Source organism: Martinezella calliandrae (genome assembly GCF_030272695.1).
Classification (GTDB): Bacteria; Pseudomonadota; Alphaproteobacteria; order Rhizobiales; family Rhizobiaceae; genus Rhizobium; species Rhizobium calliandrae.
This window is the reverse complement of sequence record NZ_JARFYN010000031.1, coordinates 1-57,671: the sequence shown is the minus strand read 5'-3', so window position 1 is coordinate 57,671 and position 57,671 is coordinate 1. Positions and strand designations below refer to the sequence as shown.

Annotated in this window: 50 protein-coding genes, 4 pseudogenes and 1 riboswitch (1 of these 55 running past the window's edge); of the genes and pseudogenes, 35 read left to right on the top strand and 19 right to left on the bottom strand. The window is 56.1% G+C overall.

Features of this window, described 5'->3' with window-relative positions:
- On the bottom strand, nucleotides 1–246 hold the 5' portion of the coding sequence (locus PY650_RS21980; RefSeq protein WP_245472452.1) for an L-histidine N(alpha)-methyltransferase. The gene continues 780 nt to the left of window position 1, outside the view; 246 of the gene's 1,026 nt are visible here — the first part of the coding sequence; it begins with the start codon at nucleotides 244–246; its stop codon lies beyond the left edge, outside the window.
- 494 nt (nucleotides 247–740) lie between these two features.
- Here PY650_RS21980 and PY650_RS21975 point away from each other — a divergent pair, with 494 nt between their 5' ends.
- The 4 genes from PY650_RS21975 to PY650_RS21960 all read left to right on the top strand — a co-directional run bounded on the left by PY650_RS21975 (nucleotide 741) and on the right by PY650_RS21960 (nucleotide 4,092).
- Nucleotides 741–896, top strand: coding sequence for a hypothetical protein (locus tag PY650_RS21975; RefSeq protein WP_285881661.1), 156 nt, complete (start codon nucleotides 741–743; stop codon nucleotides 894–896).
- A gap of 214 nt (nucleotides 897–1,110) precedes the next feature.
- The gene (locus tag PY650_RS21970; RefSeq protein ID WP_285881691.1) at nucleotides 1,111–2,289 is read left to right on the top strand and encodes a cytochrome P450; all 1,179 of its coding nucleotides are present in this window, start codon (nucleotides 1,111–1,113) and stop codon (nucleotides 2,287–2,289) included.
- Nucleotides 2,290–2,322: 33 nt separating this feature from the next.
- Nucleotides 2,323–2,547 carry a ferredoxin gene (locus PY650_RS21965; protein WP_285881660.1) on the top strand — a complete coding sequence of 75 codons (225 nt, stop codon included), beginning with the start codon at nucleotides 2,323–2,325 and terminating at the stop codon, nucleotides 2,545–2,547.
- Between the two features lie 510 nt (nucleotides 2,548–3,057).
- The gene (locus PY650_RS21960; protein ID WP_285881659.1) at nucleotides 3,058–4,092 is read left to right on the top strand and encodes a porin; all 1,035 of its coding nucleotides are present in this window, start codon (nucleotides 3,058–3,060) and stop codon (nucleotides 4,090–4,092) included.
- Between the two features lie 390 nt (nucleotides 4,093–4,482).
- On the opposite strand, the gene hemN (PY650_RS21955) is transcribed toward PY650_RS21960, so the two are convergent.
- The gene (hemN, locus tag PY650_RS21955; RefSeq protein WP_432761563.1) at nucleotides 4,483–5,799 is read right to left on the bottom strand and encodes an oxygen-independent coproporphyrinogen III oxidase; all 1,317 of its coding nucleotides are present in this window, start codon (nucleotides 5,797–5,799) and stop codon (nucleotides 4,483–4,485) included.
- A 625-nt stretch (nucleotides 5,800–6,424) separates the two neighbouring features.
- On the opposite strand from hemN (PY650_RS21955), the gene PY650_RS21950 reads away from it, so the two are divergent.
- Entirely contained in the window at nucleotides 6,425–6,820 is a 396-nt protein-coding gene (locus PY650_RS21950) for an omptin family outer membrane protease (RefSeq protein ID WP_285881657.1), read from the top strand.
- Between the two features lie 148 nt (nucleotides 6,821–6,968).
- Here the strand turns inward: PY650_RS21950 and PY650_RS21945 are convergent, their stop codons facing one another.
- Complete coding sequence (locus tag PY650_RS21945) at nucleotides 6,969–7,421, bottom strand: SgcJ/EcaC family oxidoreductase (RefSeq protein WP_285881656.1); 453 nt, start codon at nucleotides 7,419–7,421, stop codon at nucleotides 6,969–6,971.
- 732 nt (nucleotides 7,422–8,153) lie between these two features.
- On the opposite strand from PY650_RS21945, the gene PY650_RS21940 reads away from it, so the two are divergent.
- The 3 genes from PY650_RS21940 (at nucleotide 8,154) to PY650_RS21930 (ending at nucleotide 11,309) form a co-directional block, all read left to right on the top strand.
- Nucleotides 8,154–8,891 carry a calcium-binding protein gene (locus tag PY650_RS21940; protein ID WP_349644509.1) on the top strand — a complete coding sequence of 246 codons (738 nt, stop codon included), beginning with the start codon at nucleotides 8,154–8,156 and terminating at the stop codon, nucleotides 8,889–8,891.
- Nucleotides 8,892–9,119: 228 nt separating this feature from the next.
- Complete coding sequence (locus PY650_RS21935; protein WP_285881654.1) at nucleotides 9,120–10,058, top strand: LysR family transcriptional regulator; 939 nt, start codon at nucleotides 9,120–9,122, stop codon at nucleotides 10,056–10,058.
- Nucleotides 10,059–10,259: 201 nt separating this feature from the next.
- Entirely contained in the window at nucleotides 10,260–11,309 is a 1,050-nt protein-coding gene (locus tag PY650_RS21930) for an AraC family transcriptional regulator (RefSeq protein ID WP_285881653.1), read from the top strand.
- A 393-nt stretch (nucleotides 11,310–11,702) separates the two neighbouring features.
- Here the strand turns inward: PY650_RS21930 and queC are convergent, their stop codons facing one another.
- From queC to PY650_RS21910, 4 genes are all read right to left on the bottom strand, one after another.
- Nucleotides 11,703–12,422 carry a 7-cyano-7-deazaguanine synthase QueC gene (queC, locus tag PY650_RS21925; RefSeq protein WP_285881652.1) on the bottom strand — a complete coding sequence of 240 codons (720 nt, stop codon included), beginning with the start codon at nucleotides 12,420–12,422 and terminating at the stop codon, nucleotides 11,703–11,705.
- Nucleotides 12,423–12,436: 14 nt separating this feature from the next.
- Entirely contained in the window at nucleotides 12,437–12,793 is a 357-nt protein-coding gene (gene queD, locus PY650_RS21920) for a 6-carboxytetrahydropterin synthase QueD (RefSeq protein ID WP_285881651.1), read from the bottom strand.
- Nucleotides 12,790–13,422: a 7-carboxy-7-deazaguanine synthase gene (gene queE / locus PY650_RS21915; RefSeq protein WP_285881650.1), complete on the bottom strand. Its 633-nt coding sequence runs from the start codon at nucleotides 13,420–13,422 to the stop codon at nucleotides 12,790–12,792. Before queE ends, queD begins: the two co-directional genes overlap by 4 nt.
- A gap of 885 nt (nucleotides 13,423–14,307) precedes the next feature.
- A complete protein-coding gene (locus PY650_RS21910; protein ID WP_120708890.1) occupies nucleotides 14,308–14,526 on the bottom strand; it encodes a hypothetical protein in 219 nt (72 codons plus the stop codon).
- A 480-nt stretch (nucleotides 14,527–15,006) separates the two neighbouring features.
- On the opposite strand from PY650_RS21910, the pseudogene PY650_RS21905 reads away from it, so the two are divergent.
- The 6 genes and pseudogenes from PY650_RS21905 (at nucleotide 15,007) to PY650_RS21880 (ending at nucleotide 21,227) form a co-directional block, all read left to right on the top strand.
- Nucleotides 15,007–15,589: pseudogene (locus PY650_RS21905) on the top strand (NodA family N-acyltransferase).
- 206 nt (nucleotides 15,590–15,795) lie between these two features.
- Nucleotides 15,796–17,721, top strand: a complete 1,926-nt coding sequence (locus PY650_RS21900; protein WP_285881649.1) for an acyltransferase family protein — start codon at nucleotides 15,796–15,798, stop codon at nucleotides 17,719–17,721.
- A gap of 91 nt (nucleotides 17,722–17,812) precedes the next feature.
- Complete coding sequence (locus PY650_RS21895; protein ID WP_120708893.1) at nucleotides 17,813–18,088, top strand: acyl carrier protein; 276 nt, start codon at nucleotides 17,813–17,815, stop codon at nucleotides 18,086–18,088.
- A complete protein-coding gene (locus PY650_RS21890; protein WP_285881648.1) occupies nucleotides 18,089–19,297 on the top strand; it encodes a beta-ketoacyl-[acyl-carrier-protein] synthase family protein in 1,209 nt (402 codons plus the stop codon).
- A gap of 156 nt (nucleotides 19,298–19,453) precedes the next feature.
- On the top strand, nucleotides 19,454–20,869 hold the full coding sequence (locus PY650_RS21885; RefSeq protein WP_285881647.1) for an amino acid permease: 1,416 nt from the start codon (nucleotides 19,454–19,456) through the stop codon (nucleotides 20,867–20,869).
- Between the two features lie 154 nt (nucleotides 20,870–21,023).
- A complete protein-coding gene (locus PY650_RS21880; RefSeq protein WP_285881646.1) occupies nucleotides 21,024–21,227 on the top strand; it encodes a hypothetical protein in 204 nt (67 codons plus the stop codon).
- Between the two features lie 630 nt (nucleotides 21,228–21,857).
- On the opposite strand, the gene PY650_RS21875 is transcribed toward PY650_RS21880, so the two are convergent.
- The 6 genes from PY650_RS21875 to PY650_RS21850 form a co-directional block, all read right to left on the bottom strand.
- Nucleotides 21,858–23,387: a SulP family inorganic anion transporter gene (locus PY650_RS21875; protein WP_285881645.1), complete on the bottom strand. Its 1,530-nt coding sequence runs from the start codon at nucleotides 23,385–23,387 to the stop codon at nucleotides 21,858–21,860.
- Between the two features lie 4 nt (nucleotides 23,388–23,391).
- Nucleotides 23,392–24,084: a carbonic anhydrase gene (locus tag PY650_RS21870; RefSeq protein ID WP_120708897.1), complete on the bottom strand. Its 693-nt coding sequence runs from the start codon at nucleotides 24,082–24,084 to the stop codon at nucleotides 23,392–23,394.
- A 431-nt stretch (nucleotides 24,085–24,515) separates the two neighbouring features.
- Complete coding sequence (locus tag PY650_RS21865; protein WP_285881643.1) at nucleotides 24,516–25,754, bottom strand: MFS transporter; 1,239 nt, start codon at nucleotides 25,752–25,754, stop codon at nucleotides 24,516–24,518.
- Nucleotides 25,755–25,758: 4 nt separating this feature from the next.
- Nucleotides 25,759–26,727: a class I SAM-dependent methyltransferase gene (locus PY650_RS21860; RefSeq protein WP_285881642.1), complete on the bottom strand. Its 969-nt coding sequence runs from the start codon at nucleotides 26,725–26,727 to the stop codon at nucleotides 25,759–25,761.
- Entirely contained in the window at nucleotides 26,724–28,076 is a 1,353-nt protein-coding gene (locus PY650_RS21855) for an STM4012 family radical SAM protein (RefSeq protein WP_285881641.1), read from the bottom strand. Before PY650_RS21855 ends, PY650_RS21860 begins: the two co-directional genes overlap by 4 nt.
- Nucleotides 28,077–28,845: 769 nt before the next feature.
- Nucleotides 28,846–29,289: a pseudoazurin gene (locus PY650_RS21850; protein ID WP_285881640.1), complete on the bottom strand. Its 444-nt coding sequence runs from the start codon at nucleotides 29,287–29,289 to the stop codon at nucleotides 28,846–28,848.
- A gap of 377 nt (nucleotides 29,290–29,666) precedes the next feature.
- On the opposite strand from PY650_RS21850, the gene ccoN reads away from it, so the two are divergent.
- The 15 genes from ccoN to PY650_RS21775 all read left to right on the top strand — a co-directional run bounded on the left by ccoN (nucleotide 29,667) and on the right by PY650_RS21775 (nucleotide 44,289).
- The gene (gene ccoN / locus PY650_RS21845; RefSeq protein ID WP_285881639.1) at nucleotides 29,667–31,283 is read left to right on the top strand and encodes a cytochrome-c oxidase, cbb3-type subunit I; all 1,617 of its coding nucleotides are present in this window, start codon (nucleotides 29,667–29,669) and stop codon (nucleotides 31,281–31,283) included.
- An 11-nt stretch (nucleotides 31,284–31,294) separates the two neighbouring features.
- Entirely contained in the window at nucleotides 31,295–32,026 is a 732-nt protein-coding gene (gene ccoO, locus PY650_RS21840; protein ID WP_285881638.1) for a cytochrome-c oxidase, cbb3-type subunit II, read from the top strand.
- A gap of 9 nt (nucleotides 32,027–32,035) precedes the next feature.
- Complete coding sequence (locus PY650_RS21835; RefSeq protein WP_285881637.1) at nucleotides 32,036–32,185, top strand: cbb3-type cytochrome c oxidase subunit 3; 150 nt, start codon at nucleotides 32,036–32,038, stop codon at nucleotides 32,183–32,185.
- A 5-nt stretch (nucleotides 32,186–32,190) separates the two neighbouring features.
- Nucleotides 32,191–33,054: a cytochrome-c oxidase, cbb3-type subunit III gene (ccoP, locus tag PY650_RS21830; protein ID WP_285881636.1), complete on the top strand. Its 864-nt coding sequence runs from the start codon at nucleotides 32,191–32,193 to the stop codon at nucleotides 33,052–33,054.
- Nucleotides 33,055–33,426: 372 nt separating this feature from the next.
- A complete protein-coding gene (gene ccoG, locus PY650_RS21825; protein WP_285881635.1) occupies nucleotides 33,427–35,001 on the top strand; it encodes a cytochrome c oxidase accessory protein CcoG in 1,575 nt (524 codons plus the stop codon).
- Nucleotides 34,998–35,483, top strand: coding sequence for a FixH family protein (locus PY650_RS21820; protein ID WP_285881634.1), 486 nt, complete (start codon nucleotides 34,998–35,000; stop codon nucleotides 35,481–35,483). Before ccoG ends, PY650_RS21820 begins: the two co-directional genes overlap by 4 nt.
- Nucleotides 35,480–37,780 carry a cation-translocating P-type ATPase gene (locus tag PY650_RS21815; protein ID WP_285881633.1) on the top strand — a complete coding sequence of 767 codons (2,301 nt, stop codon included), beginning with the start codon at nucleotides 35,480–35,482 and terminating at the stop codon, nucleotides 37,778–37,780. The genes PY650_RS21820 and PY650_RS21815 overlap by 4 nt, the downstream gene beginning before the upstream one ends.
- Complete coding sequence (gene ccoS / locus PY650_RS21810) at nucleotides 37,777–37,938, top strand: cbb3-type cytochrome oxidase assembly protein CcoS (RefSeq protein ID WP_285881632.1); 162 nt, start codon at nucleotides 37,777–37,779, stop codon at nucleotides 37,936–37,938. Before PY650_RS21815 ends, ccoS begins: the two co-directional genes overlap by 4 nt.
- Before the next feature lie 419 nt (nucleotides 37,939–38,357).
- Nucleotides 38,358–39,038 carry an OmpW/AlkL family protein gene (locus PY650_RS21805; protein ID WP_285881631.1) on the top strand — a complete coding sequence of 227 codons (681 nt, stop codon included), beginning with the start codon at nucleotides 38,358–38,360 and terminating at the stop codon, nucleotides 39,036–39,038.
- A 193-nt stretch (nucleotides 39,039–39,231) separates the two neighbouring features.
- A riboswitch (TPP riboswitch) is annotated at nucleotides 39,232–39,364 on the top strand.
- A gap of 92 nt (nucleotides 39,365–39,456) precedes the next feature.
- Nucleotides 39,457–41,283, top strand: a complete 1,827-nt coding sequence (gene thiC / locus PY650_RS21800) for a phosphomethylpyrimidine synthase ThiC (RefSeq protein ID WP_285881630.1) — start codon at nucleotides 39,457–39,459, stop codon at nucleotides 41,281–41,283.
- A gap of 1 nt (nucleotide 41,284) precedes the next feature.
- Complete coding sequence (gene thiO / locus PY650_RS21795) at nucleotides 41,285–42,256, top strand: glycine oxidase ThiO (RefSeq protein WP_285881629.1); 972 nt, start codon at nucleotides 41,285–41,287, stop codon at nucleotides 42,254–42,256.
- Complete coding sequence (gene thiS, locus PY650_RS21790) at nucleotides 42,256–42,453, top strand: sulfur carrier protein ThiS (protein ID WP_285881628.1); 198 nt, start codon at nucleotides 42,256–42,258, stop codon at nucleotides 42,451–42,453. The genes thiO and thiS overlap by 1 nt, the downstream gene beginning before the upstream one ends.
- 3 nt (nucleotides 42,454–42,456) lie before the next feature.
- The gene (locus tag PY650_RS21785) at nucleotides 42,457–43,230 is read left to right on the top strand and encodes a thiazole synthase (protein WP_285881627.1); all 774 of its coding nucleotides are present in this window, start codon (nucleotides 42,457–42,459) and stop codon (nucleotides 43,228–43,230) included.
- Nucleotides 43,227–43,838: a thiamine phosphate synthase gene (locus PY650_RS21780; protein ID WP_285881626.1), complete on the top strand. Its 612-nt coding sequence runs from the start codon at nucleotides 43,227–43,229 to the stop codon at nucleotides 43,836–43,838. Before PY650_RS21785 ends, PY650_RS21780 begins: the two co-directional genes overlap by 4 nt.
- A 226-nt stretch (nucleotides 43,839–44,064) precedes the next feature.
- Complete coding sequence (locus tag PY650_RS21775; RefSeq protein ID WP_120708914.1) at nucleotides 44,065–44,289, top strand: hypothetical protein; 225 nt, start codon at nucleotides 44,065–44,067, stop codon at nucleotides 44,287–44,289.
- Between the two features lie 174 nt (nucleotides 44,290–44,463).
- Here PY650_RS21775 and hemN (PY650_RS21770) read toward each other — a convergent pair whose 3' ends face one another.
- The gene (gene hemN, locus PY650_RS21770; RefSeq protein ID WP_285881625.1) at nucleotides 44,464–45,816 is read right to left on the bottom strand and encodes an oxygen-independent coproporphyrinogen III oxidase; all 1,353 of its coding nucleotides are present in this window, start codon (nucleotides 45,814–45,816) and stop codon (nucleotides 44,464–44,466) included.
- Nucleotides 45,817–46,111: 295 nt separating this feature from the next.
- On the opposite strand from hemN (PY650_RS21770), the gene fixL reads away from it, so the two are divergent.
- The 3 genes from fixL (at nucleotide 46,112) to PY650_RS21755 (ending at nucleotide 49,382) form a co-directional block, all read left to right on the top strand.
- Entirely contained in the window at nucleotides 46,112–47,584 is a 1,473-nt protein-coding gene (fixL, locus tag PY650_RS21765; protein WP_285881689.1) for an oxygen sensor histidine kinase FixL, read from the top strand.
- A complete protein-coding gene (gene fixJ / locus PY650_RS21760) occupies nucleotides 47,571–48,200 on the top strand; it encodes a response regulator FixJ (RefSeq protein WP_285881624.1) in 630 nt (209 codons plus the stop codon). Before fixL ends, fixJ begins: the two co-directional genes overlap by 14 nt.
- A gap of 507 nt (nucleotides 48,201–48,707) precedes the next feature.
- Nucleotides 48,708–49,382 (top strand): helix-turn-helix domain-containing protein, encoded by a 675-nt coding sequence (locus tag PY650_RS21755; RefSeq protein ID WP_432761562.1) that lies wholly within the window; start codon nucleotides 48,708–48,710, stop codon nucleotides 49,380–49,382.
- Between the two features lie 253 nt (nucleotides 49,383–49,635).
- Here PY650_RS21755 and bioB read toward each other — a convergent pair.
- A pseudogene (gene bioB / locus PY650_RS21745) lies at nucleotides 49,636–50,400 on the bottom strand (biotin synthase BioB); the annotation flags it as partial.
- Nucleotides 50,401–51,284: 884 nt separating this feature from the next.
- On the opposite strand from bioB, the gene PY650_RS21740 reads away from it, so the two are divergent.
- Nucleotides 51,285–51,752, top strand: a complete 468-nt coding sequence (locus PY650_RS21740) for a helix-turn-helix transcriptional regulator (RefSeq protein WP_285881622.1) — start codon at nucleotides 51,285–51,287, stop codon at nucleotides 51,750–51,752.
- 224 nt (nucleotides 51,753–51,976) lie between these two features.
- Here PY650_RS21740 and repC read toward each other — a convergent pair whose 3' ends face one another.
- Complete coding sequence (gene repC / locus PY650_RS21735) at nucleotides 51,977–53,269, bottom strand: plasmid replication protein RepC (protein WP_285881621.1); 1,293 nt, start codon at nucleotides 53,267–53,269, stop codon at nucleotides 51,977–51,979.
- A gap of 943 nt (nucleotides 53,270–54,212) precedes the next feature.
- Nucleotides 54,213–54,692, bottom strand: a complete 480-nt coding sequence (locus tag PY650_RS21730; protein WP_285881620.1) for a protein psiB — start codon at nucleotides 54,690–54,692, stop codon at nucleotides 54,213–54,215.
- A gap of 683 nt (nucleotides 54,693–55,375) precedes the next feature.
- On the opposite strand from PY650_RS21730, the gene PY650_RS21725 reads away from it, so the two are divergent.
- Nucleotides 55,376–55,897, top strand: coding sequence for a helix-turn-helix domain-containing protein (locus PY650_RS21725; protein WP_285881619.1), 522 nt, complete (start codon nucleotides 55,376–55,378; stop codon nucleotides 55,895–55,897).
- Between the two features lie 140 nt (nucleotides 55,898–56,037).
- On the opposite strand, the gene PY650_RS21720 is transcribed toward PY650_RS21725, so the two are convergent.
- Nucleotides 56,038–56,172, bottom strand: coding sequence for a hypothetical protein (locus PY650_RS21720; protein WP_285881618.1), 135 nt, complete (start codon nucleotides 56,170–56,172; stop codon nucleotides 56,038–56,040).
- Between the two features lie 110 nt (nucleotides 56,173–56,282).
- Nucleotides 56,283–57,210 (bottom strand): annotated as a pseudogene (locus PY650_RS21715) (LysR family transcriptional regulator).
- Between the two features lie 331 nt (nucleotides 57,211–57,541).
- Between PY650_RS21715 and PY650_RS21710 the strand changes: the two are divergent.
- A pseudogene (locus PY650_RS21710) lies at nucleotides 57,542–57,671 on the top strand (acyltransferase); the annotation flags it as partial.

Sequence of the window (57,671 nt, the reverse complement as noted above, 5' to 3'; positions counted from 1 at the left end):
TCGGACATAGTCTCTCACTTTCTGCTGAAGTTCTTGCGCCAACTTGATCTCGGCATCCACCATATTGGCTGTCCCGGTGTCGAGCGCATTATTGATCCTCTGGGCCTCAGCCTTTGCCCACAACAACGAGCCACTCATCGAATTGCCGTCCCGGTCAAGTCCAGTGTGGTGAGCGTATTGCTCGGGACCTAGGTCTGGCGCATATTTTTGCCGAAACAGCTCCAAACTCGTTTCGAGAAAGCTCACAATTGCTCTCCTCTCGCTGTGGTGATGGGATAATCGGCGGGCGAAACTTCGCGCAGGAAATTCATCTCACTGAACAAGCATTGAGCGCCTAATTCGGGTCGACGGTCTCAGCGCCTTCGCATTGTACGGTATTGGCGGCGGCTGCCCGCGTGTTTGTCAGGCAGGTCCTTAGATGTTCTTCCTCCTTGGCCCGGCGGTCGGCGGCCGGTTAGGCATTATTCGGGCCAAACGAGAACATCGTTTTAAAACAAGGAAGTGATACCAACGCAGCTTTTCCTGTGTCCGACATTGTCGGAACCGGGACACCGCAACGTCACTGCGCATGGTCGTCCACCTCGGCGCCGTCGCAAGCTGCTTTCCGCCATCGCAATTGCGTTTTGCCAGTTTTGTTAGATCCCCGACACTGGCGTTATTCAGTCATTCGGTTGTCTGGCTCACATTAAACAGTTGAAAAGAAACCGGAAAATTGCTGTGCGGCAGCCAAGGAAACTGGCATGAATATTGAATTCTCCTATGCAAGGCGTTTAGCGCTGCCGGCACGTTGGGTGGCCTTCCATAGAAGGGAATGTCCGATCGCCACCGGCCGGTATGCCGAAAACTATTTTGAATACCAGCAAGGAGACCCGCCGATGAAATCTCGAGCCGTATGAAATCATTCGGAAGCACGAACGATAGGCCGCGGACGGCTGAGAGCCGGAGGTGCCGTCGCTCGATTATTTCGCGCTCTCGCGTTTCGATGGGTAGGTGAAGCGCGACAAAGAGGCTTGTGCCGGCGAAAACATTACGGGCGGCAGCCTCGCAAGCCGCCAGTCCAGGAGAAAGCAAGTCGTGAATGACCATATCCCAGATCATGTCCCGCGCGAAATGGTGGGGGACTTCAGCTTGTTCACGTCGCCTGGCATGCAACGCATCTCCAATGGAGATCCTCATGAAGCCGTCGCTCGCGTCCATGCCGGGCCTCCGATCTTTTATTCACCCGACAATACCCGGGATGGTCGTGGCACCTGGCTCATCACCAGGGCCAAAGACCAACGCCAAGTGCTGCAGGATCCCGAGACTTTTTCCAGCAACCGCAGTATTTTCGCGTCCGCGCTCGGTGACGACTGGCCGTTGATTCCACTGGAGCTTGATCCACCGGCCCACGGTATCTTTCGCTCCCTGCTTAATCCCCTGTTCTCGCCAAAGCGAGTGATAGCGCTCGAACCGTCTATCCGTGCGCGAGCGATCACCCAGGTCGAAAAGATCTCCGCGTCGAGCAATAGCTGCGAGGTCATGAAGGATTTTGCCATCCCGTTCACAGTTGGCGTCTTTCTTCATTTCTTGGGACTATCGGACGAGCGGCTCGACATGTTTGTCGGCTGGGCAAACAGGTTGCTCCACGGAGACAAGGCCCAACGATCAGCGGCGGCTCGAGCAATTCTGGAGTTTATCGACGAACTTGCGGCCTTGCGCCGCAAAGAGCCGGCCGACGACTTCATGACCTTCATCGTGGAGGCAGAGATTGATAACCGTTCGCTGGCCGACAAGGAAGTCCGTGGCATCGGCGTGCTTTTGTTCGTCGCAGGTCTCGACACAGTCGCAGCCGCGTTGGGTTTCGACTTGGCCCATCTCGCGCGCAATCCAAAAGATCAGGAATTGTTGCGGAGTGAACCGGAAAGGATTGTACTGGCAACCGAAGAATTGCTGCGGGCCTATTCGACCGTACAGATGATCCGCGTGGCAACAAAAGATGTCGACTTCAAAGGCGCGCCGATTCGCAAGGGGGACTATGTTTCCTGCGCCACGATGATTGCCAATCGTGATCCGGTGGAATTCGAAAATCCCAACACGATCGATCTGGCACGAGAGGACAACCGCCATATCGCCTTCGCCTGTGGCCCGCATCGTTGTCTTGGTTCACATCTTGCCCGGCGAGAAATCATCATCGCCCTGGAGGAATGGCTGTCGCGCATCCCTCATTTCCGTTTCAAGGAAGGTACGGCCCCCATAACCTATGGCGGCCACGTGTTTGGAATCGAAAATCTAGTTTTGGACTGGTCCTAACGCAAGCACGGGGCGCAGATACGGGGGTGCCGCATGCACATCATCGTCCGCAATGCCAAATGCCAGGGGCACGCTCGATGTTGGTCGCAAGCACCGGACATCTTCAAGTTGGATGAGGATGGCTACATCCTGCCTGGTAATATCAATGTTGCTGAAAGAGACGAATTTCTCGCATTACGGGGTGCTCGATCCTGCCCCGAACGTGCGCTCAAGATCGATCGCTCATCCGATCACATTACCAATGATGGCGTGAGCTGATGCTGGCGACTTGCAAGAAAAAAGCAAATGGATCGATCGACGATTCAACATGTGTCAAACTCCGTTACCCGCTAACACCATAGGCCGATGTCGCTCAGGCTTGTTTGATGTATGACAATGGTAGACGGCCGCGCGACCTGGTTCGACCGAGTTGCATTGTAAAATAAAGGGTTTTTCCCACGGCACGCATATTGCTGTCAGTCATTTGCAGCCGCTTCACCATCAAAGCCAATTGAGCGGAGATGTCGAAATGTCAGCACAGTGTTTTCTGGCGAGGTCTTCCTCTGCAGTCAGATTTCCGGATGCAATGAAAGGATTATACCCTTGTCTCAAAAGAATAGTGAGGCCGAGATTATCCCGTCTAGAAATATAAAATAGGCCCCGTGATTGATCAGTTATGGCAAAGAGTCGCTGGAATGCCATAACGATTTTCTTCCCGACGGCGATTTTAAGACACGCATCCTGGCGGCGCGTGAAGGATGCGCGTTGACTTAAAACATCGGAGTTTCAGTGAATATCAGATCCTTACTTCTAGGCTCGATCGCATCACTTTCGCTCGCGCCTTCCGTATCCGCTGTTAATGGAGTCGTCGCTCTCGAGCCGGAACCGGTTGAATATGTCCATATCTGCGATTCATATGGCAAGGGTTATTTCTATATCCCGGGAGCTGAAACCTGCATGCAGCTCGGCGGCATGGTCCGTACGCAGGCATCTTCGTACAACCCTTATGTCCCGGTCGAGCCGAGCGGCACCACCTGGCTGACGCGAAGCGAGCTCTATATCAACGCGACGACAGACACCGAATTTGGTCCGCTGAAGACGACGACGACTCTGCGGTTCGACTATATGGACGACAGCAATACGATTGGTGCCGACCTGCCCGTGGCGCATATCTCGCTCGGTGGGTTCCTCATCGGCCGCGCCGGCTCACAATATAATGATTGGATCGGCTACGCCGGCAATGTCATCAATCCGGATGTGATCGGCAACGGCCCCATCAAATTGAACCAGCTTTCATATTTCTATGACAGTGGCAACGGCATCTTCGGCGTCGTCTCAATTGAAGACAGTCTTTCGACGAACCTTAACCCCAACAGCGCAGATCATTATGCGCCGGACCCCGTGGTGGGTCTTGGCTACAAGGCCGGTCCTTGGTCGCTAAGAGTTGTCGGCGGTTATGATTCCGTTGTGGAGGAAGGAGCAATCAAGGCTCGTCTCGATGCTGATTTCGGCCTACTCAGTGCATTCCTTATGGGGGCTTGGAATACGGATGGCAGCAAGATCAACAAATTTGCGAACGGTGACGTTACTGGAAGCACCGGCGATTGGGCCTTCTGGGGCGGCAGCACCGTCAAGATCAACGATAGACTAAGCTGGAGCATGCAGTTCGCATACGCCGATAACAAGACGTTCCAAGCTGCGTCGAATATCGAATGGTTTGTAACCAGAGATCTGAAGATCGAGCCGGAATTATCCTACGTGAACTACGACAGGATCAATGTGGACAATTGGTACGGCGCGCTTCGCGTTCAGCGGTCATTTTAAAATTTGGCCAGAAAAAGCGGGCGGGGAAGACAGATAACGTCCTGCTGAGCAACGCGAGAAGCACGTGCGCACCAAAGCATTGGACCCAATCCGATGCAACGGATGATGAGTGCCGCCAAATCGAATTGCGACGCATCGTAATGAGTATACTCAAACTGCAAGGACAGGCGATAGGCTGCGTGCGGCTAATCTATCAGCGTCGGACCCGCGCATGCTTTAAGTTTGACCACAACGCCGCGTCCGGATTGCCGAAAACGCTTTTCCGCCACTTGTCTTGCAATTCGATTTGCCGATCGCCTTCGCATCATAGCGCCGGAACTAATAGCCATTCGCTTCAACGAGCTTTTATGATCGATTTTCGAACCGATTCCGCACATGCCGCATGGCGCGTCAGAGGGGGGAGCGGTCGAGATAAGCATCGAACGCGGCCGCGACAGCGCGAAGCGCAAAGCGACCCTCTTGCCGCACACGGATGAAACCATTGTCGATGTCCAATATCCCGTGCTCGGCAAGCGTGTCCAAGTGCTCACTCAGTAAATCGATCGAATCAAATCCGTGAACAGTACAGATCGCCGGCACGTCCGCCTCCAAGTTGCACATGAGATGCTCGATGATTGCGGCCCGTACACCATCTTCGCCGCTAAGACGATAGCCCCGTGACGTCGCTAAGCGGCCGGACGCAATGTGTCGGTTATAAGCGCTTTGGGTGAGTTCGTTTTGGACATATCCTTCGCCCAAACGGCCGATGGCCGACGCGCCGAGGCCGATCACAGTTTGGCATGTATCGGCCGAGTAACCCAAGGAATTGCGCCGCAGGCGGCCGGTTTTCTGCGCCAGCGCAAGCTCATCATCCGGGAGAGCGAAATGATCGAGCCCGATTTGGAGATAGCCGGCGGCAACCAATGTATCGGCTATCACCGAGGCCTGCTCAGCGCGGGCAGTGATATCCGGCAGCGCTGCTTTCTCAATCAAGCGCTGATTTTTTCGATAAGATGGGACGTGCGCATAGCCGAAAACTGCGAGCCGGTCGGGGCGCATTGCAACTGCGAGCATGGCGCTCTGGACACAGGATTGCAGTGTTTGATGCGGCAGACCAAACATCAGGTCGAAATTGATGCGGCTTACTCCATGCAGGCGCAGGTTTTTGACGGCAGCCATCACTTGCGTCTCACTCTGGGCCCGATTGATCGCTTTTTGGACAATGGGATCGAAGCTCTGCACGCCGACGCTTGCGCGGCACACACCGGCCACTTCCAGAGCTTCGGCCATCTCCCTCGTGAAGGTGCGCGGGTCGACCTCAATAGCGACTGTAGCCGCTTTCCTGAACGCGAAGCGGCCGCGCAGGAGTTCCATCAGAGACAGGAACTCCGCTGGCGGCATAATGGTCGGGGATCCACCACCGAAGTGCACGTCACTCACGGGCAGTGCCTGCGGTACTTGCCCCGCGACCAAACGGATCTCCTCATGCAGCATTGCCAGATAATTGAGGATCAAAGCATCCTGACGAGTGATGCTAGTCGGAAAGCCGCAATACCAGCACATCGACCGGCAGAATGGAACGTGAAGATAGAGCGAAACGGCGTCATCAGGTGGCAGGTTCCTCAGCCATTCTTCACAAGCCTTGGCGCCGATTGCTGAAGAAAACTCCTGCATAGTTGGGTAGATCGTATACCAAGGCAAATGGGGCCCACTATGCTTTTTCTGGATGAGAGGCGATCGCGCTAGCGGCAACGAGTTTCGTCTCCGGCCCAGCCTGCCATGTCCAGATCTCACGCGTCGTCTACCTTTCGATCAAATGGGATTCTGCGCCGATAGAAGGTAAGGGCGCTTTTCGCCGCCAGGCATCATGATTTCGGTCTTCCGAACGTCAATCGGCAATTCCCGCCGCCTCTAACGAGCCGCAAAGGTCATGCCAATCGCGTTGAAGCTCTAGGAGCTAGGTATCATCGAAGTCGCAAAAGCGATCTGTTTCACTCTGGAAGCCAAAAGACGATTGCACGTAATGACAGTCATGGCGGCATAGCGACGGCGCCGATAGATAACCAAACGCCTCGCAGCGAAGCGCAACGTTACGGTTTCGACAATGTCGGACATAGGACAAAGTTTACGGCGCATCTCATCTTATTGTTTCAAGCAGCATTTTTCGCTTGGCACTCTGCATGCCTAACCAACCGCAATGCGCTGCGCCAAGGACGAGCCGTCCCCGAACCGGCCTCGCGAACAGGTGGGTACCGTCTTTTCGGCGCGGTCTGTGCAAAGTCCGTCAGCCGCCTGATCTGGGAAACCCATGCGCCGGTTCTGACGCGAGCTTCAAAGCCGAGCTTGATGATAGATGGACCATCTCGGCCAACGCCGCGATCACCCCGGTGTTTTCCTTGGTGCGGAAGCCACTACCAAGTTCGGCGACTCGACCCTTTCGGCTCTATTACGCGGCGGCGTCAGCGTCCATGCGAGGGATATCGGCAAGTACTGGTTTCGCAATCTGTATTTCGAAGAAGAGTTCGACGCGCAACCTTCCGTTTCGGTCGGTGCCAAGGCCGTTTATCAAGTAACGGGCCGCGTCAACCTGTTTCTGGCCGGCAATTTCGATAGGTACTTCCGGAGAAAAGGCGACATGAGGGAGTATTACATGTCGACGAGGCCACGAGAAGTCGGATTCTTCAAGGATAGCGCCGGCATGGACCTTTATGCCTTGACCCTATCGGCCGGTTTCAAGCTCACGTTCTAGGCCATGGTAACGATTTGGCGAATTTCGATTTCCAAGACGGAGCAAATCAGACAGGTGATGCTTGATGAAGGTTCTGGCCTGGAATGATGCGCTGGGTTCACCGAACATGCGGACATGCTGGCTTTGCCAGCACGTGCTATCGCCACTCTTACCTCTCAGGCATTATCGAGGAGTGATGGGCTGTGATTAGCCATTTTCCGTCCATGAATTCATACGTATAGGTGTAACGCGCGGGAACTTTGGTGCCATCTGCGAATGAAAAGGTGTACATCCCACTATCCGTTGCCATGTTACAGCCGACCCTAATCACGCGGAGGTCGATCGATCCTTGCGGCCGCTTTTCGAGGAAATGGTCGAAGTAAGCGATTCTCTGCTCGTGTGTCAGGCGCGGCGTGTTCGACAGCGTAGGCAGCAGGATCGCATTCTCCGCATAGTTCGCCGCGACCTTCTCGGAATCTCGCGTTCCGAGCGACGCGTTCCAGCGGTCGAACAATTCGGCTACCTGCTGCTCGGTGATCGGTGCGCAGTTTATGGTGCCAGCGTCGGCTTGCTGCAATGAGAGAGTGGAAAGTACCGCCGCGGTGGCAAGTATAAGACGCATGTGTCATCTCCGGTTCTGTTGCGGGATCGGTTGAGTGACTGTATGGACACTTTCTCTGGGGCTTGAGGCCTGGTTAATATCACCAAGATCGACATGCCAACCGAAAGGATTTGCTTCACGGAGCGGCACGAAAAATCCTTCGAACATAACGAGGGACGCCGCCCAATCCTCGGCTAGCCCTCCACGCTGGCGACGCTGTACTTCCATTGCCGCTTGGAAGTGGGCATTCGCCAGGATTGGTGAAAGACAGAGAGAGGCGGCGATCACCACGTGATTTAGTGAAGCTAGTCGGACCCTTGGCAGCACCACATCCCATAGCGGGGCCTCTTGACCCATTTTAATCCTTTCCTGCACCACTCGTGCGCGGTCGACGGCGTGATCTTCGTCAATTGATGGCTCGTCTAATGCAGCGCGACAATCAACTCGTAAAATCGATTGTTTGGATAACACGCATCCACGCGATCAATTTGGATTCAAGCCCCCTGGTCCCGTCCGGGGTTTGCCAATCGGCCAAGCCGACGACCTCGGCACATCTCAGCAAAGAACAAGGTGCGTAGGAATGCATCGGTGATGTGAATGCAATCAATCGAAACAATCAACCCACTGTCCAATGAGAAATATGTAGACGTCACGCGGCGTTTGTAGCGCCGCCTCACAAGGAGTATTTCCGATGGAAAAGTTTTTCCGCGCAGCGAGAACGCCGACAGCCTCTTTGGCAGCAATGGTGACGATGTGATCATTGATTCTTCCGGCAACGACTGGATCGACGCTCGAGCGGGCAATGTCCAGATCTACGGCGAAGATGGCAGCGACTACATCTGCGGCGACAACGGGCGTGATAAACCCCCCATCGTCGGTGAGGACAACGACTATCTCTCCGGCGGAAAAGGCGATGATGTTCTTTTCGTCGGTGACGGCAGGGATTGGCTGAAAGGGGGCGAAGGCCGCGACACGTTCCTCTTCCAGTTCCACAATCCGATGCCAGGGGACCACAACCCGATGCCCGGGATCTTCCCGAAACAGGGCCCAGCCCCGGACATCTCCACCATCCTGGATTTCGACCCGGCGCAGGATACTTTCGCCTTCGATCCGATGGACCTCTACAACGGCGGCTTCAGCGCGAATTTCATCAACCATGCCAGCGTGCGGTCGGGCTTCCCAGTGGACACCTTCTACAGTGGCGCGGCCTCAGGTACGAACGGCGAGTACGTCGTGGTGATCACTGACCGGAGTTTCGCCGATGGCTCGGCGGCCGCAAGTGCGATTTCAGGCGAGGCTGCCGGCGACATCCTTGTCTACCACGACTATAAGACGCAAACTGCAAACCTGGCCTATGTCACCTCGGAAAACAGCGTGGACGAGTTGGTTCACCTAACTGGTGTCCAGACTGTGGACGATCTTGCCCATATGCATCTGACAGATTGCAATATTTGCCGCGGCCCTTACATCTTAGCAGATGCGCGGTTTTAGCTTGTGCGCGAGTCCGCCGCTACGGGCCTCGTTTGACTTTGCGGCCGATCAGATCACCTACAGCCCAAACTAGTCAATTCAATCCAGAGATGTCCGGATTGCGCACTTAATAGTCTTTGCGATGCTGTTTCATCTTGCTTTGAAACTTCACGGCCTCAGATCGGCCCTGCAACGTTTAAATTCGACTGTTCTTCTTCTGCTTCCAACAGCTGCCAGGTTAATCCGCTTATGCGTTTCAAGGGTCTTGATCTTAATCTTCTCGTCGCATTGGACGCTTTGGTGACTGAACGCAACCTTACAGCGGCGGCGCGCAGCATCAATCTCAGTCAGCCGGCAATGAGTGCCGCCGTCCGCCGGCTGCGTAATTATTTCCACGATGATCTGTTTACGATGCAGAGCCGAGAACTTGTTCTCACGCCTCGTGCGGAAGGCCTCGCCTCAGCGGTCCGCGAGACACTACAACACATTCAACTCACCATTGTTTCTGGCGCCGGGTTCGCTCCAGACGAACCGGAGCGACACTTCAGGATTGCGATTTGCGATTTCATGACGACTGTCTTCTTTCGAAATATCATAGAGCGTCTCGCGCGCGAAGCTCCCGCAGTTAGTTTTGAGTTGCTTCCGCTAACCGACAATCCGGATCAGCTTTTGCGGCGGGGAAGAGCCGATTTTCTAATTCTTCCGGAATTGTTCATGTCGAGTGCGCACCCCAGAGCGAAGCTATTCGACGAAAAGTTCGTGTCCGTCGGCTGTGCCACGAACACCAAGCTAACTGATCACCTTACGGTCAGAGACTATATGTCGATGGGTCACGTTACGGCTAGGTTCGGGCTTGGCCAGCAGCAGTCCATTGAGGACTTTTATTTGTTGGAACATGGCATCAAAAGACGTATCGAAGTGGCCGTTCAAGGTTTTGGCTTGGTGCCGGCCGCGCTTCTAGGCACCGACAGGCTCGCAATTATGCCTCTGCGGTTGGTGAAGCACTTTGAAACATCAATGCCACTACGGATTGTGAAGAATCCTATACCTCTTCCCGCCTTCACCGAGGGTATCCAGTGGCCGACCTCCCATGAAAACGATCCGGCAAGTACCTGGATGCGAGAGATAATGCGGCAGGAGGCGTGCCGGCTAGCAAATTCTTCCATGTCACGCGAACATGGTAATTAGGAGACGGAATGAAGCTGAGCTTTGTGTGGCGTGCCAATACGAGATCGTTGGCACGATCGAGTAAGCCATCAAGGCCAACGCTTGGTGGATGTCCCAAGCTCTCACGGCAGCTGAGCTGGACGACGAGCCGGACCCTTCATCGGCGGCGACAACCGCAGATCATAGCAAATAGAAGAAATCTAGTATGGAGACCTGGGCCGGATGTCGCAAAGTAGCAACCCACATTTGACATTTAAACGCGGTGGATCGACGTTTGATGGCATGATCGAAACACTCGGCGCCGCCTTTGGCGAATATAGGGCCGAGCTTGTCAGTCCGGTCGATGACTTCCAATGGAGTCTTGATTTTTCGAACTTTGATTGTGCCACGGTGATCAAGGGGTTTCACCGGCACGAGTTTCAGTTTCAAATTCAACCTACCACCAGCGCAGTGCCGCATTTGTCGGTTGTGCTGCCGCGCAGCGGTGGTATGGGGGTGACCTACGGCTCGCGCGAGGCCGTCGCCCGCCATGGAAAGTTGCTTCTCTATAACAATCTCGAGGCGGAAAGCGTCATGATGTACGGCCGATCGAACGTCATTGACGAGCTTTTGCTCGACTGGAACGTCGTTCTCCAAACGCTTGATCAAACCTTCGAAACGCCATTCAGCGGATCGTTGAATCTCCTGCCGGAATTAGAAATGTCGACTCCGGCTGGCCAAATGATTGGCTCACTCGCGGAGACTGTCATTCAAGGCCTGCGTGATCCCTCGGTGCGATCCCCAGTCGCGATGGCGCACGTCACGCAAGCTTTGGCCGACGTCATAGTGCGCCTGGTGCCGCATAAGCTTTCCCACCTGCTCGACAGGCAGCCTTGCATGATTGCACCCAAGCATGTCCGCCGGGCGATAGAGTTTATGGAAGCCAATATCAGTCAGCCGATCAGAATGCCGATGGTCGCCGAAGCCGCCGGAGTGTCGATACGCGCATTGCAACTTGGCTTCCGGGCTTTTCGGGAAACCACGCCGGCCGCATATCTGGCGAGGCTTCGGTTGCGTGCGGCGCGGGTGGATTTACTTGATCCCGCAAACGCGAGCTCTACTAGAGAAATCTGCTTGAAATGGGGGTTCTTTCACTTCGGACGGTTCTCGGCAATGTATAAAGCGAGCTACGGCGAAGGCCCTTCCGACACGAGGAGACGCATCAGGGGCATGCCGCCTCGCGCTTGCCGGCAACAAAAAACTGCGGTGGGCGGTTGGATTTCGCTGACATGAGCTCTCGCTTGATAGATGATCAGCGGAAGTGCCATAGGCGGTGATAAGATTGCACTGCAGCCCGGCTCGAGAAGCCACCATCGATGTTCGTCAAGTGGCGAACTGAGGATAAGGGTGGGGGGTCACAGGTTAGGCTCGAATCGTCGTTCCGCAAAACGGCGGAATTGGTTTGCCGTTCGTAAATGGTGCCGGGATCCTGAACCTAATGCAGCAAATGCCAGAAAGGTCTTGAGCTGGCGCCAATGTGCGGTTCGACTCACCGAGGCTGCAGCTTCGTCCTTGCTGCGTTCGAGTGCGTAGAGTTGCCTGAGCCCAAGTTGGATGAGATTAGGGCGCACAATGATCCGCGATCTCATCAAGGGTGTCACCGACTTTCGGAGCACCATTCGACGCTCAGGATTTTGCCAGATTGCGCACTTCTTGCCCGAGAAATGTCCGGTAGCCCTTTGCCCGCAAGTCGCAGGCTGGGCAAATTCCGCACCCATAACCCCATTCGTGCTGGTCACCCCGAACCCCCAAGTAGCAGGTGTGACTGTTCTCTATAATCATATCGACGAGTTCCTTACCTCCGAGGTCCTTGGCAAGCTGCCAGGTCCGCGCCTTGTCTATCCACATAAGCGGTGTGTCCAAGACCAGATGCTTCTTCATTCCGAGATTAAACGCAGTCTGCAGGGCCCTCATCGTATCGTTGCGACAGTCTGGATACCCGGAAAAATCGGTTTCGCACATTCCGCCGACAATGTGTTCTAACTCTCTACAATAGGCGAGCGCTGCCGCAAACGTCAGGAAAATCAGATTGCGGCCCGGAACAAAGGTGTTCGGAAGCCCAGTATCGGCCAATTCGATTGCCATACTGCTTGTTAGCGCGGTGTTTGAGATCTCTTTGAGAGCTGCAAGAGAAATCCTGTGATCATCACCAAGGCGTTCCGACCACGTCGCATTGATCATCCGAAGCTTGGTACGAAGCGTTTCGCGGCACTTAAGTTCAATCCTATGCCGTTGGCCATAATCAAAACCCACCGTCTCGACGCGCTCGTATCGATCGAGTGCCCAAGCCAGGCAAGTTGTCGAATCCTGCCCGCCGGAAAATAAGACCAATGCAGACGTCGCCACCTCCGTGCTCCTTATCACGTGCCGTCATATTCCGCCCAACAAAAGGGAGTCTCGAACACCTTGACCGATCGCACTCCGCCAACGAGAGGCTTGATCTTTTCCCAAACCCAAACCGCGATGTTCTCTGCGGTCGGATTTTCCAATCCTGGGATCTCATTAAGTGTATGATGATCGAGTTGCTCGATAACTGGTCCAAAGACCTTTTCTACATCAAAAAAATCAATGACGAACCCCGTATTCGGATCGACCTGGCCCTCCAATTGGAGCTCAATCCGATATGAATGGCCATGCATTCGATGGCACTTGTGCGTCGTCGGAACATGCGGCAGACAATGAGCGGCCTCGAAGGTAAACGCTTGAATGATTTTCATGGCATTCCGATCATTTTGTGGGTCTGCAGACTGAGCCGCCAATGCGGGTTCTGCAGACAAAACTCTGTAACGGCTGCGGTATTTCTTACGCGATCCGGCCCGTCCATGGGCTGAAGGAAATATTGGTCGAAATGGACGTCAGGGAGATCGTCAGGAAAGAGATCGACCTGCGGGTAGACGAGTTTAAGTTCGCTCCCAGATCTAAGTTCCAGCGGCGCGCCAGCCTTTGGACTGACGCAAATCCAGTCGATACCTTTTGGCGGCTCAATTGTACCATTTGTTTCAATTGCAATTTCAAAGCCAACTGCACGCACGGCGCCGATGAGAGCTGTGTCCAGCTGTAACAGCGGCTCGCCACCTGTGAAAACCACATATCGGTTGCGTTCTATCTTTCCCCAGGTGGCGGCGATTGCACCCGCTAGTGAGGCCGCATCCTGAAATTTGCCGCCTCCGTAGCCATCGGTACCGACGAAGTCGGTGTCGCAAAACTGGCAAAGTGCTTTGTGCCGATCCTCCTCTCGACCTGACCACAAATTGCACCCCGAAAATCGGCAAAATACAGCAGCACGTCCGGCTTGAGCGCCTTCGCCTTGAAGCGTCTTGAACAATTCTTTGACGATGTAGCTCATACTCCACCTATCTCCGTAACGGCATCGTCATCGCGATCTTTGCTGTCTCGGCCGTGAATGCCGCGCGTCGATCTCCGCAGTGATCTAGCTGCTTTCGCAACCGAGAAACTGCGGCGCAGTCGGATAACTGAAGTACGAACGCAGCTGCGCCTCGCTATATTTTGTCAAGATGAGGTCTGCAGCCTTGCCGTCTCCCAGCCCGATTCAGTATTTTCCTAACCGCTTCGCTCTCCTGTGTCGTTGAGCAATATCAACGTCCTGCAATTGATTTTGATTTCGGGATGACAGGTCGCTGAGTGCTCGAGGTCGATCGACGTTATCGGCGTTGTCGCCTGTGTCCATTCCTTGCGACGCAGCTCCGTGTTCAGATCGATTGAAGCTTTTTCCGATCATGGCATGCTTCCGCTATGACCACCGTTCTTTACGCAAACAGGGTTCCCCCTAGGGCAGATTGTCTGATATAGACCGTGCGCCTTGTCGCTGGCGCACCAATGCCATCCGCGTCAGCGCGCCCCGCCCTGTCATTGCCTGCCACGCGGTAATGACAGGGCGAATGCCCGATCAAGAGTGATGAGCCGGGATGCTGGGCGTCAGTTCCTTCGGCCGATTAAGCAGCGATCGGTCTCCAAGGTACAATCACGCCACAGGTGGCGATCGCCGGAGTGGGTCATAGTATCCGCCGTTAGCAGTAAGCTGATTTCGATTGTGATCCCATTGTCCGGCCTTCTTGCGCTGCCGACTGAAGCGCATCCGGGACAAAAGAAAGCACATGTCGACGAAATTCCCGATCGGCGTTACGCCAAGTGATCAATGCAAGATTGAATGTGTCTGCTGGGCGCAGCGCATCTGCGGAGGCGAGTCGCCAAACTGCCAATATTGTGCAGCCTATTCTGGCGCGCCTTCAAGGAGGCCGTCATAGACTTCCATGAGCGCACTGGTGATAGCCTGTCCAAGAGCATTGCCTGCTTCCCGGACAGCCTCTTCGGTTTCATCACGCGCGGCCTTGGCCAGGTCAAAACCTTGTTCGCCGACGATCCGCTTGGCGACTTCGATGGCCCAGATACCGAAGTCACCCCGATTATCGATGTTGATGTATTCTGCCATTATTCGTCCCGCCTGTTTATGACTGAGCGGTCTAGACGTTTATTCTCGCCATGGCCAGCACATTTGGCTGATAACCGTCCAGCGCAATTATAATCGAATTCTCTGGCCATGCTCTCAGTGCAAGCCACGCTCCAGTCGTTAGCGCATCGAACGCAACAAGGGCTTACATCAAGGCGTTCCGAAGCGATATCCATCCGTCATTCGAATGGGTTGCATCCAAATAATCGATTTTACGGATTGATCGGTATGATCCATTAGAAGAGGGTCGTTTGATTGACGTCAAGCCCACTGATGGCTTCGCCAAGCGGTTCAGGATAGGACAGGTACTTGGTTACAGGGCCCAACAGATCGGAACCTGACGCCAAGGAGGACCCTGTTGGCATAGGGGCTGCATCGACTGCTGGCGAATGCGTTGTACGCGCCCTCGGTATCGCGACTTTCATCGGTTAGCCGTTTTAAGAAATAGTCGGAGATCTTTGCATGTGCTCGCAAGTGCGGTGGAAACTATGCTGGGAAAACGAGCTGGAGCTCGCCGACCACGTCGGACTTGCCGACTTCTTTCGAAGGATCTATGGGCCTACCGGCCTCTATAACGCAAAACCATTCGAGGGCAGTCGAAGCTGGGCGGGAGCGAGACCCGAGGTGCGGGCAATCGGCTATGACTCTGGTGGTGTCGCCGCTCACATGGGATTGCTGCGTCGATTCATCAAAGTTGGGGCCGTCGACCTACCCGTCGCCGAATTGGGATTGTACGGGGTGCGCACCGATCTTGAAAGACTGGGGATTAGCCATTCCATCCGCGCCGTGCTGCCAATACTGGGGGAGCTCGCCGTGCCATTTGCTTTCGGCACGGTCCGACCCGCGTTGCAAAAGCATATTGAGAGGCTCGGTCGGCACGGCCCGATGACGGTTTTGTCGGGCGTGCGCGGACGGTCTATGCTGCCAGAGCCGCGTCTCGACAAGCCGCCCACGCGCATCGATGACGCACTGGTTACGGTTTTGCCGATTGGACGATCGATGGCCGATTGGTGCGATGATCGACCGGAACGGGCCGGAGCTATGATGCCGTTCGATTGCATCGACGTCCTCACCCTTATCGCAAACAGGAAATCCTTGACGTGTTGCGCGCATCAGACGCGGCCTCTTCGGGCAAGGGCCAGTCCGCAGCAGATCAATCGCTTCCTTGCTTAGGGCAGTTCTAGTTTATGGCAGCCTCCCGTCGAGCCCTCAGTTAATCCAATCGATTGAGAATTACATCAGGTCTACTCAATGCCGCGAAAATTTCGAACTGATATCCAAGCCTTGCGTGGCTTGGCTGTTTTGCTGGTCGTCCTCTATCACGCACGTATTGGGCCGTTTACAGCTGGCTATCTGGGCGTTGACGTTTTTTTTGTGATTTCCGGCTTTCTGATTACCAGACTGATCCGGACGCGGCTTGAGCAATCGCGGTTCAGCTTTTCGGAATTCTATTACCGACGTGCGAAGCGTCTGTTGCCGGCGGCCTACGTCGTCATTGCGCTTACGACGGTCGCCGCGCCATTTTTGCTGTCGGACGTCGGGCTGCGGGAGTTCCGTAATCAGGTCATAGGGGCGCTCACATTTTCCACTAACATCGTTCTTTGGTCCCAAGTGGACTATTTCGGCTCGGCCGCCGAAACGATGCCCCTCTTGCATTTTTGGTCGCTCTCCGTTGAAGAACAGTACTATCTGCTGCTGCCTCTCTTCTTGGCTTTGGCGCCGAGGAGATGGTGGCTCATCGGAATTGCGACGCTCCTTGTCGCTAGCCTAGCTCTATGTTTTTATCTGGTCGCCCAGAACCCATCTGCTGTGTTTTACCTTCTGCCGACCCGATCTTGGGAAATGGCCATTGGTTCACTTGGCGCATTGCTTCCCACCAGACCCTTGGTGTCTGCCGCGCTTATGAAGCTGCGTCTTCCCGCGCTCGCGGTTCTCCTCCTTGCCCCGACGGGCCTCGCACATCCCGTCGTGGATGCCGCTTTGATTTGCCTTGCAACTCTGGCCCTCCTGCTTGCGCCCACCCAGGACAATGTGATGGTGCGAGGCATGGCGAGGATCGGGGACGTCTCTTACTCACTCTATTTGATCCACTGGCCCGTACTTGTCTATGTGAGAGCTGTTTGGCTGGCGGAGCCTCCGGCGCTTGCGATCTATACGGCCGTTGCTTTCTCATTTATTGGAAGCTTGGGGCTTTACTCGTTCGTGGAGGAGCCATTCCGGCGTGGATACGTGATGTCTCGCGTCCGGCTGGTCTCAGGATTGGCCGCCGCGTCGATTCTTCTCGCCTTCTCGCCCTCTGTTGCCATTGCCACAACCGAGAGAAAGTTTGATTTTGCCACAGTCCGGCGGATCAACTACGGTCTGGGGAGAGAATGTGATTTCAAACCGGGTCCGCCTCCTCAGGACGTCCCGAAGAGCTGCCAGACGACAAGCAAACCTGAATTACTGGTCTGGGGCGATTCATTTGCCATGGCACTGGTTCCCGGCTTAGCCAAAACAATCGGCGAAGCCGGACTAGCTCAGCTCACAATGAGCGGGTGCTTCCCGGCCATTGGCGTTGCTGCTGTTTCCAAAGAGTTAGCGTCGCCCTTTTCCCGTGCCTTCGGCGAGGACTGCATTGCATTCAATGATCGTGTTCTGGCCATTTTGAGAAATCGGCCGGAGATCAGCACGGTGGCCATCTCAAGCCCTTTCGATACCCCCGTATCGAATGAATTTATGGTGCTTAAGAGAAGCGGTGAGACCCTCACCGATGACGAGGCCTCTCTGTATATAACCGTTGAGGGAATCAAGGCTCTCGTCAAAGATGTTCGCGCTTTGGGCAAGCGAGTGGTTGTGGTTGCTCCTCCGCCAGTCGGAAACTTCGACATTGGCGATTGCCTTGAGCGGAAGGCGAGGGGAGCGATTATTCTTGGGCGCTACAGCGGCTGCGAAATATATGTCAGCGAATACCGCCGGAGACGCGCCCGTACGCTCGAGCTGTTGAACGAAGTGGGCTTGAAGGCTGATGTTGGGGTGGTTTCTTATCACAACTTTCTTTGCGACGGCACCACGTGCAAAACCGAGATCGACGGCAAATTCCTTTACCGGGACAGCGGTCACCTTTCCTATGAAGGATCAGAGATCATCGCTCGTCAGACAAAACTAGCTGAAAAGCTGATCAGGGCGGCCCGTTAGAGCATGTTCGACAAAAACTTCCAGTGACGAGGGAAGGTGACGCGCACCCTGGCGCCGCCCATGCGTCGAAACAAAAACGATAGGAGACAAGATGCCCGATCAAATCGCAGACAACGTCATCGTAATGATCAAGAAAAAAGCCGCAGCTAACGGCACTGAGTCCTCTCCAACTGAAAACAAAATTACGACTGCAACTGAACTTGCCTCGCTGGGTCTCGATTCGTTGGACCTGACGGAACTACTATGGGATCTTGAGGAGACCTATGGAATTGGCATCGAGCTCAATACGACCGAAGCCTGGGCAAATCTTCAAACTGTCGGCGATCTGGTGGAAGCCGTCCGCGCTCTGATCGCAAAGGAGGTTTGAATGGATAGGCGCGTCGTTATCACGGGAATTGGTGGGCTGTGCGGGCTCGGGACCAACGTCGCCGCCATCTGGAAAGCTATGCGCGAAGGACGTTCCGCGATTAGCCCCATCACCAATTCAGAACTTCATGAGTTGAACGGCACGATCGGGGCCGAGATCAAGGTGCTGCCGGAGCATGGCATTGACCCGAAGCAATCCGCCTCCATGGATCGCTTCAGCTTACTTGCCGTAATTGCCGCACGCGAAGCCGCTAAGCAGGCCGAACTCTCCGTTGACGAAGAAAACACTCATCGTATCGGCGCAGCTGTAGGTGTGGGCATTTGCGGCTGGGATGCGATTGAAACAAACTACCGTGCTCTCCTTTTAGAGGGCGTTCGCCGGGCTGCCATTCTCACTGCGCCGAAGGTCATGCCGAGTGCGGCTGCCGCACAGGTCAGCATGAACCTCAGTTTGCGAGGGCCGGTCTTCGGTATTGCGTCCGCCTGTGCCTCGGCCAACCATGCCATCGCATCGGCTGTGGATCAGATTAGACTTGGCCGCGCCGACGCGATGGTCGCCGGCGGCAGCGATGCGCCACTCATATGGGGTGTCCTGAAGTCGTGGGAAGCACTGCGCGTACTTTCATCAGATACATGCAGGCCCTTCTCGGCCGATCGAAAGGGTTTGGTATTGGGTGAGGGCGCGGGCATGGCCGTACTGGAAAGTTACGAGCATGCTGCACGGCGCGATGCCAAAATTCTTGCTGAGGTCGCCGGCGCTGGTCTTTCCGCCGATGCATTCGACATCGTTGCGCCTAGTGTCGAAGGGCCGATGGCCGCGATGCGCGCCTGCCTATCTGATGCACGGCTGAATGCAGAGGATGTGGACTATCTAAATGCTCATGGCACGGGCACCAAGGCCAATGATCCGATAGAAACTGCGGCGATCAATCGCGTCTTCCGTCATCATGCCCGCTCGTTGTCCGTCTCTTCAACCAAGTCCATGCATGCGCATTACCTTGGCGCGTCGAGCGCGCTCGAAATGATCGCCTGTGTGATGGCTCTCCGGGAGGGCGTGGTGCCGCCGACAGCAAATTATCGTGTACCAGACCCCGATTGCAATCTTGACATTACCCCCAATGTGCCGCGCGAGCGAAAGGTGCGCGTAGCACTAAGCAACGCCTTCGCAATGGGCGGCACGAACGCAGTTTTGGCATTCAAGCATGCTTAGCGGGAGACACACGTCTCACCGTCTGTCGCTTCAGCAATGCCTTGCTCACACTGCCTCTCAGTAACCTTACCGACAGGGCGCTCAGGCCAGCTGTCTCTGGGTGACGTTGCCGCCGGCGCCCAGAGTATGTCGATCATCAACGACGAAAGGGTCTCAATGAATATCGCACCGCGGAACGCTGCAGATTCGCATCGAAAAGAGGATGCTCATCTTGCACGCCATCTTTCCAACCGGCACCTCCAGCTTATCGCTATCGGAGGCGCGGTCGGCACCGGTCTTTTCATGGGATCAGGAAAGACCATTTCGCTCGCCGGTCCTTCGATCTTGCTCGTCTATGCGGTCATCGGCTTCATGCTTTTCTTCGTCATGCGTGCGCTCGGGGAAATCCTGCTTTCCAACCTGGAATATCGCTCGTTTGCAGATTTCGCCGGGGATTATCTCGGCCCCTGGGCTCAGTTTTTCACCGGTTGGACCTATTGGCTGAGCTGGATCGTGACCGGCGTGGCCGATGTTGTTGCCGTTTCCAGCTATGTGGCGTTTTGGTTCCCCGAACTGGCGCTTTGGATACCGGCGCTTGGCTTGATATTCACGCTTCTCGCCCTCAACCTGCCTACCGTTCGCAATTTCGGCGAAATTGAATTCTGGTTCGCACTCATCAAGATCCTCGCGATCGTGTCGCTTATCATTACTGGCGCCTATATGCTTTCCACAGGCTTCAGGCTGCCCAACGGAAGCACGGCATCCGTCTCGCATCTTTGGCAACATGGCGGCTTCTTTCCGAACGGGTTCCACGGCTTCGTTGCCGGTTTCCAGATTGCGGTGTTTGCTTTCGCAGGTATCGAACTCGTTGGAATGACCGCGGCGGAGACCAAAGATTCCGTCCGCAACCTGCCAAAGGCGATCAACTCGATTCCGGTCCGCGTCGCTCTCTTCTATCTCGGTGCCCTATTCGTCATCCTTACAGTCATCCCATGGAATCAAGTCGATCCGAATTCGAGCCCGTTCGTTTCCATGTTCTCGCTCGCTGGCCTTGGCATTGCCGCGCATGTTGTGAATTTCGTCGTACTGACCTCGGCGACATCAAGTGCCAACTCAGGCATCTATTCGACATCGCGCATGGTCTACGGGCTTGCGACTTTCCGACTGGCGCCGAGCCTGTTCGGCAAGTTGAACCAGCGGAAAGTGCCGGTAAATGCGCTGTTCTTCTCGTGCATCTTCCTACTGGCGGGCGTCGTACTGCTTTATGTCGGAGATAGTATTATCGAGGCCTTCACCATCGTCACCACGGTTTCGGCGGTGCTTATCATCTTTATTTGGTCGATCATTCTGGCATCTTACCTGCAATATCGCCGCAAGCGGCCTGACTTGCACGAAAAGTCCACCTTCAAAATGCCCGGCGGACGTGCGGCTGTCGCGATGGTCTTCGGCTTCTTCATCTTCATCCTATGGGCGTTGGCGCAGAAGCCCGATACGGCCATCGCCTTGAAGGTCACGCCGCTTTGGTTCGTCTTACTCGCAATCGCCTATGCGGTAGTCAAAGCACGACGCTCACGATTGCCTGCCGGTGCATAAATGACAAACTGACGCCTTGGCGGAACGGCTGGCACGGCTCGGCTATAGGATGCTGAACTCGTGCCGTCACGCACTGTCGGCTACGACGCCATTCGTCGTACCGCAGATGGCAGCAAGCAGCATATCCAGATCAAGGGTCGGGCCTTCGGCAATCATGCAAAGCAACCAAGCCGCAGGCTGCGATAACGTGCCGGTGCGGCTCGATAATGCCACTCTCGAACGGCGCGAGATGTGGGAAGCATCCGATGTGGATATCCAGATACGATTGGCCTCGTTAAGGTCAAAGGCTCGTGAGCGCGGCGCGTTTGGCGTTCGCGAGTTCAAGCGCCTTGCCGTCAAAGTGTGGTCTGCCGCCTGACCTCGTTTGGGACGTGTCAGAGCATATACCCGAGATGCGACGAGACGTTATCGGCAATGCTGATGGTTCGATGGGCATAGGCCCGATGACCAAATAGCTGCCGATCTGCGTTGCTGTCTCGTCGGCGATCCGAAAGCTTGGTTGACTGTGTAATTCAAGAGACCGGCAGCTGGATCCGAAATAGCGTTCCCTCGTTCGCATAGTGAGTTTGTAGGAAGCACCACGGTTCGTCATGGCGATCATTGTCGGGATTGTCAGAAATCCGACACGGGCAGTCTGAGGCGCCTCGTCGAGGCATGTGGGAAGGATGGAATGGCTTGCCGGCAACAAAGCCTCAGAGCCGACCCCTGGCGCTATTTGCCGAAGAACGCAAGAACCATCGCTCTGCAAAGGGTCTCGGATGGACCATGAGCCCGTTTCGACGCAATACCACTGCAGCGCGGCATTGCGCGAAACCAGATACAACACAGTCGCTGCTTTCCAGTCGGCCAGCGCAGATAGATCCTAAAAACCTCAACGGAAACATCGCCAGGCTCTCTGAGCCGGTTGATCACCACATGACGTCCGGATGGCCGAAAATGTTTTCGCCCATCCGTCTGCTAAGCAGTCCTTGCGATGCATCCCTGCCGTTTAGGCAATCTCGGCCGTCAATCGCTTAAAGATCGGAACCAACCGGGGATGACGGCCGGTGGGCGGATGCTGAATATCGACCGTGCGGCCCACTTTTTTCTGCCGCTTTAGCCAATCGCGCAATGTTTCTGCGCAGGTGTGGTCAACATAATGCAGATCGCCGCCGGCGATCCGGACTTTGCAATCAGCTGGCAGCGTTTCTAAAGTATTGAGGAGTGCCGGAACATCCTTGCAAGTCGCAACGCCGGCAAGGGTCAGATGAACTGTCTCAGCCTCTTCCAATCGATCGATAGCAAGCTTGCGTCGTAGATAAGGAAGGACCTCAAGAATCGAAAGCGTCAAACCTAGTGCCACGCCAACGAGCAAGTCTTGAAGTACGACCATGGCAACGGTCGCAATCCAAATGCCCACCGGAACCCAACCGTGATGATCGAAGAGAATGCGCACGTGCTGAAGGCTGATCAGCCGCCAACCCGTAACGAGCAATACCGCTGCCAGCGCCGTCAGAGGCACCATGGAAAGCAATTGCGGCAGAAACACCACAAGACCGAGAATCCAAACGCCATGCAGGACAGCCGATGCCCGTGTGTGCGCCCCAGCTTGAATATTTGCCGATGAGCGCACGATAACGCCAGTGATCGGCAGGCCACCGAGCAGACCGCAGAGCCCATTGCCAATGCCCTGCGCCAAAAGCTCCTTGTTGAAGCGCGTGCTGACCCCGTCATGCATTCGGTCGACAGCCGCAGACGACAGCAATGATTCCGCACTGGCAATGACTGCAATCACCAAAGTTGTGACGACAATCCCCGGATGAGCCATATTTGCGAAACTTTCCATCGTCGGCAATGAAATGCTGTTTGCCAGAGATGCGGGAACCTCGACCCTGGCAATCGGCAGCCGCATTGCGGCCGTCAATATGGTTCCGGTCGCAACGCCCACCAGCGCACCAGGCACCAGCTTCAGCCGCTTTGGCCTGAATTTTTCCCAACCGATCATCGCAAGCAGGGATATCAGCCCTACAAGCAAGTCTGCGGCTTCACTCGTCAAACCGCGTCCCCAAAGATGTCCGAATGTTCGCTCCATCGCCACGACGTTCTCGATTCCGCCGGCAGCGGGTTTGGCCCCCATCAGAACGTGGATTTGTCCGAGGATAATCAGAATGCCGATACCGGCGAGCATACCGTGAACGACAGCAGGCGAGATTGCCCGAAACCATGAACCGATCTTCAGGAACGCGGCAAGGACCTGCAGAAGCCCAGCGACGATCAGGACCGGCCCCAGCATCGCGACTCCATGTTGTTCGACAAAGCCGAAGACAACCACCGCCAGACCAGCAGCAGGCCCTGATACTTGTAGCGGCGAGCCCGCCAGCAAGCCGACCACAATGCCGCCGATGATGCCTGATATGAGGCCCATGGCAACAGGCACGCCCGAGGCAACCGCGATGCCAAGGCAAAGCGGGATGGCAACGAGAAAAACGACAAGCGACGCAGCAAAGTCGCGCGAAAAGACGAAGTTACTATTGGTCATCGCGCTACTCCGCTGCAATCGCGGCTGCGACTTGCGGACGATTCCGGCCGGTGACTGCGGCGGGTAACGGCCCGTCCTCGCGTATCTTCGTGAAGCGAGCAGCCGACCCATCGTAAACCTCCACCTCGCCTGTTTCGATATCGAAGAACCAACCGTGCAGCGTTACGTCATTGGTCGCTAGTTTGGCTGCGACGGAAGGATGTGTGCGAAGGTGATCAAGCTGAACAATTACGTTCTCCATAGCGATGGCGCGGATTTTTTGGCGTTCGGGCAGATCGGCCGGATAGGCTTGGCAAACGATCGAGTGGGCAGCATAGCCGTGCTTCAGCCATGCGGCCACGTTCGGCATGGATTTCAGCAAATCGGGACGGCAAAGTCCTTTCATCGCGCCGCAATCGGAATGGCCGCAGACGATGATGTCACGAACCGCGAGTGCTACGACGGCATATTCGATTGCTGATGAAACGCCACCATTTGCGGTGGAAAACGGTGGAACGATATTTCCGGCATTACGGCATACGAACAGCTCACCTGGTCCTGATTGCGTAATTGTTTCAGGCAGAACCCGGCTGTCGGCGCACGAAATCATCAAGGCGTGCGGCTGCTGTCCCTCTTGCGCAAGCTTCTGGTAAAGTGCCTGATAGTTCGGGAAGACGGCACCGCGGAAGTTCGAGATACCTTTTAATAGATCACCCATAGCAAGTCCTCATTGTTGGTGGAAGCAGGGCGCGACCTTGCTTCGGCGGATTGGAAAATCTGATTATTTCGCAAGTGCGAGATGGGAATGGGATAAGCAAAGATGATGCCAAGGCGTCGATCGCGCCGTTCCAAATCGCAAAGATGTGACGTGCTCAGGATGGCGATGCAGCTGCCTCCCGCAGCTGCCGGCCAAATCCGGTGTGCGCAAGCAAGGCGGCAATTCCCAACGAGACCCGATTTAGGTGGCGGACAGGTTCATAATCGATGTGATGTTGCGATGCGGAATCGTGACGCAGAGTTCGGCAGCATCCACGATTTCATCGATTTGTTCGACCGAGAGCAGATATCGAATTCGCGAGGGCATGGGTCAACGACTGCTTGTAAGAACGGCAAACGAACAGGCCGACGCAACCATGGGCCCGCGCCGTGTCAAGAATGCGAGTTTCTGACAGACAAGATTGCTGTGGCCAGAGCCATGGCGGCCAGACCGGCCGCGCCCATCGGCAGCACCGACACGTCATAATTTGCAAGAAGCCCGCTGCCGACTGCGGCACCACCAGCAACACCGATGTGCATTGCGGTCACATTCGCACCGATGACAATGTCGTTCGGGCTTCGCGCGAGATCCGTAATATAGCTTTGGACGATCGGCGAGATCGACCAACTCGCGCACCCCCATAGTGACAGGCTCGCGAAAAAGAAGATGCTGCTTTCTGACACGCACAATAGCAACGTTGTGACCAGATAAATCGCGGGGCTTGCGACCAGCGCCAACCGGCGTCCTGCAAGATCGGAGAGGGTGCCGGCGAGCATGCCGCCCGCCACTCCTGACGACCCGAAAACGGCATAAAGCAATGCCTCCCAACCTGGCCCGGAGAAACCCTTGCTGGCTGCATAAGAGGTCAAATAACTGAAAAGAGTAAAATGACCTGCAATGAACAAAATGGAAACGCACTGCGCCATCATCTGTCTGCGATCTCGGAAATGAGCCAGATACAGCCTTCCAAAAAGCAAGCCCTTGCTCCTTGGCCCGATATTCGGTAGCCGCAAGAGCACAAGCGATATTGCGGCGAGAGATAGCCCGATCATCGCAAGGCCGACGGCACGCCAACCAATCAGATGCGTGATCCAGACGCCCAGGGGAACCCCCAAAAAAAGAGAGCTGCTTGTTCCAAGGTACACGGCGGCTATGGCACGGGCCCGGTATCTTTCCGAGACGATCCGGACTGCGCAAGCGACGGCGCATATCGATATTTGCGCGCACGCGGTAGCAGTGACGATCCTCGAGGCGCTTATCAAGAGCAGCCCCGATCCGCCGATCACCACCGGCGCATTGCTACTTGCAAAGATCGCGATGGCGATGACGAGCGTCGGTTTTGCATCGAACTGATGGGAGATCAGTGCAGCAATCGGCGCGAAGATCGCGTAGGTGACCGAGAAAACTGAAATTACGACACTTGCTTCGGACTCGGTTACTCCGAGACCGCGCGCTACATCCGGCAGAATCCCGATGAAAACGTTCTCGGCCAATCCTGTGATAAACACAGCGATAGTGAGTATGAGAATTCGACTATCCACGCCGTCAACTGTGCTGGATTGGCTGGCGCTGGCGCAGCCGCCTTTTCCACTTGCTCTGACCCACGCTCGAAGAAATTCTTGGATGCGCATGGATTCATCCAGCGTTTCGCGAACCGAGGTGTGCTCCTGCGCCACGCCGGTTCGACATCGACTGGACAGCTCGCAATGAGATCGGCTGCGTAAAGTACTCATACTTACCCGTCAGCACGCCTTGGGTGAATTGAAGCGCGTATCTGCCAAAGAACCACTCTTCAACAGCATAGCTGCGTGTCAGCTGAGTTGGCGAATTCATGTTCAATCCGGATATTTCAATCCGATTGACCGTGTTCGGCCGGATGCATGGCAGTTTGACGTCCGCAATATTGATCCTGAGTGGGATGCTATCGAACAACTCGAAGGAGAGCTCATCGCCGTTCGACAAGTCGACTTTGGTGAACGGCAAAGGCTCATCCGGCCTTGCCTTTCTAGCCACAAATTTTTCCACGGCATGAACATGCGTCGAAATCCCTGGATGGGAATCCCACTTTGCATAAAAATCAGACCGTAGTACCTGCCAATCTGCATACAATGACTCGAGATCGCCCCGATCAAATGAATTCGCGTGCCGGCACTCGTACGGAACGGGATAGCGGGGAGTCCCAATAATCGATGTAAAATTGTGAAATCCGCCCTTGCTGGTCCGTTGTCTCAACTCATTGACCAACGGAACCCACACATCCTTGGTCACGAAATGCAAGGAAGAGTGCGCAAGAGCCAGGTCATAAGTTTTATCTGGGACGAAATCCTCGATTCTCCCTTCGATCACATCGATATTCAACGAAAATTCGTCTGCAATCGATCTAAGCTTTCTGACCGCGCTTGATGACAATTCCAGTGCGGTTACGCTATGCCCCCTGAACGCAAGAAAGAGAGCGTTCCTGCCCTCGCCGCACCCTATGTCGAGGACCGTTGCGCTTCTTGGGAGTTGCTGTTCTACCTCATAGACTTCAAGGCTTGGCCCGCCCATGGTCCAGACGTTAGGATCCGAATAGCCTTGTTCCCAAAACCGTTCGCTACTGCTCATTTCGGAACGTACCTTTCTTCACGGATCTTCACATGGTCCGAGAAGAGGTGATGCGCTATCAGGTTGCTGTATTTGTAACCTTTCCTGGTCAGCCGGATGGCGCCATGGGACCGCAAATCGATGCACCCTTCGGCTTCCAGAGCATCTATCGCCTCTGAAAAATCGGCATAGAGATTCCGCTGGAATAGTCGTGAATAATCTGCCTCAGAAAGCTGGTTGAGCGTAAGATTAAGCATAAAATATCTCAAACGTTCTTCGGCTTCGTTCAAGATGATTCCATACTTCACCAAATTCTGTTCGGTGATTTCGAGATTTAGATAATCGTCTATGGCTTTGCCGACCTGCTTCAGGTCGACCGCGTAGTCGAAGCTGTAGTGGCATTTCCCGTTATAACTTCGCGCGCCTGTTCCGACGCCTATCATTGGAACGCCGAGAAAGTCGGACGTTTCCTGACCGTAGGCGCTGGTGCCTCCGGGAAGGCAGGTAAACCGGGTAAAGGATTCCTGTCGATATCGATTTTTCTGCATAAAATCGACATTGCTGTCATAGATCGCATATTTAACATGGTCATCTGCATATTCTTGCGGTTGCAATCGTTGCTGCTTCTGCAGGGCGGTAAGGGGCCGGCTGACCACCGGATAGAGCGAAACGGTCGTCGGCCCGAAGGACAAAACCCGCTCCAGCGAGCGTTTCCAGCTTTCCTGGGTCTGACCAGAAAGGCCGTAGATCAAGTCGAGATTAAAGTTGTCGAAACGCTTCCGAATTGCTTCAATGGCAGAAATCGACATCGAAACCGGGTATGGGCGACCGCTTGCTTTCAGTTCGGAGGAATCCATCGTTTGGATTCCCATGCTGATCCGGTTCACCCCCTGGTTCTTCAGAAAATCTAGCAGCTCCTCCGACATAGTGTCTGGAGAGCCTTCCACACACAGCTCGGCTGAACGATCGATATTCGGAAATCCATCTCGAATGGAGGAAAAAATTTGGGCAAACTGATCGATGGGCAGGAGGGTCGGGGTTCCGCCGCCGAAATATACCGATGTCACAGTCCTGTGCCCGGCGAATGTTGCATAAAGACGTATCTGCTCGCAGATTTTTTCGACATAGCATCGAATGAGATTTTCCGTGTGCCGCGTGGTGAGGAATAGCGTGCAATACGTGCACCTGTATCGACAAAACGGTATATGAATATATAGAGACACCGGTCCGACGTCGTTTGAGTCCCACACATTGCTCAGTCCAATGTTTTCAAGCTCGTTATATGTCCGCTTCGGGGGATAGCTGTATACATACGCTTTGAACTCCCCGTTGCCGATGGCTTCCCGCAGGGTTTTTGCAAGCGATTGCATGCCCCGTTCTCCTGCTATCGTTCGCCCGCTTCCTTCTCATTTCCATGCTTCAGATGGCGCGGCCAAGAGCGATGTCGCCGAAACAGGAAGTGCTGCTACCGCCGGGATCAAACCGATTTTGCGACTCATCTCTCATCTCCTGTTTGGGGGCGGACAGATTGGCTCCCAGACCACTCTTAAAGGCTGATCCGCCGACATTCTTTGAGATGGGGCAATTTTACTGCGCATTTTTTCAAGTGAATGAGCGGGCCGAAATCTTCTCTCGCGTGCCGCATTCTTGCTGATCAGCCTGCTAAGCTTGCTAAGCTCGCGTTGTCCAAGATTTTGATCGCATAGGCTCCCATTACCTGCATGGTTGCCATGGAAAGACCGACGCACTTCCCGGCGGGCAGCGCAGCGCGGGCGAACTTCAGTACTGCTGCGTCGTACGGCGCCACGTCTGCACGGAGGTGGCAAATCGCTGACGCATCGGGCCGTGCGGCGGCTGATCCATGGATATTTTCCTGTTTGAATTATCATGCGCCAAGAACTGCGACTTCCGTCCGATGCGAGCCGGCCGGCGGCGGCGTAAAGTCAGGCGATTTTTTTGGTCGCCGATCAGACCGAGCCATCACGATCCAGTTCGAGGCAGCAAGAATGGCCGCTATTGTTTCTGCATCATCGTTGCGAGGTATGGGATGGCTTCTCGCGTGCCGCTGTCATTCTCCTTCTTCGTGACTTTGCGCCTTCCTGAGCTTACTCATCCATTTCGTTTATCCGACCACCCGCATTATTCTGCAATCTGCGCGAGGTCGGCTTCGAGGCGCTTGCGTACGAGGTTTGGAACCGTCGCAGTCTTAATGGCATCGAGATTGTCGGGGTTGTCGCCCACTTGAATGAGGGCCACCATTCCCAGGCTCATGTGCGGCGTGCATTTCACTACATAGGCGCCGGGTATGTCGAGTTTTGTCCGATATTCTTCGTTTGGTTTGGATTTGAATTCGGGTGCTCCTTTTGGGATCAAGCCCTTAAATGTTTCGACATTGTGGCCTTTATCAACCGGAATAAAGGTGATCGTGTCGCCGGGGGCGATCTTCATGAAACCTGGTTCGAAGACCATTGCGCCGTCCGCGCCTTTGTTGAGCATGCGGATTTGGTGATCCGCCGCCATGAGGGGCATCGCCGATGCGGCCAGCGCCGCCGTTGCAACGATCGGACCGATTTTAAAATACATTTCTGGTCTCCTTTTGCGATAGCCCGGTTAGCTATGGGAGTAGTTTAGGCGCGGATCGGCGGATATTCCTTGAGGTCGAACAATCTCTGATCAGATTCTCCGAGGGCGATGCGCAGCCGGTAACTGTCCACGCTCGATAAGCGTTGCGGAGAAGCCACCCGTTCCGGCATAGGGTGTTGATGGGAACGGTCTCGACGCGCACTATCGTCGACGATTAAAATCGCAATTGGATGCAACCAAGCGGCGCACCGGAAAAAATTGTAGTTTCCGTTGAGAGAGATCAAGGACTGAGTGCGCCTCACGTGCGAATAGTTCCCCAAAGTGGCGAGAAAGATGGCTGCCTCTGGCGCGGTCATCTGCGCTTTGGGAACCATCACATGAATTATACCGCTGAAACCGCGCTGGTTGCGGTCGGCGCTTTCTTGGCACTGGTCTGCGCCGGCGCCGCTCATGACCAGCTTTTTGCAACCCAGATGGGTATACTGTTCTTCTGTCTGTTAGCTGGTGTTGTCGTGCTTGTGCGTCGGATTGATTTTTCCGCCGAGGCAGTTAGTGCCAAAGCCAAAAAGGGGGCCTATTTTGACGAGGTCATCCGGTATGGATTGATCGCTACCGTCTTCTGGGGTGTCGTTGGCTTCTTGGTCGGCGTCGTCATCGCCCTCCAACTTGCCTATCCGGTTCTAAACGTCGCACCGTATTTCAACTTTGGTCGCCTTCGTCCTGTCCACACGTCCGCCGTCATCTTTGCATTTGGCGGCAACGCGCTGATCATGACGTCCTTTTACGTGGTCCAACGTACCTGCCGCGCTCGCCTGTTCGGTGGCAAGCTAGCCTGGTTCGTTTTCTGGGGATACCAGCTGTTCATCGTGATGGCCGCCACCGGCTACATACTGGGAATCACCCAGGCGCGCGAATACGCGGAGCCGGAATGGTACGTCGATGTGTGGTTGACCCTGGTCTGGGTCGCATATCTTGCGGTGTTCCTCGGAACAATTCTGAAGCGCAAAGAGCCGCATATCTATGTTGCGAACTGGTTCTATCTGAGCTTCATCGTGACGATTGCGATGCTGCATGTCGTCAACAACCTGGCGGTGCCGGTCTCGTTCCTCGGCTCCAAGAGTTATTCCCTCTTCTCAGGCGTACAAGATGCCCTCACTCAGTGGTGGTACGGCCACAACGCCGTCGGCTTTTTCCTGACTGCGGGTTTCCTTGGCATGATGTACTACTTCGTGCCGAAACAGGCCAATCGGCCGATCTATTCCTACCGGCTGTCGATCATTCATTTCTGGGCCCTGATCTTCATGTACATCTGGGCCGGTCCGCACCATCTGCACTATACGGCCCTGCCCGACTGGGCGCAGACGCTCGGAATGGTTTTCTCGATCATGCTCTGGATGCCCTCCTGGGGCGGCATGATCAACGGACTGATGACGCTATCGGGCGCCTGGGACAAGATCCGCACCGACCCTATCATCCGCATGATGATTGTTGCCATCGCCTTCTATGGCATGTCGACATTCGAGGGGCCAATGATGTCGGTGAAGACGGTCAATTCCCTCAGCCACTACACGGAGTGGACGATTGGCCATGTTCATTCCGGTGCCCTCGGATGGGTCGGCATGATTACGTTCGGCGCCGTCTACCACTTGACGCCGACGCTGTGGGGCCGCGAGCGGCTTTACAGCCTGCGCATGGTCAACTGGCACTTCTGGCTCGCCACTCTCGGCATCGTCATCTACGCGGCAGCTCTCTGGGTCGCCGGCATCCAGCAGGGCCTGATGTGGCGCGAATATAACAGCCAGGGCTTCTTGGTTTATTCGTTCGCGGAAACGGTCGCGGCGATGTTTCCTTACTACCTGCTGCGCGCGGTTGGCGGCGGCCTTTATCTGGCCGGCGGCGTGGTCATGGCCTTCAATGTTGCGATGACAATCCGTGGTTACCAGCGTGACGAAGCCGCGATCCCAGGCGCATTCATCGCCAAGCCTGCGGAGTGAAATCAAACCGGATGTCTATAATCGCAAAACACCAGATTCTTGAGAAAAGTGCCACGCTGCTGCTCGTCGGGTCGCTCCTGGTCGTCAGCATTGGCGGTATCGTCGAGATAGCTCCTCTTTTCTATCTCCAGAACACGATCGAGAAGGTGGAGGGCATGCGACCCTATACGCCGCTCGAACTCGCCGGGCGCAACATCTACATTCGAGAAGGATGCTATCTGTGCCACAGCCAGATGATCCGCCCCTTCCGCGACGAGGTCGAACGCTACGGCCACTACTCGCTCGCGGCTGAATCAATGTACGACCATCCGTTCCAATGGGGTTCGAAACGCACGGGACCGGACCTTGCCAGAGTGGGTGGCCGCTATTCGAACGAATGGCACGTGCAGCATTTGTCCAATCCGCGCGCGGTCGTCCCGGAATCGATCATGCCGACCTATGCCTTCCTCAAGGACAGAGACGTCACGGTCAAGGACATCGGCATGGACCTGAAGGCCAACGAGGACGTCGGCGTGCCCTATACCGCCGCCATGCTGGCAAACGCCGAGGCCGACATGCGTGCGCAGGCCGATCCAAACGCCAACACGACCGATCTGCTGGCGCGCTACCCGAAAGCAAAGGTGGGTGACTTCGACGGCGATCCCTCGAGGCTGACCGAGATGGATGCTCTGGTCTCCTACCTCCAGATGCTCGGCACTCTGGTGGACTTTTCGACATACGACGATGCAACCGGTTATCGCTGAGGTGATCACATGGAGACCTATACTGCATTGTGTCACTTCGCCGACAGCTGGGGGCTATTGGCAATGGTGCTGTTCTTCACGGGAGCGATTGTCTTCGCCTTCCGGCCAGGCAGCAAACGGATCGCCGCTGACGCCGCGGACATACCTTTGAGGGAATGAACGAGATGTCGGAGAAGCATATAGACGAAATCAGCGGCGTCGAGACAACCGGTCATGAGTGGGATGGCATTCGCGAGCTGAATAATCCGATGCCCCGATGGTGGGTGTGGACGTTCTGCGCCACGATCCTGTGGGCTGTTGGCTACGCAATCGCCTATCTCCCCATACCCTCGTTCGGTGATGCCACCGAGAAGGTCCTTGGTTTTTCGAGCCGGGCCGAACTGCAGCAGGAACTGGACAGAGCCAAGCGTGAGCAGGCCCGATTCGATATTCTGATCGCCTCAAAATCCGTCGAAGAAATCGATGCCGATCCTAAATTGCGCGCGTTTGCGATCGCCGGTGGCGCGTCGGCGTTCAAGGTCAATTGCGCACCATGCCATGGCTCCGGTGCGACAGGCGGCCCGGGATTCCCTAATCTGAACGACGACGACTGGCTATGGGGCGGCAATCTTTCCGCCATTCAACAGACCATCGCTCACGGCATCCGCTTCGAGGCGGATCCCGAAACGCATGTATCCGAGATGCCGGCCTTCGGTGATGTACTCGAACGCACGCAGATCCGCCAGGTCGCTGCCTACGTTTGGGGATTGACGAACACGGCTTTCGATCCGGCTTTGGCCGAAGCCGGCAAGCAGGTTTTCCTCGAAAATTGCGCCGTCTGCCATGGCGAAGACGACAGGGGCAATCAGGAGATCGGGGCACCGAATCTCGCCGACGCGATCTGGCTCAAGGGGCGGGGGGAGGAGGCGATCATTCACCAAGTGAGCCTGCCGAAACACGGCGTCATGCCCGCGTGGTCGGCCCGCCTGGGTGGCCCCATCGTGAAGGAGCTGACGGTATTCGTCCATTCGTTGGGCGGCGGAAAATAGAAAGAAACAAAGAAAAACTCAGCATTATACAATCCTCTTCGCGTCCGACGCGCGACGTCGTCAGCATCGATCACAAACAAATTTCCATTTGAACAAAGCCGTTGGGTTCTAGCGGTCAAAAGCCTATCTGCGAGATTGGAAATTTTGGCCACGTTTTGATTTCACGCAAAGATTGCAGGATCGCAAGCTGATATTATCCGGCGCTGGAGGACGTCCCTGCGGGCTTCTCCCCCGTAGTTCCTCCGAGCCACACCCCTCCCGGAGTGTGGCTCTCCTTTTGATTGAGCCGACGGCTCGCTCTCTCCCAGCCTTGTGTCAAGAACGCTCGGCTCGTCCAATGTGAGATGAGGATCATCATCAGGGTGGCATGCGATGAACCTCAACACGGCTCCCAGCCCACGTGACGATCGCGCCGAACGGCCAAGTATCGACGACGCTTGCGCCCGGCGCAATCGCCAACCGCTTTATGCGCCGCGAAAGAAAGTGTTTCCGAAACGGGCGCACGGCCGGTTCAGACGGTTCAAATGGATCGTCCTGTTGATTACGCTCGGCATCTATTATCTTTCGCCCTGGATCCGCTGGGAGCGCGGGTCTTATGCTCCGGATCAGGCAATCCTTTTCGACCTTGGGTCCCGTCGCTTCTTCTTTTTTTCGATCGAGATATGGCCGCAAGAGTTTTACTATGTCGCAGGCCTGCTGGTGATGGCCGGCTTCGGCCTGTTTCTCCTGACCTCCGTCGTAGGCAGAGCCTGGTGCGGCTACGCCTGTCCCCAGACAGTATGGGTTGATCTTTTCCTCGTCGTCGAGCGGGCGATCGAAGGAGAGCGCAACGCGCGCAGGAAACTCGATGCGGCCCCTTGGACGTCGAAAAAGATTGCGAAGCGGATTGCCAAGCACTCCATATGGATGCTGATCGGCGCTCTTACCGGCGGCGCGTGGATCTTCTATTTCGCGGACGCGCCTTCTCTCGCATCCGCGTTGGTCCAAGGAGAGGCGCCGGACGTTGCCTACGTCACCGTCGCCGTTCTCGCCTTGATGACCTATGCCCTTGGCGGGCTGATGAGGGAGCAGGTCTGCATCTATATGTGCCCCTGGCCGCGTATACAGGCCTCCATGCTCGACGAAAACTCCCTTGTCGTCACCTATAACGACTGGCGCGGAGAGCCTCGCTCCCGGCCCGGCAAGAAGACGCAGGCAGCGGGCCGGGCCATCGGCGATTGCGTGGACTGCAACGCTTGCGCCGTGGTCTGTCCGATGGGGATAGACATCCGCAACGGCCAGCAGATGGAGTGCATAACCTGCGGCTTATGCATCGACGCCTGCGATGGCGTGATGGATAAGATCGGCAAGCCACGCGCTCTGGTCTCGTATGCGACCCTGCGCGACTATACGGCAAATGCAGGTATTGCGACCAATAGCGGAAGGAGCCTGGCGCAGCCTAATCTCATCAGAAATGCTGACGGCAGCTTTGTTGAGGAGATTAAGCATTTCAACTGGCGGGTGATCTTCAGGCCGCGCGTCATTTTTTATGCAGCGATGTGGGCTTCGATCGGTGCGGCCATGCTCGCACATTTGGCGCTGCGCGAACGGCTGGAACTGAACGTGCTCCATGATCGGAATCCGCAATACGTCCTGGAATCGGACGGCTCGATCCGCAATGGGTATTCGCTTCGTGTGCTCAACATGGTGCCGATGCCGCGCAAGATCGAAATTCGGCTCGAGGGCCTGGATGGCGCGACGATGAAAATCCCGGAACTGTCGAAGGAAGGCGGACGCAGCTTCAGAGTCGAGGCAGCTGCGGACCAGGTCACCACGTTCAAGGCGTACGTGACACAACACGCAAGGGCTGCGGCCGCCAGCGAATTCCTGTTTGTCGTAGAGGGCGAAAATCAAAAGGACAGGGCAACTTACCATGCCACCTTCAATACACCGGACATACGCAAATGAGAGCCGCAGCCCGCACGTTTACCGGCCGTCACATGCTGATCGTCACGGCCGCGTTCTTCGCCGTGGTCATTGGAGTGAACGTTACGATGGCAATTCTTGCGTCTACGAAATGGAGCGGGCTCGTGGTTGAAAACACCTATGTCGCAAGCCAGGAATTCAACGGTAAGGCAGCGGCAATGCGCGCGATGGCCGCCGGCGGCATTTCCGGTAATCTGTCCGTCCGCCGCGACGTCATCCACTATGATATTCACAATCGCGACGGATCGCCGGCAACGGTCGATGACGTTATGCTGACATTCAGGAGACCGGTCGGCGATCACGAGGATTTCCGACTGGATCTGGTGAAAGAGGATGAAGGCCATTTCCGGGCCGCGCATCACGTTCAGCCAGGCGACTGGATCGTGGAAATCATTTCCCGAAAGAAAGAGGTCACGGTGATGCACGAAGCCGTGCGCATCGATACGGCGGAGTTTGGGCAATGACTTGTCGCACCATGGACGCCGAAAGCACATTGGGACTATCGAGCAATCGTTCTTTCAGTGCTGAAGAGATCGCTCTTGCGAGCCATCCGTTGGGGGATGGATTGCGTCAACTTGACCTCAGCATTCCCGATGCGCACTGCGGAGCCTGCATCTCGACGATCGAGCGGGCGTTGCAGAAACTTCCCTATGTAAAGCATGCCCGGGTCAACCTGACCGCCCGGCGAGTCACTTGCATCTATATGGAGCGATTGGGGGACGCACCGGTCGATCCTACCGGTATTCTGTCTACGATTATGGGCACAGGCCATCGCGTCCACGTCTTCACGTCCGCCTTGGCATCGAACCAGCCCGACAGCCTGCGCAATCAATTGCTGCTGGCTGTCGGCGTCTGCGGCTTTGCAGCCGTAAACATCATGCTGCTGTCCGTATCTGTCTGGTCTGGCGCAAATGCGGCAACCCGTGACCTGTTCCATTGGATCTCCGCGATGATCGCTGCACCGGCGCTGATCTATGGCGGGCGCTTCTTTTTCCAATCTGCCTGGAATGCTCTGAAGCACGGGCGCACCAACATGGACGTGCCGATCTCGCTGGCCGTTACGCTTTCCTATGCGGTCTCACTGTCGGAGACGATCCACCACGGGGAGCACGCATGGTTCGACGCCTCCGTGTCGTTGCTGTTCTTCCTGCTTATCGGCCGCACGCTCGATTACATGATGCGGCAAAAGGCGCGGGCTGCCGTCAACAGCCTGGCGAGGCTTGCGCCACGCGGCGCGCCGGTAATAGCCGCCGACGGCAGCAAGCGCTACACCGCGATTGAGGATATCCGCATCGGTGATCACGTCTTCATTGGCGCGGGCGAACGCATCCCTGTCGATGGCGTCGTGACCGCCGGCACGAGCGAGCTGGATCTCACCGTCGTCACGGGCGAAAGCACGCCAGTTGCCGTCGCGAACGGCGCGGAGGTGAGATCGGGCGCGATGAACCTCATGGCGTCATTGACCATTCGCGCGACGAAGACGGCGGAAAACTCGCTGCTTGCAGAAATAATAAACCTTATGGAGGCGGCAGAAGGGGGCAGGGCGCGCTATCGCAGGATCGCGGATCGTGCAGCAAGCCTTTACGCTCCGGCAGTTCATTTGCTTGCGCTGGCTTCCTTTCTTGCCTGGGGCTTCCTTGGCGGAGATTGGAAGCATGCCATGCTTGTCGCGGTCGCGGTGCTGATCATCACTTGTCCTTGCGCGCTTGGATTAGCGGTGCCGGTCGTCCAGGTCGTTGCCGCGGGCAGCCTGTTTCGCCGCGGCATCATCATCAAGGACGGATCCGCTTTGGAGCGGCTCGCTGAAATCGATACCGTCGTGTTCGACAAGACCGGTACGTTGACGATGGGCCAGCCACGGCTCGTCGAGATGGCGGAGGTGGGGCCGGAGGAAAAGGCGATCGCGGCAGGTCTTGCAGAGCATTCCCGCCATCCGCTCTCCCTGGCGTTGCTGCGGAGTGCCGGTGGCAATGGGCAACGGTTCGACAGCGTTGTCGAGATTCCGGGCGCGGGCCTCGAGGTCGAAACCACTGCCGGCCTATATCGTCTCGGCAATACGGGGTTCGCTTGTTTGATCCCGCCGCGCGAAGAAAAAGAAGCCGATGGCTCGCTCTGCGAGGTCGTGCTGTCGAGGAATGGCATCGAAGTCGCCCGGTTCTACTTGGAAGACACGCTTCGCCCCGGGGCAGCCGAGGCTATCGGCGAACTTAGTCGCGCGGGATTGCAGACAATGATCCTGTCCGGCGACCGGCAAGCCGTGGTCGCGGCGACGGCACGAGCATTGCATATGGATCGGTGGATTGCCGAATCCAATCCGAAGCAGAAGGTGGAGGAGTGTGCCCGTTTGAGCGAGGCCGGCAACAGGGTCATGATGGTTGGCGACGGCATCAACGACGCGCCGGCGCTGGCGGCAGCACATGTGTCGATGGCGCCCGCGACCGCTTCCGACATCGGCCGGCAGGCTGCGGACCTCGTATTCGTTAACGACCGGCTCGACGCGGTTCCCGAAGCAATCTCACTTGCGCGAACAGCAACTACCTTGATCCGACAGAACTTCGCACTTGCCATCGGTTATAACCTGCTCGCTGTTCCCATCGCCATCGCGGGCCATGCCACGCCGCTTGTCGCAGCCATCGCAATGTCCTGCTCTTCGCTGATAGTCGTGACGAATACATTGCGCCTGAATGGGTGGCGAGTTCGGTTGGTATGCGAGGCTCGTGCTGCCGATCCCGCCCCGCAGAAGGAGGTCTCCATTTCATGAGCGTGCTGATCTATTTGATCCCGCTTGCTTTGTTCATGGGTGCGCTTGGCATTGGAGCATTTCTGTGGTCGCTTGAGAGCGGGCAGTATGACGATTTGGAAGGCGCTTCCTGGCGCATTCTAGAGAATGAGGGTGATGCACCCGATGAGGAGCAATAAAACGAGAATAGCAAGCACTGTTGACAAGGAATAAAATTGCCTTGGTTTCGCAAGTGCCGGGAATCACCGACGGTCCCGCTCGAACAGCCTACTTCCGCAATGACCAGCCGAAACCGGGTTGATGTTGCCCGCTGCTTTCCGATCGCCTGGGAATAGTCGATCTCGTCTCATGCCAAACACGAAAGTATACCGTCAAGCCGCAGCAAAAGGGCTTTCCCGCCGCCCTTGCTGCTGTCGCGCAAATTCGCCGCAGCAAGCACCTTTTCACGTGTCTTATTGTTGCGAAACTGCCACAGAAGGAGCGGGTTTGTCCGCGATAAACAGACTAATCTCCTTTAGTTGAGCCGCCTCAAATCATGGCGAGCCAGCCGATGCTACTGCTCCTCGACTGAACGAATTTCGGATCGAAGGAGACAAGGATGACTTCCAACGACATCGCACGCGCCATCATCGCTGCCGCAGCATTGGTTGCCGTTAGCACTGCAGAAGCTGCCGATCTGACGATACCCCAAGGTAGGGCTCCCATTCCCGTGGCGGCGAACCGAAGCCCTTGGCAGATGCGGCTGCGGGCGCTTGGTGTGGTCACCACCGATTCTGGACGCGTCGACGGATTGCCGGGTTCGGATCTTTCCTTCTCGGACACGATCATACCAGAATTCGATATCTCGTATTTCTTCACCGAGAATATCGCTGCGGAACTCATCCTCGGTACCACTTACGCCAAGGTCCATGGCGGCGGCTCGATTTCAGCGCTTGGCGAGATCGGCAAGACTTGGCTGCTGCCGCCAACGCTCACCTTACAATACCATTTCACCGAGCTTGGCGCTTTTCGGCCTTATGTCGGCGCCGGCGTCAACTACACGGTCTTCTACAACCAGTCAGGAAAAACTGCGCGCAGCCTCGATGTCAGAAACACATTCGGTGTCGCCCTGCAGGCTGGCTTCGACTATATGATCGACGACCATTGGGGCATGAACTTCGACGCGAAAAAAATCTTCCTGAGGCCTGATTTCGATGCCAATGTCGGTGGCGCTGGCGTCAGTGGCAAGGCTAAGCTCGATCCATGGCTGCTCGGCGCCGGCGTGACCTATCGTTTCTAGTCGATGAAGCTTCTGGGCGACCAGCAACCCCTTTTGCGATAGAAGAAGCGCTTGCGATATGGTCAAGAACGACATTGCAAGCAGCAGCTTCTACCACGCCTCCCGAAAGGTTCGTCAAATGGAGAGCATGCAGGACCAATCAACGCAGATCGCTGCCGGCTTGACAGCTTCATCTGGCAAGCATTAGCATCTTCCCATTCACCAGGGGGGTCCCGGCAAGGGGCTGAGATACTGCTGAACAATACGGCTTTGCCGATTGTGGGCGCAGTGACCCGTTGAACCTGATCCAGTTCATACTGGCGTAGGGACGGTGCAAGCGCTCGAAGGCTTCGGATTCCCGCGCGGATTCCCTACCGGCGTCTTTTCATCATTCCGGCTGATTGACTGGGTCTCCAACTGCAACTTGGAGCCTCAAACCATGACCATTGCCGCAAAGAACCTCACCCCGACCGTCACCACCGGCCCGCTGCCGGCGTCGCGGAAGATCTACATTCCGGGAGACATACACACCGACATCCGCGTACCGATGCGCAAGATCAGCGTCCATCCGACCTCGGGCGAGCCGCCTGTCGTCGTCTATGATTCCTCCGGCCCCTATACCGTCGAGGGAGCAGATATTCGCATCGAACAGGGCCTGTCGCAACTGCGCCGCGATTGGGTGCTCGGCCGCGGCGATGTCGAGGCCTATGAAGGCCGGCATGTGCGTCCCGAAGACAACGGCTTTGTGACTGGCGAGCGGCTGACACCGGAATTTCCGGCCAAGCGCCAGCCGCTGCGGGCCAGAGACGGCAAGGCGGTCACCCAGCTCGCCTATGCACGCGCCGGCATCATCACGCCGGAAATGGAATTCATCGCCATCCGCGAAAATCTCGGCCGCAAGGCCAAAGCCGAAGCCTTGATTCGCGATGGCGAGAGCTTCGGCGCCCATATTCCGGATCATGTAACCCCGGAATTCGTCCGCCAGGAGGTCGCAGCCGGCCGGGCGATCATCCCGGCCAACATCAATCACCCGGAAAGCGAGCCGATGATCATCGGCCGGAATTTTTTGGTGAAGATCAACGCCAATGTCGGCAATTCCGCCGTCACCTCCTCCATGGCCGAGGAAGTCGAGAAAATGGTCTGGGCGGCTCGCTGGGGCGCCGACACCGTTATGGACCTATCGACCGGCCGCAACATCCACAACATCCGCGAATGGATCATCCGCAACTCGCCGCTGCCGATCGGCACCGTGCCGCTTTATCAGGCGCTTGAAAAGGTCGGCGGCATTGCCGAGGAGCTGACCTGGGAGGTCTATCGCGACACGCTGATCGAGCAGGCAGAACAGGGCGTCGACTATTTCACTATCCATGCCGGCGTGCGGCTGCATTACATCCCGCTGACCGTCAACCGCGTCACGGGCATCGTCTCGCGCGGCGGCTCGATCATGGCCAAGTGGTGCCTGCATCATCACAAGGAGAGCTTCCTTTACGAGCATTTCGAGGAGATCTGCGACATCTGCCGGGCCTATGACGTTTCCTTCTCGCTCGGCGACGGCCTGCGCCCCGGCTCGATCGCCGATGCCAATGATGCCGCGCAATTTGCCGAACTCGAAACGCTCGGCGAGCTGACGAAGATCGCCTGGGCAAAAGACTGCCAGGTGATGATCGAAGGCCCCGGCCATGTGCCGATGCACAAGATCAAGGAAAACATGGACAAGCAGCTCGCCGTTTGCGGCGAGGCGCCCTTCTACACGCTTGGGCCGCTGACGACCGATATCGCGCCGGGCTACGATCATATCACCTCGGGGATCGGCGCGGCCATGATCGGCTGGTTCGGCACGGCCATGCTCTGCTACGTCACCCCGAAGGAGCATCTCGGTCTGCCCGACCGCAACGACGTCAAGACCGGCGTCATCACCTACAAGATCGCCGCCCATGCAGCGGATCTTGCGAAGGGGCACCCGGCCGCCCGGGTCCGCGACGACGCATTGTCGCGTGCCCGCTTCGAGTTCCGCTGGGAGGACCAGTTCAACCTGTCGCTCGATCCCGATACGGCTCGCAGCTTCCATGACGAAACCTTGCCGAAGGAAGCCCACAAGGTTGCGCATTTCTGCTCGATGTGCGGTCCGAAATTCTGCTCCATGCGGATTTCGCACGACATCCGCGCCGAGGCGCAGAAGGAAGGACTGGAAGCGATGGCGGCGAAATACCGGGAGGGCGGCGACCTCTACATGCCGATCGATGAAACCGCACATCCGGCCGAGTGACATGCGTATCCTCGTCAAAGGAGCCGGTGTCGCCGGCCTCACGGTGGCTCACGAACTTCATGCTCGCGGTGCTGAGGTCACCATCTTCGACCCGAATCCGAACTTCGGGCGAGCCGCCTCCTGGCTCGCCGGCGGCATGCTGGCGCCATGGTGCGAGCGGGAAAGTGCCGATCAGGCCGTGCTCGAACGCGGTCGGGATTCCGCCGACCGATGGGACGTGATGCTGCCGGGCAAGGTCGTTCGCAACGGAACGCTTGTCGTCGCGCCGAACCGGGATCAAAGCGAGCTGAAGCGATTCGCTAGCCGCACGACGGGTTATCGTTGGGTTGACGAAGACGAAATCCCCGTCCTCGAGCCTTGGCTTGCCGTTCGCTTCCGGCAAGGCCTGTTCTTTCCGCAGGAAGCCCATCTGGACGCGCGCGAGGCGCTACGTTCACTGAAAGCGGATTTATTGGTGAAGGGTGTGACCTTCGTCAATGAAATCGCGGATGACCGCGAGTTCCCTGACATCGTCGATTGCACCGGGGCCGCGCGCATCGGCAAAAGCCGGGAGTTACGCGGTGTGCGGGGCGAGATGCTCTATCTGCAGACGGAGGAAGTCGCCCTTGCGCGTCCTGTCCGCCTGCTGCATCCGCGTTTTCCCGTCTATATCGTGCCGCGCGGCAAGGGCCTGTTCTTGGTCGGCGCGACAATGATTGAAACGGACTTCCAAGGGCAGATCACCGCCCGCTCGCTGATGGAGCTGCTGAACGCCGCGTATGCGCTGCATCCCGCTTTCGCCGATGCCACCATCGTCGAAACTGGCACCGGCATACGCCCGGCCTTTCCAGACAACCTTCCCCGGGTGACGCGGGAGGGCAATGTCATCTTCCTCAATGGTCTTTATCGCCACGGCTTTCTGCTGGCGCCAGCAATGGCGGTCGAAGCCGCGGATATGGTTTTTTCCGGACAAACGAAACAAAGGAGCTCCTGATGCGCCTGATCATCAACGGCGAACCCGAGACAATTGCCGCGACTACACTTTCGCAGCTTCTAACGGCGCTCGAATATGAGGGCGAGTGGCTTGCAACCGCCGTCAACGGCGAACTCGTTCATCGCGAGGATCGCGACGACCATCTTCTGAACGATAACGACAGGATCGAGATCCTGACCCCAATGCAGGGAGGCTGAACTATGCTTGATCTCTATGGAACCCAGATTGGGTCGCGCCTCCTTCTCGGCACCGCGCGTTATCCCTCGCCGGCCGTCCTAGCCGATGCTGTCATGCGATCCAGGACGGAAATTGTCACGGTGTCGCTACGACGTGAAACGGCCGGCGGGCGAAATGGCGGCGCGTTTTTCGATATGATCCGGGCGCTCGGTGTTCGCGTTCTTCCCAATACGGCCGGCTGCCACGGTGTATCCGAGGCGGTGCTGACGGCCAAGATGGCGCGCGAGGTGTTTCAGACCAACTGGATCAAGCTGGAGGTGATCGGCAATCACGATACGCTGCAGCCGGATGTCTTCGCTCTTGTGGAAGCGGCGCGAGTTCTGAGCACTGAAGGTTTCGAGGTTTTTCCCTATACGACCGACGATCTGGTGGTGGCTGAGCGCCTGCTGGAAGCCGGATGCAAGGTGCTGATGCCCTGGTGCGCGCCGATCGGCACTGCGGCGGGGCCGCTCAACCTTTTGGCCCTTCGTTCGATGCGGGCGCATTTTCCAGAGGTGCCGCTGATCGTCGACGCCGGTATTGGCCGCCCGTCGCATGCAGCGACCGTGATGGAACTGGGTTTCGATGCGGTCCTTCTCAACACCGCGGTTGCCGGCGCGGGCGATCCCGCCATCATGGCGGAAGCCTTTGCCAAGGCCATCGATGCCGGCAGGCAGGCCTTCGGCGCCGGCATGCTGGAGCGGCGCGACATGGCGGTTCCGTCGACGCCTGTAATCGGAAAGGCGGTTTTCGCGTGAAGCTGGATCCTTTCTACCTGATCGTCGATAGCGCCACCTGGATCGAAAGGCTGGTTCCGCTTGGTGTCAAGCTGGTGCAACTGCGCATCAAGGAACGAACGCTATCGGATATACGCGCAGACATCCGGCGGGCAAAAGCAGTCTGTGTGGCGCATGGATGCCAGTTGATCATCAACGACTATTGGCAGCTTGCCATCGAGGAAGGGTGTGATTTCATCCATCTTGGCCAGGAGGATCTGGCGGCGGCCGATATTGCCGCCATCCGTGAGGCCGGCTTGAAGCTCGGACTTTCGACGCATGACGAGGCGGAGTTAGCGGCAGCGCTTGCGGTGCGCCCGGCCTATATCGCGCTCGGTCCGATCTATCCCACCATTCTCAAGGCGATGGCCTGGGCGCCGCAAGGTCTCGGCCGGCTGCGCGACTGGAAGAGCCGCATCGGCCCCCTGCCGCTTGTCGCCGTTGGCGGGCTCACCGTTGAGCGCATTGCCGGCGTGTTTGAAAATGGGGCCGATAGTGCAGCAGTTGTGACCGATATTGTCTTGAGCGAGAATCCGGAACAGAAAACCAGGGAATGGATCGCAACAACCAAGACCTTGAGGTACCCGTGAACGTCATCCGGCGTTTGTGGCCGCAGCGTCGGGACACCGCCCCCACACCTAAAGCGAAGAATTTCGAACCAGCAATTTCAAAAATGGACGCTCCGGCAAATTCCCGGATGCATGGCTAACGACACACCCCGCCTAACCTTTTAGAAAAGAAGCATAATAGCGATGCAGTTAAGACAGAGGTGCAGGACAAATCTGCAATAAGTCATACCTTCAGGGGGAGGTCTCAATGACACCTATCCGACCGACAACAATAAAGATCAGCGCCCCTCAGCACGCCGCGAATGACCCCTATCGCGTTGTCGAGCGCGAGGAGGTACTGACCGGGGCATTTCGAGAGTTCGTGCTAACGGCTGTTGCCGCCGGTTGGAAGGAATCCGAGGTCGCTCTGACCTTGGCAGATATCGCAGATGAATATGTGATGGCTCTCGCTCGAAGAGTTGCGGCAAATTAGTTTTCGGTTCCATCCGCGTTCGTTGGTGCGAGCGCAAGATGGCTGCCAACAACTCTTCGTCCGGCCCCGGCAAGCCGCTTAGAAACCAAGCGGCTTTCCGGCGGTATAACTGACACGTCGAAGCCGCTCCCGTCCCCTTTCCCCGGTATGATTCCGGCAGTGCAGAGAAGAACTTTAAGCCGTCTTGCTGTAGTTCCGCGCAGATTGCAGCAGGTACGAATCGAAAGCGGCAGCAACGGCGCGGATCAGGAATCGCCCGTCTTCCCGCAAACGAATAACGCCGCCCGTGTTTTCAAGAACTCCGTCGGCCTCTAGCATGGCAAGCCTGACATTACCGTCGAGAAGTGCGCCGGACTCCAAGCCCTTTACAGCAGCCAACGCCGGGACGTCGACTTGGAAGTCGCACATCAGGCGCTCGATGACGCTTGCCCGCAGTCGATCCTCGGCCGACGAACGGTAGCCTTTCGTTATGGCCAAACGCCCGGATACAATCCGCTTCGCATAGCGACCGGGGTGTATCTCATTCTGAACGTAGCCACCTGCCATGCGGCCAATCGCCGACGCACCGAACCCGATGAGCGTTTCACATGCGTCAGTCGTATAGCCCTGAAAGTTGCGGTGCAGTTGTCCGTTTGCCTGCGCAATCGCCAGACTGTCGCCTGGCCGAGCGAAATGGTCGATCCCAATGCGGCGATAGCCGGCTGCAAGAAGGTTTTCCGCGATTGCCTCTGCCTGGGCAATGCGGCTTTCCGCGTCGGCGAGCGCGACTTCGTCGATCAGTCGCTGATGCTTTTTGAAGGAAGGTACGTGCGCATAGCCGAAGACTGCGAATCGGTCAGGACACATCTCGATTGCGGCCTTGGTCGTCTCGATGCAGGATTTGACCGTCTGGTGTGGCAGGCCATACACAAGATCGAAATTGATGCTATCGACGCCCGCCCGACGCAGGTGAGAAACCGCCTGCATCGTCTGTTCAATGTTTTGGATACGGTTGATCGCCTTCTGCACCACTGGATCGAAGGTCTGCACTCCGACGCTTGCTCGGTGTATCCCCGCTTCTCCGAGAACCGTCGCCATCTCTTGATCTAGCGTCCTCGGATCGATTTCCAACGCGATTTGCGTGGAATCGGTGAAACCGAAATGCTCATGCAGAAGCTCAATCAGCCCTAGCAATTTTTTCGGCCCCATGATTGTTGGCGTTCCCCCACCGAAATGTAGGTGGTCGATATTGATCGGCGCTTTCGTCCTTGCAGATACAAGGCATATCTCCTCGCGCAGCATTTGCAGATAGTCGACGATCGGTCGGTCGCCGCGCGTGATCGTCGTGTGACAGCCGCAGTACCAGCACATCGACCGACAAAACGGTATGTGCACGTAAAGCGATGCCGCCTTCTCCAGCGGGACGGCGGTAAGCCAGTCGCCATAGGTGCTGTCATCAACATCGGGTGTGAAGCACGGCGATGTCGGGTAGCTCGTGTAGCGGGGCAGGCGCTCCTCGCCATATTTTACAATAAGAGCCGATTGCATTCGAAATCCTTCTACAGAGAGCGGTTGGGAATGCGTGGCATCTTAGGCACGCGCTTTGCATAGCTCTTTGATCGACAACAAAAAGTGTTTCGGACTTCTCTTGATTTATGTTCTGCGGTCGTACGCCGACCCACATGCGAATGATGATGGGAGCCGCCGCGGTTAGTCAATGAAGAGCGTTCGGCTCAATCTTGCTCTGACAGTCGAGAGGCTCAGCATGGCGACAGCACCTAATCCTCTGGTGGATGACGGAGCGCGTTCACAAAGCGTTGGTGGGACCACGCGAATCGGTAAGATGTTCGTCAGGTGGCGAGGCAAACCGATCGCCGGCTATATTATCGTGGCGGCACCGTTAGGCGTTCTCGCACTGAGATTGGCCCTATCGCAGTTCATCAGCGACAACCTAACTCTATTGTCGTTTACTCCCGCTATTCTGATCGTCGCAATGGTCGGCGGCTTGAAACCGATTGTTCTTTCCGCGGGCGCGTCGCTTGCCTCGGCTGTGTTCGTTCAGCGACTACACGATGCCGCCGATCCGACTGTTGTCGAATTGGTTTTCTTCGGCGCATCGGTGCTGCTGATTGCTTGCCTGGGAGAGGCGCTGCAGGCGACGAGACACGCCATCGTCAAGTTTGAGACTGTCGTCACAGCCCGCGATGCGCATCTGAGATCGATATTGGACACAGTGCCCGACGCTGCGGTGGTCAGTACCAGCGATGGCACGATTGTTTCCTTCAACACCGCCGCCATCCGGCAGTTCGGGTATGCAGAACAGGAAGTCATCGGCGAGAACCTGCGAATATTAATGCCCGAACCTCATCGAGGCGACCACGACGGCTATATACAACGGTACCTTAAAACCGGCGAGAAGCGCATCATCGGCATCGATCGCGTCGTCGTTGGGCGAAGAAATGATGGATCGACCTTTCCCTTGAAGCTCACCGTGGGCGAGATGGAATCGGGTGGTGAACGGTTTTTCACCGGCTTCATAAGAGATCTGACGGAGCGAGAAGAATCTGCCGCCCGCCTCGAAAGCATACAGGCGGAACTGGCGAGATTGGCCCGTTTGGGCGAAATGGGCGAAATGGCATCTATCCTTGCGCACGAGCTGAACCAGCCTCTGTCGGCGATCGCAAATTACGCTTGTGGGTGCACGAGGCTCTTGCGCGACAGGAACAACACCGTCGCAACGGAGATGAGAGATGCTCTACAGGAGATCGCAAGTCAGTCCCTTCGGGCGGGACAGATCATCAAACATCTCAGGGAGCTTATCACGAAAGGCGAAACGGAAAGGGCACCCGAAGACATTCGCAAAGTGGTGAAGGAAGCAGGCGCGCTGGCGCTTGTCGGTTGCCGCGAAAACGGCATCAGGACTGTATTCGAATACGTGCCCGGCGCTGAGATGGTGATGGTCGATCGTGTTCAGGTCGAGCAGGTCCTCATCAATTTGATGCGAAACGCCATAGAGGCAATGCGCCACGTCGAGCATCGCGAGCTCACTATCCGCACGATGCCAACCGAAGCGGGCGAAGTCGCCGTCATCGTGGAAGACACCGGCGGAGGCATTCCGCAAGAAATTGCCGCGGAGCTCTTCAAGCCGTTCGTCACGACCAAGGCGAGTGGGATGGGGATCGGCCTTTCGATCTCGAAACGTATTGTCGAAGCCCATGGAGGTGAAATGACAGTCTCAAAAAACGCTGCTGGTGGAGCCACCTTCCAGTTCACGCTTCCCGCCTATGTGGAAGGAAAAACGGATGCAACCAACTGACTTTACGATTCATATCGTCGACGATGAGGAGCCGATGCGCAAATCGTTCGTCTTCATACTGGCCATGAACGGCTATGCCGTTAAGGCGCATCAATCGGCCATCTCGTTTCTTTCCTTCGCCCCGCACGTCCACAGGGGAATTCTTATCACTGACCTCAGGATGCCCGAGATGTCAGGTCTTGACCTCATCCGCCAACTTGGCGTGAAAAAGATCCCCATTCCTTCCATCGTGGTCACCGGACATGGCGATGTGCCGGTGGCGGTCGAAGCCATGAAAGCGGGTGCACTCGACTTCATAGAGAAACCTTTCGAGGATAGCGTGATAATAGAGGCGATCGAACGAGCCTCAGAGCGTTTGCGCGGCCCTGATGCTAATGTCGACGAGATCGCCTCCATTCAAGCACGCGTCCGAACCCTGAGCAAAAGGGAGCGCCAGGTGCTCTTTGCTGTGGTGGCCGGCTGTCCGAACAAATCGATCGCACATGACCTGGACATCAGCCGTCGTACGGTGGACGTTCATCGCGCCAGCGTCATGTCGAAAATGAAAGCAAAAAACCTTCCGCATCTTGTCCGCATGGCTCTCGCTGTCGACTTCGAGCCGTCTTCGCGGCCTTGATCTCGCCATACGCGGCATTCTAGCGCAAGCCATTAATGCAAAACGGAATGACAATGCTTGATCTCCGGGGAACCGTTGGGATCTCCGGTGATCTCTGCCCTTGGCCCGTGCGCTTAAAGTTGAAGGACTATTCACCTAGATCCTGCGATGTCTCGGACGGAGAAACTCCTCGAAAAAAGCGCGTCATGCGACCGGACGTCAGCATGAGATCGAGCCAGTCGCGCGGAATTTCTGCAGAAACTGCGGTGACATGCCATCTGCTTATCGATTGAGCGCCCGCAGTGGCGGCCAGGCTGCCCTGGTCCTTCCGACCAAATCGATCAGCAGCACGATCTCAGGACGGTTGTGAGCGGCCGCTTCCAATGACGAACAGGTCTTAAAGCGGATATGGATAAAGTGGCAATGAGACCGTCCAGCGTTGCGCCTAAGTAATTTTTCTTAGTGATGAAACCGGATTTATTACCGTGATAAGAACCGGCAATCTCCCCGGACGATGGGGGATATGAGATGCATGCCAATGTTAAGCCCGCAGTACCGAGTTGCGCGATGCCCGCGAAAATCGTCAGGGCGCAAATACCGAGAGTACACTCGATCGTGACGTGTCAGCGTGGCGAACAGATATACGCAGAAGGCGACGCCACGGATAAGTGTTTTCAGGTTTCTGCTGGAGCTGTTCGGGTATCCCGCGTCTTCGCGAACGGAGGTCGCCAGGTCGTTTCCTTCCATCTTGCGGGGGAAATGTTCGGCTTCGAAGCTGGCCCTCAGCATCGGTTTTTTGCCGAAGCCATCGCCGAGACAAGAATGGCGGTGTTTGAGCGAGGCCCTGTCCAGCAGCATTTGCCGGAACTTCTGGCGCTTGCGGTAGACGGCATGGAGCGTGCTCAGGAACACCTGGTGGTTATCGGACGGCAGTCTGCCATTGAGCGGGTCGCTTTATTTTTGACAGATCTCTCCAACCGCTTGGGAGGCACTCGGCAGCTAACACTCGCCATGTCGCGGCAGGATATTGCCGACTACCTCGCCCTGACAATCGAGACTGTTTCGCGCGCCATAACGGAATTGAGGGAGCGTAGCGTCATCGCCCTGCGACATGCGAGGATAGTCTACATTATGAACCCCGATGCTCTTCGTTCGCTCTGTGGAGATGCCGCCTCGCCATCTGAGCCTGCACGAACCGGTTGATCAGTACAACGCAGCCACGTTGCAGGTCGCAGCAACAGGTGGTTGTCTTCCATCCGGTGTGCCACCATTCGTCTTGGACATGGTTCGGCGGACGCGCATCAGCTGATTTCATTCTCGGATGCGTTCACCTGGATCATGTTGCCGGACTATGTGCCGAAAACGACGGCACCTCCGGTCAGGCCGGCTCCTGCGGCCGTCAGTAGCAGCTTTTCCCCCGAAATGAACGGCGTGGCTCGATGCGATACTGACAGGGAGAGCGCGATCCCCGACCAGCTGACAGGCACACATGGGATTGCGGCATCAGAATTCGCGCAAGCGCAATGGTGCGGATGAACTCGATGGGATCGACCGGCGCGGCATCGGCGAGCTTCGACCCAGGGATCGGAATGAGCATGTTGATGGGCACGCTTTCCGGCGGCGAGGGCAGGTTGGCGAGCGTCACCAGCATTGAAATGCGGTCGTCGGCTGTTTCCCCCATGCTAAGGATACCGCCGGCGCAGACCTTGATCCCGGCGTCGCGTACGTTCGAAAGCGTTTCCAGTCGATCGGCGAAGGTGCGGGTGGTGATGATCTCGCTGTAGAAGCGCTCGGAAGTATCGATATTGTGGTTGTAATAGTCGAGGCCCGCAGCCGCGAGTTCGGCGCTCTGCCCTGTCGACAGCATGCCAAGCGTCATGCAGGTCTCCATGCCGAGTGCCTTGACGCCGCGAACCATCGCAACGATCGCCTCCATGTCGCGTTCTTTCGGGCTGCGCCAGGCAGCGCCCATGCAACAACGCGTTGCACCGCCCTCTTTTGCCTTGGCCGCCTCGGCGACAACCCTCTCGACCTCCATGAGCTTCGACGCTTTGAGCCCGGTTGGATAGTGTGCCGAATGGCTGCAGTAGCCGCAATCCTCGGCGCAGCCGCCGGTCCTGATCGAAAGCAGCCGGCTCATCTGCACGGTGTTGGGATCAAAATTCGCCCGATGCATGCTATGCGCGCGAAACAGCAAATCGTTGAATGGCAGATTATAGATTTTTTCGGCTTCGGAATGACCTAATCTTAAGGCTTTGCGCCCATCCTTTGTTGCAGCAGAGCCGTCAAAGCATCTCCGGTCCCGTCTCGTTGCAGAATAATTATCGATAAAATATGAATTTATCTATAATCCTGTGAGCTGCCAAGCAAGGGGCTCATATGGCGGTGACCGCCGAAGGTTCAAAAGATGAGGCGGACGGTCGCGGCGGCGGATCCGAGACAGAAGTTCCTCGAAGGTCTATTCGTCGGCCTTTAAATTAGGCTGCTCGATCCGGGGTTGGAGCGACTGGCGCGACAACAAGCTGCGCAAACGCCGATGCCGGCGCAAAAGAAGCTTTCGCGGGGTCAGTTTGCGAAGAGCTCTGTCTCGGTCATTCGTCCGCGGTGGCTTCACAAAGTCGCGCGGGTTCAACTGGAAAGTGAGCGCACCAGCCAAGCCTTCCTGCAGCTCTTTGATCAGTGTCAAAATCTTCCTTTTCCAATTAACCAAATGGGATATAAACAAACACGAAAATGGATCGCACGTTCGGGTCGGCCGTTGACGTGGTATTCGTATGATGACCGCGAACAACTATCTTGAGCCGCTTCGAGGCATGTCGCCAATTTCGACCGTATTTCAAGGCAATAGTGATCATGAGGACGCGGTCGCGATGAAGAACTTTTGCTCCTTTTCAAATCCGACCGCCGATATTGCGCCCCAGATTTGAGTGCGTCGGCCAGGCGTTTACTGAAGCAATTTGGCTAAACGCTTTAAAGTTGTTATAAGCGAAAAAGATCGTTCATGAAGGTATGGAAAACGACTAAAAAGCGGTGGAAACAGATGATCCAAGTCGATTCCGATGTGAGCCAAGCCAACCAGCAATTTGCTGGAAAAAGGGACGAGCGGTGACGCAAGATCTAGCAAGCTACAAAAGTTCAAAAGGCCTCGTGGACACCACCGATCCGGAAGTCGACAAGCCGATCTATCGGAAGCCCGGTTTTGACGGCAACGTGACGACGCTGGGAGACATGGAAGAACTGATCAGCGCCTTTCTGAAAAAAACGCGCGAGGCCAAGGGCCTCACTCGCGCAGATATTGCGCCAATGCTCGGTCTGTCGACACCTGTCTACGGTCGCTACGAACGGGCATTTTCCAAAATGACGGTCACCCGAATGATCCATCTTTGTGAGATTCTCGGCTTCACGCCCATAGATATGATCTTTGAAGCCGCGCCGCATCTTTGGGGGCGCACGCAGGAGGAAGCCGAGGATCGTCTTACGCTGGATCGAATAGTCAGAAAGCTTCCGAGCGACGCGACGCACGACCTCATTCGGCTCTTGAGGCGCATGACCGCCGACGACAACCCGATCTGACGAGACGTCAAGCGTTGGTAAGCTCGGATCTTGGCCATGAACCGCCCCGGCCAGCCGACGCTCCTCTTAACCGGTGATCTCGCCAAAGATGTTCTCCATCATCCTCTTTCTGAAATAACGACATCGCACTTGCGCGGCGTGAGGCCACATCCTTTCATTTCTGCTTGATCATCGCATGCGCCGATTGCGGCAACGCCGATGATGATATCGCCATCGGCCGTCAGCTAAGTTTGCCCGACGGTTCGGTCAAATGCCTCCGGACCGCTGCGGGCGGCCAGCCCGAAGACCGAGCGGGCAAGATGTAATTTGCCAGCGGCAGCCCGCTCAGTCATTGCCCGCAAATACCCGCCGGGCGAGGCGACTTCTTGCCGGTTGGTTTTTTCAAGGGTAATTGCCACTGCGACTGCTGCTTGCAGTTCGCCCATCGTCGCGACGGCATTGCTACGGATACCCTCTGAAATACCGGTGAAGCGGCACAACATCGGTGTCAGCCGAACAAGGTCCCGAAAGTTGTTGGGACTGCATCCAAGCTCCTTAAGCGTCGGCGCTGCGCGCAAGACATCCTTGAGGGCAACCAGGGCCTGCCGCCCAGTGTCCCGCTCGCCGATTGAGCCTGGCCGGGCCGCCGCGCTTTGTTCCAAGGCCCGGTTGCTGGCGGCGCCGGCTTTTGGAAAACCAAGCCGTCCAGCATGAACCGAAGCAGGTTGGCCATTACTACGTTCTGATTGATAAGGAGGTGTAATCTGTTTGTGCATGTCGTTTTCGACATCTAAACGTGTCGTTTTTTCTGCCTCAAGCTGGCCCTGACGTCGAGGGGCCAGCTGCATCAGCCGGTCGATGGACCATTCAAGAAGGAAGGTCGCGCGACGTAGCATATGGTTGGATGCCTTGGCGGCAATGCCGACATAATTGCTGATGCGCTCGATACGGTCGGCGACGCGTCGGCGCGCCGTTGCACTAAGATCAGCGGCAGCCAGTGCATAACGGGTATTTCGCAACGCGCCTCGATAGCGTCGCAGCGCCGCTTCGGTCGCCTTCTTCTCCGCCCGGATCTTTTTTACACGGCGATCGAGCTCGCCATAGCGCGCGATTAATATTCGAAGGTCGACACCGCATCCATCCGTTATGTCGCCGTCACTGTTTCTGATCGGATATCGTTTATAATTTCCACTGTCCTGCATCGTGATCAGGCCCAGATCGAAAAACCGGGAAAGCATTCGACTGACCCGACCGACCGAGCGTCCGACCTCAAATGCCAATTGACGGTTTGATTTGAAGACGATTGGTTGCCCCGATTTGTCGAAGGCATCGGCGGGAGCGGTGTTGATCAATATCAGCAAAAGATGGCTTTCGGTTCCGTTTATCAGACCTGTGCAAGTCAGATTTTGAGCAAGCACCGCCAATTGGGCACGGGTCACCATTCCGACTTCTGCCGATTGTGCCAAGCGCCGGAATTCGGCGCGTTGGGGCGTCATCTTGCGGCCGACTGGCCGCTGATGGGGGGTCGTATCGTCCATGTCCTCGTCTCCATTCGGGACCAGGCAAAGCTCCGCCGTTCACCAAATTGGTGTTTTTTGTTGACAAGGAAGGAAGGGTCTGCGAGAAAGGTTTTGGCTTAATTTATTCTCTTACAGACCCGCTTCCGGATTTCTTCGGGAGCGGTTTTCTTTTTCTGGTCGGTTTCGTCATCTCCGTTTCAAGCCCGGCTCATGTGTCGGGATCGTTGTGGGTAATGCGGAAAGCATATCTCAACAAATCAATTTGGCGCAAGATATGTACCGATCTGGGCTGCTACTTGACGTCACAGTCGGGGCGATCTGCGAGTTAGGTCATTGATTTTATATTACTTTTAGAAGATTGAGCGGCCTGGATAAATGCCGTTTTGCGCGAGCCTTTTTGGTTCGCCTTATGGATATGGGTTCGACAATTCGCCAAGCGCTTTAAAATCGGACCAATGACACCAGCCTGGAACGCGGCGGCCCTCCCGTACTTACGGTTGAGGAGCGCGGATGTGAATCTGGATGGCTGAATGGAATGGCGATTTGGGCGAGGGCAGGTTTTCCAAAACCAGACCATGATCGGCCGGCTGATCATCGACGCAATTGATGACCGCTCCGTCATCAGCCCTTCCGGCCGTCTCCTTGCAAGGTCTTGGCGACGGCAGCAGGAGGGTTCTGGTGTGCCGCCCAGCGAGTCCATATGAACCCGGTTTCTGCCGCCGGCGTGAGATCGGATCTTCTGGTCGGATTATCGCCTACCGATGCGCGGGTTCCCCATATTGAGATTGTGAATAGTTGCGGGCCTTTCCCTGGGGCTCCATTATATCCATAATCTGTCTGGCCGCAGTGCCGCGGCGGCAATTCAATGATCGATCACCTGCAAATGCACGGACCCGTCAGTTCTGCGTTGCGCAGCCTTGCCGCCACACTCGCGGACGTTCCCGCGAGTGTGGCGATGATATCATTGTATTGAACGATGATTGTCATGATATCGGCTCTCTTCCAGCATTGGGGGCCGGCGATCAATGCGCACTTGTAAGCTCGCTAATGCTCCCGCAAGAATGAGACCCTTCGACGTCATGTCGTCAGTCGTGACAAAGACAGGGTCGAGCACCGGTCGGCAACATTGGAAGCGTGCTGCCGCATCCGCAATCGTTATCAATGGCGACCGATAAAGCTGTCCACCGTCGCCTCCGATAAGAACGATATTTCCGGCAAGCGGCTTCGGGCAGCCATCAAAGATCGTGAAGGCGGTTAGGCCGTCTCGCAATGCGTCCTCGTCAAAAAACAGCCAGTGCTTTTCGTCAAAGCGGATCATCTCGATCACCCTGCCGCCGATCAGGTCATAGATCGGTGCAATGCTATCTCCACCTCCACGATGCAACTTAACGGCTCGAAACAAGGCGGTTTCCGACTCCAACACGTATGCGATTTTTTTCATTTCCTCAGCCTTCTATTTTTTGAAGCGATCTCGTGTCGTACAAAAATGAAGAGAAGGGCCGGTGATTTGGGTTACCAACCCTGGATAGCGACAACGCGGCCCAATATGCTGATTTCTCCGAGCTGTGTAAATGCTTTCCGAGCCAATTTGGCACGTTTTTTGCGATCAAGTCCGATTCTGCTTTTCGCGAAATTAGCGGATATGACGCTGAATTTGTTGGAATATTTCGAATCTTCTACCGGAATTGCGAAATGACAAGATGCTGCGAGTGCGCCAAACATATTGCTTGTTTTCGCGACGAGGAGTTTGAGGCAGCTATTTGGTCGAGCCATATTCCTACAAATAATCAACCTATGATGGATATTGAGGGCGGGGAAGCGCGGTTTGGCGGAGCGATTGAGCCAGTCCTTCGCAGGCTCCCGCGTTCACATTGTCCCAACGGTAGCCAATTTGGTGCGCCAACTCGGTTCCGCATGCGAGGTGGATTTCACGCAATGCGCACTTAACCATTTGATATATATTTATATAGTTTCAGGCACGGCGAATTTTTCATGAGATCGTGCGTCCATAACATGCGCCAAATAAGATCGGAAATTTGACATTAGAGGTTTTAACGGCGACATTTATCCGTATAAAGAGGTCCTGAGCGCTGACCTTCAGTCCGAGCAATGGCAGGACCATCATTGAAGCAATGGATTAAAGAACTCGGTTTAAAGCGAATCGACGATCCAGGCATAAACAAGCCGGTCTATCGAAAACCTTTTGACGGGCGAATAGCACTTAGCGCTGAACTCGAAGAACAGATCAGCATCAGCCTTCGCGAGGCTCGCGACAGACGAAAACTGTCTCGCTCGAAGCTCGCGCCCTTGCTTGGTCTCAGCGAACAGGTCTATGGCCGCTACGAAAATAAGGTCTCTCGTCTGACAGTGGGTCGACTGATTCACTTTTGTGAGGTTTTGGACGCAACTCCGGAAGAGATTATTGCGCCGGCAGCACCCCATCTTTGGGGTCGGACTGAAGCCAAAGCAGTTCTGCTGCTGGGCTGTATCGAGAAGTTGCGGACCTTCGATGAAGAGACTTTGCGGGACGTTTTCTGCTTGTTAGGTCGCATAGGAGAGACCTGTGACCATGGCGATGGCGCTCCGGCAGATAACCCTTCGTGTCGCGCTGCCGTCGATATCCCTGGTGGCGACGGCAAATCATGAAATGTGCGCCACAGCTTTCGGGGAAGGCGCAAGGGGCGCTGCGACGGTCGATCGAATTTGAGCATGCCATTCCGGCGCGGAACCCGTGGGCTCGACTTGTCGGCTTATCCTATGGGCCAAGTCCCGCCCTCAGCCCACGTTCACTCCAGCACGTAATTGACGCAATGTTCTTCCGGGACTTCGGGTGCGAAATCAATGCGGTAGTCAACACAGGCCAATGATTGCAAGCTCGCATCGACGACTGTTTGAAAGCGACGCTCCATTGCCGCCTTCAAAGACATTCCTGCTAATTTGTTGGCACCTGAGTCTGCGTTGATCTGGCGAGATCCCGCCCGGAATGGCTCAAATCTACATCTGCCTCCAGATCCAGGCGTGCCCGAGACGCTCAACGATCTGCGAGCGAAGGAGCAAGGCGGGATGCCTCCTGCAACAGGATCCCGCGCATCCAAAGGCTTGCCGGAGCACCGTTGTGAAGCGCAGGCCATTGAACGGCTTCGGTGAATGCAGGAAGTGGCAGTGGAAGTTCCATGATCCGCAGGGGCAGGTTTTTTGCGAAATGTTGAGCCAGTCGCAGCGGCATTGTCCCTATACGGTTGGTATTCGTTAGCACGGGTGGGATCATGCTAAAGCCCTGCACGACGACGTCGATACGTCTCTTGAAGCCGTTGTTCGAGCAGATACCATTCCTCGATGGAAGGCCTGCGGGCATTCCCGAATTTGGCCGCGACATGACCCATGGACATATATCTGTCGAACGTAAGCGGCTGTGATAGCTGCTCGTTCGAGTGACAGCCGACGCAAGCGAGTGTCTCCTCAAACAGTTTCGCTCGGGGATGCGCACTTGGCATGAACACTTCCGGCAGAATTAGAAAATCGACTTCGCCGCGGCGCAGAAGCTCTTCGTAATCATCGGCAAGAGGCAGAAATTCGAAGCTCACTCCGGGAGCTTCGCGCGCCGCACGCTTCACGACTTTTTCCATAAACACCAGCGTGAGGAAATCGGAAAGGATGATCCTGAAACGGCGATCCGATTGAAAGGGATCAAATGGCTCCCAGGAAATGATGGAGAGCTGAATGTGGAGCAAAGCTTCACGGACTGCCGAAATGAGGCTCTCTGCTCGGGGCGTCAGGACAAGTTCGCGCCCATTCATCGTGAATAATTCATCGTCGAAATTGGCGCGCAATCGAGCAACGGCCGCGCTCATGGCAGGCTGGCTTAAGTTGATGTTGCGTGCCGCCGCCGTCAGATTACGCTCGGTCATCAGTGCATCGAGCGCAACAAGCAGATTTAGGTCGAGTCCTTTAAAGCGCATTTTATCCTTCATCCAAACCGTGGATGGATGCTATCCAAACAATCAATTTTACCGATTTGCGCCGATGGTGCATGAGAAAAATGTCGATAACCTGACAAGTATGTCGAATAGCAGACAAGTACATCGGCGCAAGTGTACAAGCGACTGAGGAAGGTCGGAAGTATTGAGAGAGTCAACCACCTCTGACGCGAGCGGCATAGAAAGGCTCTACTTTCACGATTGTTTAGCGTCACAATCGATAATGACTGCAACCGACGTCCAGCAGACGAGCCGTTGCTTCAATCGCACGATGTTTCTCTGAGAACTACAGCAAGCAAAAGGAGGTCTTTGCATGCGCGCTGACGTGCAGTGGAGACTGCGCTGGGAAAGCGAGTTGGAACTCGCCGAACATGTCGAACTCGCCGAGTTCTTTCGAAAGACCTATGGGCCAACCGGGGCCTTTAATGCAAAGCCGTTCGAGG

Excerpts from the sequence above, each read along its gene's own strand:
- PY650_RS21865 (WP_285881643.1), bottom strand. The coding sequence starts at position 25,754 with ATGCGCATCCAAGAATTTCTTCGAGCGTGGGTCAGAGCAAGTGGAAAA.
- PY650_RS21970 (WP_285881691.1), top strand. The coding sequence starts at position 1,111 with ATGGTGGGGGACTTCAGCTTGTTCACGTCGCCTGGCATGCAACGCATC.
- PY650_RS21930 (WP_285881653.1), top strand. The coding sequence starts at position 10,260 with ATGTCGCAAAGTAGCAACCCACATTTGACATTTAAACGCGGTGGATCG.
- fixL (WP_285881689.1), top strand. The coding sequence starts at position 46,112 with ATGTTCGTCAGGTGGCGAGGCAAACCGATCGCCGGCTATATTATCGTG.
- ccoP (WP_285881636.1), top strand. The coding sequence starts at position 32,191 with ATGTCGGAGAAGCATATAGACGAAATCAGCGGCGTCGAGACAACCGGT.
- thiS (WP_285881628.1), top strand. The coding sequence starts at position 42,256 with ATGCGCCTGATCATCAACGGCGAACCCGAGACAATTGCCGCGACTACA.
- PY650_RS21815 (WP_285881633.1), top strand. The coding sequence starts at position 35,480 with ATGACTTGTCGCACCATGGACGCCGAAAGCACATTGGGACTATCGAGC.
- PY650_RS21835 (WP_285881637.1), top strand. The coding sequence starts at position 32,036 with ATGGAGACCTATACTGCATTGTGTCACTTCGCCGACAGCTGGGGGCTA.
- PY650_RS21805 (WP_285881631.1), top strand. The coding sequence starts at position 38,358 with ATGACTTCCAACGACATCGCACGCGCCATCATCGCTGCCGCAGCATTG.
- PY650_RS21975 (WP_285881661.1), top strand. The coding sequence starts at position 741 with ATGAATATTGAATTCTCCTATGCAAGGCGTTTAGCGCTGCCGGCACGT.
- PY650_RS21860 (WP_285881642.1), bottom strand. The coding sequence starts at position 26,727 with ATGAGCAGTAGCGAACGGTTTTGGGAACAAGGCTATTCGGATCCTAAC.
- PY650_RS21945 (WP_285881656.1), bottom strand. The coding sequence starts at position 7,421 with ATGCGTCTTATACTTGCCACCGCGGCGGTACTTTCCACTCTCTCATTG.
- ccoG (WP_285881635.1), top strand. The coding sequence starts at position 33,427 with ATGAACCTCAACACGGCTCCCAGCCCACGTGACGATCGCGCCGAACGG.
- PY650_RS21880 (WP_285881646.1), top strand. The coding sequence starts at position 21,024 with ATGCAAAGCAACCAAGCCGCAGGCTGCGATAACGTGCCGGTGCGGCTC.
- PY650_RS21900 (WP_285881649.1), top strand. The coding sequence starts at position 15,796 with ATGCCGCGAAAATTTCGAACTGATATCCAAGCCTTGCGTGGCTTGGCT.
- thiO (WP_285881629.1), top strand. The coding sequence starts at position 41,285 with ATGCGTATCCTCGTCAAAGGAGCCGGTGTCGCCGGCCTCACGGTGGCT.
- PY650_RS21965 (WP_285881660.1), top strand. The coding sequence starts at position 2,323 with ATGCACATCATCGTCCGCAATGCCAAATGCCAGGGGCACGCTCGATGT.
- PY650_RS21890 (WP_285881648.1), top strand. The coding sequence starts at position 18,089 with ATGGATAGGCGCGTCGTTATCACGGGAATTGGTGGGCTGTGCGGGCTC.
- repC (WP_285881621.1), bottom strand. The coding sequence starts at position 53,269 with ATGGACGATACGACCCCCCATCAGCGGCCAGTCGGCCGCAAGATGACG.
- ccoN (WP_285881639.1), top strand. The coding sequence starts at position 29,667 with ATGAATTATACCGCTGAAACCGCGCTGGTTGCGGTCGGCGCTTTCTTG.
- fixJ (WP_285881624.1), top strand. The coding sequence starts at position 47,571 with ATGCAACCAACTGACTTTACGATTCATATCGTCGACGATGAGGAGCCG.
- PY650_RS21755 (WP_432761562.1), top strand. The coding sequence starts at position 48,708 with ATGCATGCCAATGTTAAGCCCGCAGTACCGAGTTGCGCGATGCCCGCG.
- PY650_RS21950 (WP_285881657.1), top strand. The coding sequence starts at position 6,425 with ATGGACCATCTCGGCCAACGCCGCGATCACCCCGGTGTTTTCCTTGGT.
- PY650_RS21850 (WP_285881640.1), bottom strand. The coding sequence starts at position 29,289 with ATGTATTTTAAAATCGGTCCGATCGTTGCAACGGCGGCGCTGGCCGCA.
- PY650_RS21870 (WP_120708897.1), bottom strand. The coding sequence starts at position 24,084 with ATGGGTGATCTATTAAAAGGTATCTCGAACTTCCGCGGTGCCGTCTTC.
- PY650_RS21875 (WP_285881645.1), bottom strand. The coding sequence starts at position 23,387 with ATGACCAATAGTAACTTCGTCTTTTCGCGCGACTTTGCTGCGTCGCTT.
- PY650_RS21785 (WP_285881627.1), top strand. The coding sequence starts at position 42,457 with ATGCTTGATCTCTATGGAACCCAGATTGGGTCGCGCCTCCTTCTCGGC.
- PY650_RS21730 (WP_285881620.1), bottom strand. The coding sequence starts at position 54,692 with ATGAAAAAAATCGCATACGTGTTGGAGTCGGAAACCGCCTTGTTTCGA.
- PY650_RS21820 (WP_285881634.1), top strand. The coding sequence starts at position 34,998 with ATGAGAGCCGCAGCCCGCACGTTTACCGGCCGTCACATGCTGATCGTC.
- queE (WP_285881650.1), bottom strand. The coding sequence starts at position 13,422 with ATGAGCTACATCGTCAAAGAATTGTTCAAGACGCTTCAAGGCGAAGGC.
- PY650_RS21775 (WP_120708914.1), top strand. The coding sequence starts at position 44,065 with ATGACACCTATCCGACCGACAACAATAAAGATCAGCGCCCCTCAGCAC.
- PY650_RS21895 (WP_120708893.1), top strand. The coding sequence starts at position 17,813 with ATGCCCGATCAAATCGCAGACAACGTCATCGTAATGATCAAGAAAAAA.
- PY650_RS21935 (WP_285881654.1), top strand. The coding sequence starts at position 9,120 with ATGCGTTTCAAGGGTCTTGATCTTAATCTTCTCGTCGCATTGGACGCT.
- PY650_RS21910 (WP_120708890.1), bottom strand. The coding sequence starts at position 14,526 with ATGGCAGAATACATCAACATCGATAATCGGGGTGACTTCGGTATCTGG.
- queD (WP_285881651.1), bottom strand. The coding sequence starts at position 12,793 with ATGAAAATCATTCAAGCGTTTACCTTCGAGGCCGCTCATTGTCTGCCG.
- PY650_RS21855 (WP_285881641.1), bottom strand. The coding sequence starts at position 28,076 with ATGCAATCGCTTGCAAAAACCCTGCGGGAAGCCATCGGCAACGGGGAG.
- thiC (WP_285881630.1), top strand. The coding sequence starts at position 39,457 with ATGACCATTGCCGCAAAGAACCTCACCCCGACCGTCACCACCGGCCCG.
- PY650_RS21885 (WP_285881647.1), top strand. The coding sequence starts at position 19,454 with ATGAATATCGCACCGCGGAACGCTGCAGATTCGCATCGAAAAGAGGAT.
- ccoS (WP_285881632.1), top strand. The coding sequence starts at position 37,777 with ATGAGCGTGCTGATCTATTTGATCCCGCTTGCTTTGTTCATGGGTGCG.
- ccoO (WP_285881638.1), top strand. The coding sequence starts at position 31,295 with ATGTCTATAATCGCAAAACACCAGATTCTTGAGAAAAGTGCCACGCTG.
- hemN (WP_285881625.1), bottom strand. The coding sequence starts at position 45,816 with ATGCAATCGGCTCTTATTGTAAAATATGGCGAGGAGCGCCTGCCCCGC.